Source organism: bacterium (assembly GCA_021372535.1).
Classification (GTDB): domain Bacteria; phylum Latescibacterota; class Latescibacteria; order Latescibacterales; family Latescibacteraceae; genus JAFGMP01.
This window is the reverse complement of sequence record JAJFUH010000176.1, coordinates 1-45,559: the sequence shown is the minus strand read 5'-3', so window position 1 is coordinate 45,559 and position 45,559 is coordinate 1. Positions and strand designations below refer to the sequence as shown.

At 45.1% G+C, this 45,559-nt stretch carries 35 protein-coding genes, 1 tRNA gene and 1 other RNA gene; 17 read left to right on the top strand and 20 right to left on the bottom strand.

The window, feature by feature from the left end; all coding sequences use genetic code 11:
* Window positions 1-12: 12 nt before the first annotated feature.
* From LLG96_15535 to lexA, 3 genes are all read right to left on the bottom strand, one after another.
* A complete protein-coding gene (locus tag LLG96_15535; GenBank protein ID MCE5251620.1) occupies window positions 13-1,020 on the bottom strand; it encodes a class I SAM-dependent methyltransferase in 1,008 nt (335 codons plus the stop codon).
* 9 nt (window positions 1,021-1,029) lie between these two features.
* Entirely contained in the window at window positions 1,030-3,546 is a 2,517-nt protein-coding gene (locus tag LLG96_15530; protein ID MCE5251619.1) for an ATP-dependent helicase, read from the bottom strand.
* A gap of 125 nt (window positions 3,547-3,671) precedes the next feature.
* On the bottom strand, window positions 3,672-4,271 hold the full coding sequence (gene lexA / locus LLG96_15525; GenBank protein MCE5251618.1) for a transcriptional repressor LexA: 600 nt from the start codon (window positions 4,269-4,271) through the stop codon (window positions 3,672-3,674).
* 356 nt (window positions 4,272-4,627) lie between these two features.
* On the opposite strand from lexA, the gene LLG96_15520 reads away from it, so the two are divergent.
* From LLG96_15520 to LLG96_15445, 16 genes are all read left to right on the top strand, one after another.
* The gene (locus LLG96_15520) at window positions 4,628-5,395 is read left to right on the top strand and encodes an SDR family oxidoreductase (GenBank protein ID MCE5251617.1); all 768 of its coding nucleotides are present in this window, start codon (window positions 4,628-4,630) and stop codon (window positions 5,393-5,395) included.
* A 160-nt stretch (window positions 5,396-5,555) separates the two neighbouring features.
* Window positions 5,556-6,332, top strand: a complete 777-nt coding sequence (locus tag LLG96_15515) for an SDR family oxidoreductase (GenBank protein ID MCE5251616.1) — start codon at window positions 5,556-5,558, stop codon at window positions 6,330-6,332.
* Window positions 6,333-6,418: 86 nt separating this feature from the next.
* The gene (locus LLG96_15510; GenBank protein MCE5251615.1) at window positions 6,419-7,948 is read left to right on the top strand and encodes a tagaturonate epimerase family protein; all 1,530 of its coding nucleotides are present in this window, start codon (window positions 6,419-6,421) and stop codon (window positions 7,946-7,948) included.
* A 480-nt stretch (window positions 7,949-8,428) separates the two neighbouring features.
* Window positions 8,429-9,553, top strand: coding sequence for a helix-turn-helix transcriptional regulator (locus LLG96_15505; protein ID MCE5251614.1), 1,125 nt, complete (start codon window positions 8,429-8,431; stop codon window positions 9,551-9,553).
* 600 nt (window positions 9,554-10,153) lie between these two features.
* Window positions 10,154-10,939, top strand: coding sequence for a hypothetical protein (locus tag LLG96_15500; GenBank protein ID MCE5251613.1), 786 nt, complete (start codon window positions 10,154-10,156; stop codon window positions 10,937-10,939).
* Window positions 10,940-11,033: 94 nt separating this feature from the next.
* On the top strand, window positions 11,034-12,149 hold the full coding sequence (locus LLG96_15495; GenBank protein ID MCE5251612.1) for an outer membrane protein assembly factor: 1,116 nt from the start codon (window positions 11,034-11,036) through the stop codon (window positions 12,147-12,149).
* 123 nt (window positions 12,150-12,272) lie between these two features.
* Window positions 12,273-13,106, top strand: a complete 834-nt coding sequence (locus LLG96_15490; GenBank protein MCE5251611.1) for a CPBP family intramembrane metalloprotease — start codon at window positions 12,273-12,275, stop codon at window positions 13,104-13,106.
* Window positions 13,106-14,389, top strand: a complete 1,284-nt coding sequence (locus LLG96_15485; GenBank protein ID MCE5251610.1) for an MFS transporter — start codon at window positions 13,106-13,108, stop codon at window positions 14,387-14,389. The genes LLG96_15490 and LLG96_15485 overlap by 1 nt, the downstream gene beginning before the upstream one ends.
* Window positions 14,390-14,470: 81 nt before the next feature.
* A complete protein-coding gene (locus tag LLG96_15480; protein MCE5251609.1) occupies window positions 14,471-14,749 on the top strand; it encodes a hypothetical protein in 279 nt (92 codons plus the stop codon).
* An 896-nt stretch (window positions 14,750-15,645) separates the two neighbouring features.
* Window positions 15,646-17,094: a catalase gene (locus LLG96_15475; GenBank protein MCE5251608.1), complete on the top strand. Its 1,449-nt coding sequence runs from the start codon at window positions 15,646-15,648 to the stop codon at window positions 17,092-17,094.
* A gap of 512 nt (window positions 17,095-17,606) precedes the next feature.
* A complete protein-coding gene (locus tag LLG96_15470; GenBank protein ID MCE5251607.1) occupies window positions 17,607-17,963 on the top strand; it encodes a PadR family transcriptional regulator in 357 nt (118 codons plus the stop codon).
* Between the two features lie 2 nt (window positions 17,964-17,965).
* Window positions 17,966-19,324, top strand: coding sequence for a permease prefix domain 1-containing protein (locus tag LLG96_15465; protein MCE5251606.1), 1,359 nt, complete (start codon window positions 17,966-17,968; stop codon window positions 19,322-19,324).
* 549 nt (window positions 19,325-19,873) lie between these two features.
* On the top strand, window positions 19,874-21,118 hold the full coding sequence (locus LLG96_15460) for a polysaccharide pyruvyl transferase family protein (GenBank protein MCE5251605.1): 1,245 nt from the start codon (window positions 19,874-19,876) through the stop codon (window positions 21,116-21,118).
* Window positions 21,115-23,922 (top strand): AMP-binding protein, encoded by a 2,808-nt coding sequence (locus LLG96_15455; protein MCE5251604.1) that lies wholly within the window; start codon window positions 21,115-21,117, stop codon window positions 23,920-23,922. Before LLG96_15460 ends, LLG96_15455 begins: the two co-directional genes overlap by 4 nt.
* A 6-nt stretch (window positions 23,923-23,928) precedes the next feature.
* On the top strand, window positions 23,929-24,477 hold the full coding sequence (locus LLG96_15450) for a hypothetical protein (GenBank protein ID MCE5251603.1): 549 nt from the start codon (window positions 23,929-23,931) through the stop codon (window positions 24,475-24,477).
* Window positions 24,474-25,763 (top strand): GMC family oxidoreductase N-terminal domain-containing protein, encoded by a 1,290-nt coding sequence (locus LLG96_15445; GenBank protein ID MCE5251602.1) that lies wholly within the window; start codon window positions 24,474-24,476, stop codon window positions 25,761-25,763. The genes LLG96_15450 and LLG96_15445 overlap by 4 nt, the downstream gene beginning before the upstream one ends.
* Window positions 25,764-26,018: 255 nt before the next feature.
* Here LLG96_15445 and ssrA read toward each other — a convergent pair.
* The 15 genes from ssrA to LLG96_15370 form a co-directional block, all read right to left on the bottom strand.
* Window positions 26,019-26,379, bottom strand: a transfer-messenger RNA (tmRNA) gene (gene ssrA, locus LLG96_15440).
* 180 nt (window positions 26,380-26,559) lie between these two features.
* Window positions 26,560-29,226: a DNA polymerase I gene (gene polA / locus LLG96_15435; protein ID MCE5251601.1), complete on the bottom strand. Its 2,667-nt coding sequence runs from the start codon at window positions 29,224-29,226 to the stop codon at window positions 26,560-26,562.
* 211 nt (window positions 29,227-29,437) lie between these two features.
* A complete protein-coding gene (locus LLG96_15430; GenBank protein MCE5251600.1) occupies window positions 29,438-30,592 on the bottom strand; it encodes a hypothetical protein in 1,155 nt (384 codons plus the stop codon).
* 164 nt (window positions 30,593-30,756) lie between these two features.
* Entirely contained in the window at window positions 30,757-31,350 is a 594-nt protein-coding gene (gene nadD, locus LLG96_15425) for a nicotinate-nucleotide adenylyltransferase (GenBank protein MCE5251599.1), read from the bottom strand.
* A complete protein-coding gene (gene bamD / locus LLG96_15420) occupies window positions 31,347-32,222 on the bottom strand; it encodes an outer membrane protein assembly factor BamD (protein MCE5251598.1) in 876 nt (291 codons plus the stop codon). The genes nadD and bamD overlap by 4 nt, the downstream gene beginning before the upstream one ends.
* A 1-nt stretch (window position 32,223) precedes the next feature.
* A complete protein-coding gene (locus tag LLG96_15415; protein ID MCE5251597.1) occupies window positions 32,224-32,850 on the bottom strand; it encodes a hypothetical protein in 627 nt (208 codons plus the stop codon).
* A complete protein-coding gene (gene ybgF / locus LLG96_15410; protein MCE5251596.1) occupies window positions 32,850-33,533 on the bottom strand; it encodes a tol-pal system protein YbgF in 684 nt (227 codons plus the stop codon). Before ybgF ends, LLG96_15415 begins: the two co-directional genes overlap by 1 nt.
* A gap of 96 nt (window positions 33,534-33,629) precedes the next feature.
* Window positions 33,630-34,661, bottom strand: coding sequence for a hypothetical protein (locus LLG96_15405; GenBank protein ID MCE5251595.1), 1,032 nt, complete (start codon window positions 34,659-34,661; stop codon window positions 33,630-33,632).
* 8 nt (window positions 34,662-34,669) lie between these two features.
* Window positions 34,670-35,866: a hypothetical protein gene (locus LLG96_15400; protein MCE5251594.1), complete on the bottom strand. Its 1,197-nt coding sequence runs from the start codon at window positions 35,864-35,866 to the stop codon at window positions 34,670-34,672.
* Between the two features lie 2 nt (window positions 35,867-35,868).
* Window positions 35,869-36,987 (bottom strand): hypothetical protein, encoded by a 1,119-nt coding sequence (locus LLG96_15395; GenBank protein ID MCE5251593.1) that lies wholly within the window; start codon window positions 36,985-36,987, stop codon window positions 35,869-35,871.
* Window positions 36,988-37,415: 428 nt separating this feature from the next.
* Window positions 37,416-39,017, bottom strand: coding sequence for a sodium:solute symporter (locus tag LLG96_15390; GenBank protein ID MCE5251592.1), 1,602 nt, complete (start codon window positions 39,015-39,017; stop codon window positions 37,416-37,418).
* A 1,404-nt stretch (window positions 39,018-40,421) separates the two neighbouring features.
* A complete protein-coding gene (locus LLG96_15385) occupies window positions 40,422-41,570 on the bottom strand; it encodes a hypothetical protein (GenBank protein MCE5251591.1) in 1,149 nt (382 codons plus the stop codon).
* 164 nt (window positions 41,571-41,734) lie between these two features.
* Window positions 41,735-42,523: a ThuA domain-containing protein gene (locus LLG96_15380; protein ID MCE5251590.1), complete on the bottom strand. Its 789-nt coding sequence runs from the start codon at window positions 42,521-42,523 to the stop codon at window positions 41,735-41,737.
* A 367-nt stretch (window positions 42,524-42,890) separates the two neighbouring features.
* Window positions 42,891-42,966, bottom strand: a tRNA-Ala gene (locus LLG96_15375).
* A 15-nt stretch (window positions 42,967-42,981) separates the two neighbouring features.
* The gene (locus LLG96_15370; GenBank protein MCE5251589.1) at window positions 42,982-43,356 is read right to left on the bottom strand and encodes a hypothetical protein; all 375 of its coding nucleotides are present in this window, start codon (window positions 43,354-43,356) and stop codon (window positions 42,982-42,984) included.
* Window positions 43,357-43,596: 240 nt separating this feature from the next.
* Here LLG96_15370 and LLG96_15365 point away from each other — a divergent pair, with 240 nt between their 5' ends.
* Entirely contained in the window at window positions 43,597-43,791 is a 195-nt protein-coding gene (locus tag LLG96_15365; GenBank protein MCE5251588.1) for a hypothetical protein, read from the top strand.
* Here LLG96_15365 and LLG96_15360 read toward each other — a convergent pair.
* Entirely contained in the window at window positions 43,770-44,741 is a 972-nt protein-coding gene (locus LLG96_15360; protein MCE5251587.1) for a GDP-L-fucose synthase, read from the bottom strand. The two genes, LLG96_15365 and LLG96_15360, sit on opposite strands and share 22 nt — an antisense overlap.
* Window positions 44,738-45,559, bottom strand: an 822-nt coding sequence (gene gmd / locus LLG96_15355; GenBank protein ID MCE5251586.1) for a GDP-mannose 4,6-dehydratase, incomplete at its 5' end; no start/stop codon positions are given. The genes gmd and LLG96_15360, both read right to left, overlap by 4 nt.

Here is a 45,559-nt window from a genome sequence, read left to right as displayed (position 1 = left end):
CACAACAGCGCTTCAGTCCGAAGCGAGCGTTTCATATACAAGAGGATTATCACCGTACAATGTATCCATATCATCGATGGCGACCAGCTCGAACCGCTCATGTTTAATCCGTCGCTGTGAAGCGGCGGTTGAGCGCGCCTTGATCCCTTTTTCCTCGCGTGTTTCCGGTGTGCGATAGTGATGAAATCCAAAATTCGGTCCGATAAAAACACTTCCTGCGGATTCCTTGTTTTTCCGGGCAACAATGACAAACATCCAGAAGAATGATGAAGGATTGTCTGCCGAGTGGACGAGTCCCGAGCGTTCGCGGTCAGGTGCAAGGCCGAAATTTTCGAGTGAACGAACAATGGCATCAAACTGCCTGACCGTTCCGACCGACCCTGCCGGCAGCGTTATAACCGCACGACCGCCCGGGTGAAGAACACGGTTCAGGCTGTTGAAAAACCTGACGATATCGGACTGTTCTTTGAGGTGATGGCATACGAGCCCGCACACCACCGTGTCGAATACGCTCTCAAACGGCCAGTCACGGGTCATATCTGCTGTGATATATCTGTTGTGCCTCCCCGTGAAGGAGTCCACAAGGCCGGCTGTTTTCAGCAAGTCAGGGAAAAGATCGAATCCGGAAACCCCGTCAAGCCCGAGGATTCCGGCGGTAACTCCCACTGCACATCCCACATCGAGAGTGTTTCCGCGGAGGATATCGTTCACGGTTTCGCCGAGTAAGGTTTTAAGGGCTTCTGCTGCGCATGCCTGGTATCCTCTGCCGTGATCGACACCCTGTGTCAGGTAAAGATAGGCATACTGTTTACCGAGCCCTTTTTTGCGGCTTATCAGGGACAGGGCCTTTCGGGGCGCAAGTGCTTTAATGTCGCCGATAATGCCGGGAAACGTTCTGTTCCGATAGGGCGCCGGAATAGTATCGTGAATAATGGATGCGGCTTTACTGCATGCATCGTACCAGTCGTTTGATGCGTGTTTTATTGTATTCCCCGTATGGTTTTTACGATTCAGAATCACCCCTGTTTATTATGACTTATACCAAGCAGGACACTGAAATTTAAGTTGGCATAATTTGCAGTGATTGCCACGTTGCGGTTCATACCTTCTGTCATTAAGGTCTTTAAATACTTTATCAAGCATTTCGTTAGTCTTCGCCATGAATGTATCATCATAACGAAGTGAAATTGTCAGTGCCGGGTTAAAGATCGGAACAATCTCTACCATTTGTATTGGAAAAAAACTCTGTGCACAAAAGCCCAATGCACCTGCTCTCGCCTGAAGTTCGTACTGCCGTTTTTTTGTCTCAATATCCGTAGAAGTTTTCCACTCTTTTAAAACAATTACACCATCCCGTTGCTCGATGACGGCATCAACTACCCCGTCAATCTGTCCGGATCCATCGTGCAAGTATCTATACCTCGATTCTATTGATAGAACCTTCTGTGAGGTTTCTGAAATTGTTTCAATTATTTCTTTGTAGGATTGTTTCATCTTTTCGATATCTTTACAAGGTAATTTCCGTAATGGTGAATCTCCATCCTGTAGACCCCGCTTGAAACAATTATTAATTGATGTTTTATCTGTTTTTATACCTGCTCGAAGGTAATATTCAAGTGCTTTGTGCATTCTTGATCCGATGCTCTGCGGAATAGACCATTTAGGGAGAAACCGTCCTTCGTGATATGCAGCAAATTTTAAGGGGCATTGTTCGTAGAGGTCGAGATCAGTCGCTGCAATTATCGGAGGTGTTGTCGGTTTCGAATATGCTTTAATCTTTGGGCGAACATTTGTTGTTCTGTCATCCCTGATAGGTATAAGATTATCACCCAATGCGCTAAGTATTTCAATGGGTTTCTGAATTGTATGAACAATAATCAAAATATCTCTCGCTCGTGTTGCGCCAACATAAGCGAGTCGGTAGTCTTCCGTATCTACGGGATTAGGGAAAGCTTTTCCAAATTTCATTAAAATAACAATCGGGAATTCCAGTCCCTTCGCGGCATGGATGGTCATTACCTGGATTGCATTCTGTTTGCTAATAACAGCATTGGTAACAGAAACTTCTCTATCTTGAGTATTTTTCAATGCTGGCCAAGCTTCAATGAATGTAAACGCTTGTGGTGGCAGCGTGCTGTCTATGGCTTCAGATGCTGTAGCAAGTGGTCGAATTGAACGAAGGTCAAAAAAAATTTTTGAGATGAGAGAGCGAGAGACCAGATTTTGTATGTCCGGATGTTTATAGAGATTATTCAGAGCGTTTCCCGGTTTCCATGCGGGTAGAGTACCGATTATTCCTTCCATTGCACTATCTGCCCGTGAAGAATAGTATTGTTTATTGAATTTATTATATGTTTTATCCTCAATTTCATTTCTTGTTCTTGAATCTAATTTACTTGAGAGTAAGGCAATGTCACTTTGTTTAATTTTGGGGTTTGATTTCAAATACCTTTTGATAAATAGAAGTGCCTGTTCGAGTGTGGCAGTATAGACCGGATGTCTAACATTATCAACAGATTCTTGATCCCTTTTTGAAATTAATAACTTGAGCATTCCATTTGTCTCTATACTTGGAATCTTCTTGCTAAGCAAATGGTAAGCACAATTCAAAATTGCTTGCGTAGAGCGCCAGTTCTCAGTCAAGTAATACTTCTTGGCTCTCGTTACCTTGATGAACCAAAGCATATTCTCTGACCCTGCACCCCGCCATTCATATATTTGCTGGCAAGGATCTCCGACTACCCAGATATTCCGTCGCTTTCCTGATAGCAGAAGAAGTATTTCGGCTTGAATATCACTGACGTCTTGAAATTCATCTACAAGTATAGCGTCAGATTCTGATACAAGCTCTTCGGAAAACTCCTTGTATTGTTTCAAGCAAAGTAGAAAATCTTTATTCATCAGGTCGTAATCAGTTGCCGTCAACTCTTTCAACTTTTTGTAATATCTCTTCGCTGTCAGTTTCAAGTCATTAAGATTGGGCATACTGAACCATGAATAGTAATGAGACCTATTTTTCAGTTCATCAAGCTTGCTTTGAATTAAGCAATAGATTTTTTGCTTTTCTTGTCTGTTGGCCATTTCTGCTCGGATGCTTTTCTCCAGCAAACTGACGAGACCTGCCTTATCTGCTTTTTCAGTCCAAATATTTCTTGAGCAAGTGCTTTTATTGCCGAATTCTTCCCACGCGCAGTGAAACAATAGAACTCGCTGGTTGGGTTCTCCAATTAACTGTGCAGAACGCATCAATTCCCGATGCATTGCTTTGCATGCAAAATCCCAAATTAAAGCATCTATTGTTGAGATTCTTAATTGCTGTGCAACTTTGCCAAGGTGTTGGAAAGCCCGGTCGTAGAGTTCAGCAGTAGCTTTACGCGTGAAAGTAGTTATAATGATACGGTTAGGGGCAATGTTTTGATGGTCAACCAAAAAAAATATGCGATAGACGAGCGCGGTTGTTTTTCCAGTTCCAGCACCAGCCACGACACAAGCTGGTCCTTGTGAATGTAAAACGGCACTGTTCTGTTCTTCTGTTAAATTGATCATTTTAAGGCAACTATCTTTCGCGATACATCATTTCATATAAACTGCAACTAGCAATTAATCCACTATATTGCTTTTATATAAATACAGAGTGTATCGAAAAATAAGATGTATGATGATAAGTTTTATTACATTTTCCGGATAACGCCGACAACTTTTCCGCCGATACGGAACGACGGGTCGGTGTTTCTGACAGTAATAGGCTGCAGTGCATCATTTTCAGGAACAAGCCTGATAATGTTGCCGTCACAGTAGATTCGCTTGACCGTCGCCTCGTCTTCCAGGAATGCGACGCCTATTTCACCGGGCTCGATTATCTGCTGCATTCTCACGATGACATAATCTCCATCGAAAATACCGGCTTTAATCATGCTTTCACCTTTGACGCGGAGCATGAAAATTTCGTCAGATGAACCATACACATCGTGCATGTTGAAATAGCCTTCGAGGTTTTCCTGGGCGAGAAGCGGCGCCCCGGCAGCGACATTGCCGATGATGGGGAAGCCGTCACGTCTTCCGACAATATCGAGCGCCCGTGCCCGTGATGATTCACGTTTCAAATACCCTTTACGGATGAGCGCCTTGATGTGATTGTTGACTCCGTTAGGCGATTTAATGTCAAATTGTGCCTGGATTTCAGGAATAGTCGGCGGATACCCGTACTCGATCGCAAACTCTTTGATGAATGAAAGAATCGAAGCCTGACGTTTGGTGAGATTTTTCGACATCACTTACTCCTTGAATGTATTGGTTAATAATGAATATATACAGGCTGACTTTTATAGTGTGTAATTGATTATACCGCAAAAATAAGTGTATTCTATTATACTGTCAAGTATTATTTTTATATATAATGAACATTTTTCAATCTGATGCTTTCGTGATTAATATTTCTGTGAATAAATAATGTTGCCATTACCCGGAATAGATGCCGAAACGAGTTCGGCATGACGTTAACCGATGTCACTGTTTAAGTGTCGATGCAATAATTTTGAAAAGATATTGTATATGAATTTTTGAGAGGTTATATTACAGTAAATACTTATGTTGTAAAAAAAGAACGAAACTGCGCGGGGAGCCGTGGGTGATTAAGGAGAAATTCAGTCTGGAGAATAAGAGGGGCATTATTACCGGGGCATCTCGCGGTCTCGGCAGAGGTATGGCCGAAGGACTGGTCGAAATGGGAGCGGACCTGGTTATTGCTGCCCGTGACAAAGACAGGCTGGAGAAGGCCGCCCAGGAACTGAGAGTTTATGGAACGAGAGTCATACCGGTTGTGACCGATGTCAGTAATGACGATGAGGTCAAGCGTCTCGTTGATACGGCTCGTTCGGAATTGGGCGGTATCGACTTTCTTTTCTGCAATGCAGGAATCGTACGGCGCGGTGTTTCGCATGAACATTCAATGGAAGATTTCGATGATGTATTTAGGATCAATGTCCGCTCGGTTTTTCTCCTGTCGCAGCTTGCTGCACGTGTCATGATCGAACAGGGCCGCGGCGGGTCGATTGTTCTGACCGACTCGGTGCTTTCAGTGCACGGCAGCCTCAATGTTCCCGGTTATGCATCTTCCAAAGGGGCGATTAACATGCTCGTGCGGGCGCTTGCCAATGACTGGGGGCCGTACGGAATCCGTGTCAACGGCATCGGTCCCGGCTTCAGTGAAACGGATATGACCGAGGGCGTCCGCAATTCGCCCGAACGGTACGGATACCTTACAAGCAGGATGGCGCTCGGGCGTTGGGGGAAACCCGAGGATTTCGCCGGAGCTGCCGTATACCTTGCAAGCGATGCCTCAGGATATATGACCGGAACGACGCTCTATATTGATGGCGGGTTTCTGGCGATGTAAGATGTTTTTGCCTTGTTTGGATATATGTGTATCATTTGCTTAACGTTGATTTTTTGTGTAAATCGTGTATTTTTCGGTATAAGAAGCGGACCCGGTTGAAACGGGTTATAATTTCTGTTCATAATAGTCTTGTGGTTTCTTTTTTTACGGAGGTCTGTTCATGAAAACGTATGATGGGGTTACATATGATTTTTCCGGTAAAGTTGCTGTTATCACCGGAGCTTCCTCGGGTATTTTCCGGGAAGTGGCAAAGGGCTATGGAGAAGCGGGCGCTGCTGTGGCGATAGTCGATGTGAACATGAAGGGCGCCGAAGAGACAAAAAAAGCCATCGAAGCACAGGGCGGAACCTCACGGGTCTATAACTGTGATGTCTCGAAAGTGCCGGTTATTGCGGATACTGTGGTACAGATTATCAAGGATTTCGGAAAGATCGATGTTCTCATTAACGGCGCCGGCGTGCTGTTCCGTTCCAAATCGGAGGAATTTCCCGAGGATAAATGGGATTTTGTCATGAATATTCAGGCAAAGGGCACCTTTTTCATGTGCCGCGAGGTTGGCCGTCACATGCTCGAACGCGGACAGGGAGGGAAAATAATCAACACCTCCAGCATGCTTGCATGGTCGGGCGGCTATTTTGTGCCCTCGTATGCTGCGGCAAAAGCGGCGATAACGCAGTTCACCAAATCGCTCTGCAACGAGTGGGCGCCCCGTGGTATCAATGTCAATGCCGTCGCCCCCGGATATATTCTCACCGATATTACCCGTCCCATCCATGACGATCCCGAAAGAAACCGTTCTATCCTTGACCGGCTTCCCGTGGGGCGGTGGGGGAATCCTGCAGACCTGGTCGGGCCGTTTCTCTTTCTCGGCTCGGGAGCGGCTGACTATATTCATGGCACGATTCTGCCCGTCGACGGCGGCTGGCTCGCCCGTTAACCGTTACATGTACAAAAAACAGCGGATTCCCTGTTTATGGAGATTCCGCCTGTGTCAACATGGTATTGCCGGAGATGAGGGACAAGATGAATCACATCGTTCGAAAAGAGTTTATAGCAGACGCGCTCAAGGGGAAAATAACCATTGATTCCCTCCGGAATTCACTCGCCGGAGAACGTGATATTGTGCCGGAATCGATTTCGCTCGAGGGCGGACGGCTGTTCATGCTTGCCGAGCCTGAAGGCAGGCCTGCCCTTGTCGTCGCATCGTGTGATCAGGAGACACTTTCCGGATTTTCAGGCGAAGCGATGTCGGTGCAGGAGTGCGGCGAGCCTTTCTATGTCGTAATCTGCCCGCTCGATCACGGTAATGCCGCCCGTCTCCGTGAAACGCTTCCCCGGACTGCACCCTCGGTGCTCGATTGCAGGGAATCCTTTGGAACCGGCGACCGTATCAGCGGCAGCGCGTCTGCAACACCGGGTCACATCGCCGCTCTCGCAAACACCGGTCTCACACCGGTGCTTGCCCAGCAGTCAGTCCGCGAGAATCACAAAACGGGTCGGACATTCGAGCAGGTCATGGACGATGTCACCTGGTCGGTATTCAGAACCGGATACCATCGTCCCTGGGGATCGGACGCCGACCATCTCAAGACTATGGACGCCATCGGAGAGGCAGTTCGCGCCGGCTTTACCATGTATACCCTCGACCCGTCGGATCTGATCGACAATGACGCCGATACCGATTCCGATGAAGTGATTGCACGAAAATTGCGGACTCTTTTTCCCGATGAAAAGGGCGCGGACGCTTTTATCTCGCGGTATGAGCGCGCGGACGGTGCTTCCCGGACAGCGGTGGCGCGGTCTGCGGTCAAGTATCTCGGAGCGGTTCGTCACGCGGTAAAAGCGTACAACCGTCTCAGGGAGCTGCGCGGCGGTTCGGGATTCAACTTCGAGCTCTCCATTGACGAGACCAGGACAACCACCTCCGGCCTCGATCACCGTATTATTGCCACAGAGTGCGTCCGCGAGGGTATACAGCTCTTCAGCCTTGCCCCACGGTTCGAGGGAGCTTTCGAAAAGGGCATCGATTACCGCGGTTCACTCGATGGTTTCCGTCGTTCCATAGAAACACACGCAGCACTGGCCCGCGAGCTGGGAGGCTACCGTCTCAGCCTGCACTCCGGTTCCGACAAGTTCAGCATTTACCCCATCTTCGGCGAGGTAACCGACGGTTTATACCATGTCAAGACCGCAGGGACATCCTATCTCGAAGCGGTTAAGGTCGCCGCGCGCACCGATATCGCATTTTTCCGACGGATTCTCGACCTTTCCCTCGAGACCTTCGCGGAGAATGTCAAAAGCTACGAAATCTCCGCCAATCCCGCGAATGTTCCAGTCTCGCAGGGCCTGTCACCGGATGAAGCCGTCCGCCAGATAACTGTCAATCCCGATATGCGTCAGGTGCTCCATATCGCGTTCGGTGTTGTGCTCCAGACGATGGGCGATGAGCTGAGGCTGATGCTCGGCAGGGAAAAGGCAGTCTATAAGGATTTTCTGGTAACCCATATCGGGAAGCATGTGAAGATGCTGAAGAGGTGGGGTAAAACGAGTTAATCCGGTTATTAATGCGATCAAGGCGTATAAAACGAACCAGCCGCACCTCGTATTATGTATCCTCTTAACAATCAGTAAAATACGGGATAAGGTATTTAAGATTTTAATCAAAAGAATTCCTCGGAGTTCTGCTCCGGGGTAACAATGCTTTGGTTTTTAGAAATTCCGGTGGTATGAAGTACCAGGAAGGTGGCGTAATATCTCGCAGCTCTGCTGCGATGATAGTTGATTTTCAGGAATTTATTTATTACAGTATACTTATTCATTGGTGACTGTCCGGCTGAAAAGTTGGCCCTATATCAAATTTCAGTAAAATTTTAGATGCTCTATTATTCATATCCCTCATCCTTTGATTCCCTCTCCCTCCTTATACCGTAATAACTCCTATAAATGGGAGAGGGTTCGTTCTAAGCACTTTATGAGTTCACAATGGGATATAACTCACTCATGATATGATACACCGACGAGGAATAGTCCATCATGGAAAACTCATTCAATTTTATTACCACAGTATTCCTGCTTGGCGCTGTTCAGGGGATATTTCTCGCTTTATTATTGCTGAAAAAACAAGACAATAAAACCGCTAATACATTTCTGGCATTTTTGATGATTGCGTATTCTGCATTTATTGCAGAAGCATCCTTTACTGCAACTGATTTATCAATACAATTCCCGCATCTTCTTGGTTTAGCGCAAGGCGTTGTTTTTCTGTTCGGACCTCTCCATTATTTATACACACGCTCTCTGATTTACACCGGATTCAAATTCACAAAAAAACAATTACTTCATTTTCTTCCTTTCGCCATTTTTTATTTATCTCTTTTATTCCCCTTTTATCTCAGAAGCGGAGAATATAAAATTACTTTCGTTAATAATGTTATGATGTATGGTCAATCCCCGTTGCTGATGTTTTTTTCATGGGCGAAAATAATTCAGGGAATTGTTTATTTGATTATAACTCTTGTTCTATTGAAAAATTATTCGCGAAAAATAAAAGAATGCTTTTCATCGATCGAAAAAATCAATTTAAACTGGCTATGGTATATTACTGTAATGACAACATTTTTATGGATACTGATATTATTTCTGAATTTTTTGGATTTTGTTGGATTGATACCCTCGTTCGGTGGGGCCATACCTTTTTTTGTGGCTATTCTCATATATATCATGGGATATCTTGGATTACGGCAGCCTGAAATATTCTCGGGAATTTCAGATGGAAAGGAGATGAAAAAGTATGAACGCTCGGGTCTTACCCAGGAAAAGGCACAGACAATTCTCAAAAAACTCATTCATCTGATGGAGACAGAAAAACCATACACCGATAACAATCTGAAACTCAGTCAGCTGGCGAAAATGCTTACAATCACCCCGAACTATCTTTCGCAAGTGCTCAACGATACCCTTCAGCAGAATTTCTTCGACTTTGTTAACCGCTACAGGATCGAGGAATCCAAAAAATTGATATTAGATTCGTCACAGCAGCAATTCACCCTCCTGTCCATTGCCTATGAAGTCGGCTTCAATTCCAAATCCGCATTCTACACCGCGTTCAAAAAACACACCAACATGACCCCTTCGCAGTTCAAGAATAATTCCCTGTAGCTCCGATTATTTAGCCCGATCTATTCATAAATATAAATAGAACACGGATTTTCGCGGATTTGTTTTTTTTAAATATCTTTTTTGGTGTTAATGTTAAATAATTTATAATAATAGTATAAATAATATGTTATGTATATTTGTGTCTTCGTGGTTGAATATTTTTATAAATAATCCCGGTTAGTAAGTAACTGTGTTTCCCCAATTATTTTTTTCAACTGAAGCTGCGTAATAGTTCTTTTCCGCATTGTCCGCATCGCTTTCATACTCTTCATGTATATCATATATAAATAATATCTTGCGTTTCAATATTGCCGCCGCATCAGGTTTTAACCTATAGGACAGAACCCGCGGATTTTTCGAATTTGTTCTGACGTATAGGACAGGTCGATTGTTTTTCCGAAATACACCATATTTTCCCCCGACATGATAACACGGGCAACAGTCCGATATGGATTCTGTTGAAAAACCGCTAAAAACTATTCAGTCGGGAAAGTACATCAACAAACGGATTATTACCGGACTACAGGTTCCGAAGATGGCACAGCCTTTATTGAGTCACGACTGACAATCGCTCTTACGGATACAAAGGGAAAAAGGAACATGCAGACAGTGCATTACATATCGGCCACAGTGATTTTAATGGGTGCGGTGCAGGGAATCTTTTTCGCGCTGCTTCTCCTGGGCATCAAACAGGAGCATAAATCGTCGAACAGTATCCTCGCGGCGCTGCTTATCATGATGGCTACCGGATTCATATCGATGTTCGGTGTTATTGTCAGTAAAAGCCAGCTGCTCATCGGGGTGTTCCATGTGCTGATGCTGATGATCATCGTGTGTATTCCGCTGCTGTATCTCTATGTAAAAACGATTACCATCAGGGATTTCAGGCTCTCGAAGAGAAGTGCTTTTCATTTCCTGCCCGTTGTTCTGGGGATTCTCTATCTGCTCATGTTCAACGCACCGTTGTATGACCTTGCGGATGCATTGGCGTTGAAATCCTTCGACCATACATCTGTGATAAGGATTTTATGGATACTGTATGCGCCGCCATATCTTTTCTCAGTCCAAATACTCATTAAACGTCACTCTCACAGGATCGCCGAATCTTACCTGCACGATGGGGTTATCAGTCACGTTATCCTATACGAATTGAACGTACATCTGTGGGTCCGTACCCTGCTTGTGGCATGCTGGGTGTACTGGTTATTAAGTATTGTTTCGTTCATTTTCAGGAATTTCGCAGGATATTGTTCGACATTCATTATCGTCTCGGCATTCATGATGTATCTGCTCGGTTTCCTCGCCTTGCAAAAACCAATGATTTTTTATCGGCCTGATATATCACTTCTCGGACAAAAAGATGAATCGCAAGGAGGTGCTCAATGACAAATACGCGATAATATAGAAAGGTCGATGAAGCATAATGCACTGAAAAAAAGAAACATACAATCAATCACACATTTCATGAAAGGGATTTAACATGAAACGCTTTTCCAGAATCATCACCGGGGTCACCGTAACACTCCTTCTCTCACAGGCAGCTCAAACCTTGGCCGCCGAAGAAATCCAGGAGTCGGCCACTACTCAAACATTAATGGAGAATAAAAGTTCCGTCGGGGCATTCCCGGTCATGTTTTACTCCGATGAAACCAGGTTTGCCGCCGGTGGAGGTGCACAGGTCATGATGGGCGGAGAGAGCGAACGTTTCTCTTCATCTTTCGGTCTGATGGCGTTCGTTACGCAGAACAGGCAGTATACATTCATTATCGCACCGGAACTCTACCTGAAGGACGATACCTACAAGATGACCGGTAATTTCGGTTATTCCTATTTTCCGGACTCATTTTATGGCATCGGCAACAATACAGACAAGGACAATGAAGAGAAGTATACGGGACGACTCTGCAAGATTAACCCGATACTCCAGAGAAAAATCCGCCCCAATCTTTTTATAGGGATTCAATACGATTATGCATACGGAAAGGTCGTCAAGAGCGAAAACGGCGGGCGGCTGGCGAGCGGCCGGGTGCCCGGCAGTGAAGGCGGCGGCGCATCGGGGGCCGGCATTAATATAACCTGGGATTCAAGGGACAACAACGTTTATCCTCTCAGCGGCAGTTTCCATCAGGTTATTGCATCATCATATGGCTCCACACTCGGGAGCGATTACACATTCAATTCCTACCTGATTGATCTCCGTTATTACCGTCAGGTATTCGGCTCGCATGTCATAGCATTCCAGGGCATTAGCTGCATCAATACCGGCCAGCCGTCATTTCAGTATATGAACGACGTGAGCAGCCTTGGTAAATACCTCCGGGGATATACACAGACTCAGTTTGTGGATAAAAATGTCCTCGCTTTCCAGACCGAATACCGTATGCCACTCTATGGCAGGTTCGGGCTTGTCGTATTTGCAGGTTTTGGTCAGGTCTCAGAAAAACTCGATACTATTGCGTTCGATGAATTCAAGCCATCCGCCGGGATGGGTTTGAGATTTGCGCTGATTCCCGAGCAGAAGGTTAATCTGCGCATCGACATGGGAATGGGAAAAGACAATAGCAGTTTCGATATCAGTCTCATGGAAACCTTCTGACACGAAAACCTGAATTATCAACGAACAGACACCATCACAGTGGTGAATTGCTGAAGTTATTCAAGGATTATGCAGTAAAAACAACCAACATTAAAAAAGTAGCAATAACATTCGGAGGAACACATGATTTCATATGATCGCTATAAACCGATTAAATATTTCGTCATGACATTCGTTGCGACGTTCTCTTTCTGGTTCGCAGGGGCGTATTTAAGTTTCAACGATGAGAAGAATGGCCTGTATACACTTCTGATGCTGCCGGGCCTGATGGCGCCGTTCCTCATCGCACTCGCCATGATCTTTAAATCCAATAATTCAGAACTCAAAAGGGATTATGTAAACAGGCTCATTAATATCAGACTGATTCAACCAAGAATGCTGCCGGTTTTTATGCTGCTGCTGCCGTTTTCCGTCCTGTTGTCCATTCTTATTTCTCTTCCATTGGGCGGTTCGGTTTCGCAGTTTCAACTGGCGGAGGATTTTTCATTCTCATATGGATTCGTACCGGTGTTGCTTGTTCTGCTGCTTGCCGCGAGTTTTGAGGAGCTTGGGTGGCGTGGCTACGCATTCGACAGCCTGCAAAGCCGTTTCACCTACTTTAAGGCATCGATTGTATTCAGTATTCTCTGGTCGTTCTGGCACTTTCCGCTCCTGTTTGTAAAAAATTCCTATCAGTATGAGATATTTCAGCAGAATATCTGGTATGCGGTGAATTTTTACGCGGGGATCATCCCCATGGGAGTGATTATCAGCTGGATATGCATTAAAAACCGAAAGAGCGTTCTTGCGGCAATCCTGTTTCATTTCATCACCAATATGTGCCAGGAAGTTCTCGCAATAACCCAGAATACAAAGTGTATTCAGACATTCGTCCTCAGTGTTGCCGCCGCCGTCATCATTGTGATGGACAGGGACATGTTCTTTTCGCGGGAGCATCTTGCGGTGAGGAGTGAATGATGAACCAAGCAAAGAAATCATTCCGGCAGTTTCTGATAATCTGGACAGGTCAACTCCTGTCCAGAATCGGAAGCGGGATCAGCGCTTTTACTCTTGGCGTCCACCTTTATCAGAAGTCCGGAAGCACTTCTGCCTATTCGTTCCTTCTGCTCGCAGCATTTCTCCCATCGGTTATGCTCGCTCCGATCGGTGGTGTCATCGCGGACAGAAGAAACCGAAAACTGATGATGGCACTCGGCGATATCGGCTCATCTTTTGGCATTCTTTTTATCATTGCAATGTTATATGTATACCCTGATAAATACTGGCCATCATATCTCGGTGTCGCGGTCAGCTCGCTGTTCGTCGCGCTTCATGCTCCGGCATTCAAGTCATCGGTCACCGACTTCCTCGACGAAAAGGAGTACGCAAGGGCAAGCGGAATGATCCAATTTGCCGAAGCCTCCCGTTATCTGCTGGCTCCGGTTATTGCGGCGTATTTACTGACACGGCTGCGTCTGCAGTTTGTCCTGGCCATCGATATGGCGACTTTTGTTCTGGCTGCCGTAACCGTCCTTCTGGTCAGCAGCGTTTCCTGGCAGCGTGTATCCACACTTCCCCGTGGACGGTTCCGGGAAGAACTTGCCGATGGTATCAGATATATCGCATCGAACAATGACATTTCTCGCCTGCTCATCCTCACCATGGCTGTCACCTTTTTTACCGGCATCCTTCAGGCGCTGTTTGTCCCGATAATACTGTCTTTTACTGATGCGACAGCACTGGGTATTATTCAATCTACAGCCGCATCCGGTATGATTCTCGGCAGTATTCTCATTGGGTTGTTCAGTAAAACTTCACAGCAAAACAGAACGTTATTGTTATCTCTTTTCGCTGCCGGTTTTTTCTATCTCCTGATCGGGACTACAACAAAGCCTGTACTGCTCACGGTCACAGCGTTTGGTTTTTTCTTTACGCTCCCGTTTGTGAATACCAGCCTGGAAGTGTTGTTTCGTCGTAACATCGCCAACGATTTGCAGGGGCGGGTATGGTCCCTGATATCGTTATTGTCCCAAACCGGCATGCTTGTGGCATTCGGTGTTGCCGGTATTCTGGCGGATCATTTTTTCAATCCACTTCTGGATGGCCATGGCCCCGTTTCGGATATCCTCGGGAAAATATTAGGTACAGGCCCCGCACGGGGAAGCGGGCTTATGATTATTATATCGGGATGTATGCTCATGGCCTGCGCACTTTTTTATAAAAGGAAGAAACGAGTTCATGAAATGATACAGACTGCGTAGCGAATAATATATAAAGAAATAACAATATACTTTGTAATGAATAATAGAACGCACAAATCATCCAATTATGAGGTTGAGACTATGAAACATTCTCTTACCTGCATTCTGGCTCTCGGAATACTCATCGTTTCCCGGAATGCGGAAACACAAAATCGCTGGAGTGTTGAAATCCGCAGCGGTGTATCTACCCCGACACAGGACATGGGTGGTCTCGATTTCGGCACGGGCTATGGTTTCGAAGGGACGATGGCGTATCGCTTCATGCCGCATATGGCGACGTATGTCGGCTGGGGCTGGAATCAGCTTCCCCATGATCGGTCTGGTGATGTATTAACAATTTTTTCTTGTAGTGATGAATGAGAATTAACGTTCTCACTCACCACGTATTAATATATATGCAATTCCTGCATGTCAAGGCCAGGACAAGTCGTCCTTCAGACGAGCATTGACGAACATTCATCAGATGTAAACATGAAACCAAAACAATTCAGATTAACGCATAAAAAACCGGAAGAGAGGATTCTTCTGGTTTGTTTTTTATACCGTTGACAGCGCAAGATACCGATTGTGTTTTTATAGTGTTGCGCAACGAATTATCTGGTGGAGGCGGCGGGAATCGAACCAGAAGTACAGCATTTTTCATATCCCTTTATTATCAATAAAATACAAGATAAGAATCTGTTATTTTTCAAATTGAATTATGCTCATGGATAATAACTGTTTATCATCATTTATCATCATTTATCATGATTTGTCACCTGAAATACTCACGTTATACTTCCGCTGATATATTATTTGAAAATATAATATTGACTTGACAAATAACTACGTTTAAAATACAATATTAATACAGCTTATTATTAATGATTTTCAAAAATGAAAAATCCTATATAGCAAGCAGCATTACAAAATACTTGAAACTCCCAAGGCTACCCAAACGCATAAAATATGATCTGGCTTGTAATGAGCTTAAAGGTGAATTTTCATATCTTCGTATGGGAACAGTGTATAGCAATTTATATATTTGAATGGACAGGAATATGTCATGAAGATTGATTCTGGCGGTACTTATGACATGTTTGAGGTCTGGCTATAGCAACATTACCACTTCATCTGTGAAAAATGCAATGCAATCATTGATTTGGATGTGTTTGTTGCTGATCAATTAAAAATTGCTGAGGTAACTGGACTCATTACAAATTGTCATAGAATTGAATTTTTCAGGTTATGAAAAAATGAATGAAAGGAGTGACTCAATGGGTAAATCGAATAAACTAACCACTGCCGCCGGAATTCCCGTTCCAGACAACCAGACATCGCTTACTGCGGGAGAGCGGGGGCCGACACTGCTTCAGGATCATTATCTTCTTGAAAAACTGGCTCATTTCAATCGTGAGCGTATCCCCGAGCGTGTTGTGCATGCGAAAGCGGCTGGCGTACACGGTGTTTTCACTGTTACGAAAGACATCACGAAATACACAAAGGCGAAGATATTCTCAGAGATTGGCAAGAAAACGGAAGTATTGGGCCGGTTTTCCACTGTTGCAGGGGAGAAAGGGTCCGCGGATACAGTTCGCGATGTCAGGGGCTTTTCTCTGAAATTCTATACGGAAGAAGGCAACTGGGACATGGTGGGGAATAACACGCCAGTGTTTTTCATCCGGGATGCCATCAAGTTTCCGGACTTCATTCACACCCAGAAACGCGACCCTCAGACAAATGTAAAGGCGGATACTCCGCAATGGGATTTCTGGTCACAGGTTCCCGAATCATTGCATCAGGTGACAATTCTCTTTTCCGACCGCGGTATACCCAGAGGAATTCCCTTCATGAATGGGTACGGGAGTCACACTTATAGTTTAATCAACGCTCAAAACGAGCGCTTCTGGATCAAGTTCCATTTCAAGACCCGGCAAGGCATTCAATGCATGATGCAGGACGAAGCGGATATGCTGGCCGGCAAGGATCCTGATTATCATACACACCAACTGTTCGAAACGATAGCACGCGGGGACTTTCCGAAGTGGACGTTATATATCCAGGTCATGCCGGAACTTGAGGCAGAGCATTATCGCTGGAACCCTTTCGATCTGACAAAAGTCTGGCCTCATGGCGACTATCCGTTGATCGAGGTTGGAGTCATGGAGATGAACCGGAATCCAGCGAACTACTTTGCTGAAATTGAGCAGGCCGCATTCTCCCCGGCAAATGTTGTTCCGGGCATATCTTTCTCTCCGTGTAAGATGCTTCAGGCAAGAATATTTGCATACGCAGACGCCCATCGGTATAGGCTTGGTGTTAACTTCGAGCGACTGCCTGTCAACGCTCCCCATGCAACAAAAGTGGTGAATACTTACCAACGGGACGGACACATGAGGTTCGACGACAACGGCGGACCTGATCCGAACTATGAACCGAACAGCTTCGGCGGTCCCGAGGCAGACCCTGCTTGCAAAGAACCACCCCTGAAGATATCCGGCGATGCGGACCGTTATGAACAGAAACGAGGGGTGGATGACGATTACATTCAGCCGGGGAATCTCTACCGTTTGTTACCGCAAGATGAACAGAAGCGACTCATCCAGAACATTGTGAGAAGCCTCAAGAATGTCCCGAAGGATATTCAGAAAATAATGGTTGAGCATTTCCGTAAAGCGGACCTGAATTACGGGGGTGGTGTAGCAAAGAGTTTGGGACTTGAATAAATGATGTATGTACAATAGGATCTGACAAAAAAGCGGTCATATGGCCGCTTTTTTAATGGTGCGAAATTTAAGTGGTTTTTTTACTATTCAAAAAATAAGGGCTAAAAAAGTATTAGCTGTTATTTAACAATAAATTGGTGGAGGCGGCGGGAATCGAACCCGAAGTACAACATTTTTCATATCATCTTTATTATCAATAATATACAAGATAAGAGCTTGTTATTTTTCAAATTGAATTATTCTCATGAATAATACTGTTTATCACCCTTTATCATGATTTGTCACCTGAAATACTCCCGTTTACTCCCGTGAAATTATTCTGCTTCAGTAATTAGCCTCCCTATATCCACCAATAACCAATCTCAATGAATTTGGCTTATTGATCCATATTGTTTTGACGGGATACAATCAAACATATGAACTGAGAAATTCAGCGACAGATAAAATAATCTTTGACAAAAGAAATTCGGACTGATATATTAATACATATAAGTGCTATGCATGGAGGTGATATGGATCTATCAAAAGACCTTGTGGCGGCTTCTGCGACGCCCCTTGTGCTTTCAATTCTCAAAGAAGGGGACAGTTATGGCTATGCCATCATTAAAAGAGTTAAGGAACTCTCCGGAGAAGAAATGAACTGGACCGATGGAATGCTGTATCCGGTTCTCCACAGACTGGAAAAGCAGGGTTATATCAATTCCTACTGGCAAAAGTCCCATATCGGGAGAAAACGCAAATATTATTCTTTGACCCGTGAGGGCGATGAAAATCTCGAAGTCATTAAAACGCAATGGCGTCTTGTCAATGAAACCTTGGTCAGGACATGGAACCGGGACAAACAGATACAATCCGAAGGAGTGAATTGAAAATGGAAGAGAATAAAACGACGATTGATAGAAAGATTGGTGAATGGAGAGACTATTACCTTTGTTCCGGATGTATCGGTGATTCGGATATAGATGAACTTGAGGACCATCTGAGGGAAGAGATAGCGTCTCTCACACAGAAAGGGCTTTCGGAGGAGGAAGCTTTTCTCATAGCTGTCAGACGTATTGGAAATCCTCCGACACTATCGAAAGAATTTCGGAAGATCAATACACACGATCTCTGGAAGAATCTGTTCCCGGAACCTGTGGACATTGAGGAGCGCCGAAAGAATACACGAGAATTGATTCTTATCGTTGTCCTCGCAATTGCCGCGGGGCTTTTAACGGAATTGACCAGACTCTTCGGAATAGGTTTTGAGGAAGAAATTTTCTACTTCAAAAATGCAAGCTTTTTTGTTCTGCCTTTTATTACGATCTTTTTTATCCGGAAAAGACAAATTCCCCTTCCGGCTTTCGTGACTGTCGTTCTGACCTTTTCCCTCTCCTTACTGATCATAAACCTCTATCCTTTTTCGAAAGAAAGCCCCACATTAATTCTGAGTACAGTTCATCTTCCGCTCTTTCTCTGGTTTTTTGCAGGAATCGCCTATACGGGGCGTGAATGGAGAGATGTCTCCCGGACGATGGATTTTCTCCGCTTCAGCGGTGAGGTCTTTATATATACGACGCTCCTGTTTTGCGGTATTTTTGTCATAAGCGGTTTGAGCATTGCTCTTTTTGCAGCCATAGATATAAAAGCTGAAAAATATGTTTTTGAACATTTTGCAGTTCCCGTAGCCGCCGCGTCGCCGGTTATCGCCGCCTATCTCGTTGATCAGAAAAAAAGCGTTGTTGAAAATTTCGCCCCGATACTTGCCAGAATTTTCGCTCCGCTGCTTCTCTGTGTGATGCTGGTGTTTCTGGGAGTAATGGCAGTGCTCCGGAAAAGCCCCTTCCTCGAAAGGGATTTCCTTATCGGGTTTGATTTCATGTTGATATTGGTCCTCGGGATCGTGTTCTACATCATTTCCACACGGAAAGAAACAAACGTCCCGCAGATATACGACTGGATCAGCCTCTTTCTCATTACCGTTGCCCTGATCATCGATGTCATTGCGCTTTCCGCCATTGTTTTCCGGCTGAGTTCCTTCGGTGTCAGCCCGAACAAGCTGGCTGCCCTGGGGGAAAACGTGCTTGTCTTTGTCAATCTTTTTGGGATGGCTTATCTTTTTATACAGTTTTTCAGAAGAAAAATATCCTTCGTTCTCTTGGAGAAATGGCAGACAAGGCTTCTTCCGATCTATGCCCTGTGGTTGGGTTTTGTCGGGCTGATATTTCCCCTGATATTTTCGTTTAAATAAGGCTGGGATTAAATTTTAACGGGGTGCATAGTGTCGGCAAGGGTTTTTCTTATGTATTATTTGTTAACTTATCTCCTGGGATCGTGTTTTGAAAAACTGTATGACTCCGGCCTGCTTTTTCTCACATAGATATTGTAACTGTCGATCCAGTCAGTGGTAAATTGTGGTAAGTAACGAAGCCGGTATCTCGATTCGCAAAAAATCCTGATCAGGATATTATTCGGTAGCAAACCTTTCATAAGTATATTATTATCAACAAGATGGTGGAAGCGACGGGAATCGAAACCGCTGCGAGGCATCATTGTAAGTTTTTGAGAAATAATAAAATATTAGATGAAATCCTTTTTTTATAATCAATTTAAAATTCTTACCGTTTATTGCCATTTATCATGATTTGTCACCTGAAATAATCCCGTTTTGATCACGCAAAAATTTTATTATATTTTTTTGGATAGTAATGATTGAGAATTAGACTATTTATTAATGTATGATATATAAAATAGTGATAAAACTATCAAATTTAAACTTGAAAGAGATTGTGTTATCACCATGAAAAAACATGCAGATATAATTCCGAAAGTTCTCCTTGTAGGTTATAACGGAGCTAACAACACGGGCGCCGAGGCAAGACTCCTGGCTACAATAGAGGATATAAAAACGATACTGGGGCCTGAAGTTTTCATTACCGTCCCGACTCTGAATGAGTTCAACCTCCGACGGTACCTCAAGGAGGAGTCAAATCTTCGGATCGCTCCCATTCCCTCAATATATTTTCGATCACTCCAACGGCTCGTGAGTGAACATGACCTGATCCTTTTGGTTGAAGGCAGTACCTACATGGACACGTGGACTTCCGCCCTTCTCTGGTTTTTTTTGTGGGCTTCTCGTTGCGCCTATGCTATGGATAAACCCTGCCTTGCGTACGCTGTCGATGCAGGTGATTTATCTTCCATAAATCAAAGACTTGTAAAACGGGTGGCGAGCAAGACGGACCTCATTATTACCAGAACCGGTTCCGCTGCTGCCCGTCTCAAGTCCTGGGGGGTAAGCGCACCAATTGAAGTAACGACCGACACCGCTTATACGTTGCTTACAAACCCTGCCGACAAAACATTCCTGCAAGATGTGTGGCCGGATAATTCAACCGGAATTGTAGGGATTGCAGCTGTGGATTTCTATTTGTGGCCGGTAGTAATACGTCTTTGGGGCCGCAAGCAATATTGCTACAAATGGCCGTACTACTTTTCCCATTCACCCGAACGACACCATTCAACTGAAACACTGGCAAATGTTTTCGCAGCCGAGGCTGACCGTATTATCAAAAAGTATGACAAGTCTGTAGCCTTGATTTGCATGGAAGAGCTTGACGAACCTCTCGCTCGGATGATTATGCATTATATGGACAATTCCGATCGTGCGAGAATATTTTCTTCAAAGCACTATAACGCCTCTCAGATGACTGTTCTTTTAAGAAGTCTTGAATTACTGGTAACCTCAAGATTCCATGCAAGTGTTCTTTCTCTTGATGCGCAAGTACCTCAGGTAGCTGTGGGGCATGACAGTAGGCTTGAGGACTTTTACCGTGAACTGGGTTTACAGGAGTTTTTTATCGAATACTCAACGCCAGATTTATCGGAAGTTTTAAGTAATCGTGTTGACAGATTGTTTTCGGATACAAAGCTCATCAGGGAGATTCTTGTAAGAGGATTTGAAGACTTTATAGCAAAATCAACACGTAACCGTGAATTACTCAGAGTTTTCGTGGAGAAACAAGGTTGGGGGGTTAAGGGATGACCGGTACGATACTCCTGACGGGGGCGACAGGTTTCTTGGGCACGTATATAACACAATGGATTCTGAAAAATACCGACCTCGATATTATCGTACTCGTAAGGGCTAAGAACATGCAGGAGGCACTATACAGACTATCTCGGGGATGGTGGGACTTTCCTGAACTTATAGGCGCCATTGAAGACAGGATTCAGGTGGTTAAGGGCAATATCACCGAATCCGGATTAGGTCTTGAGGATGTTATCTATGATGAGTTAGTATCCAGGCTCACTCACATTATCCATATGGCTGCAAATGTGAGCATCTGCGCCTCCCTTGACGAACTCAGGATGACCAATGTTCAGGGTACAAAAAATGTGCTCGAACTGGCTCGGAAAGTCCACCTTGATCACGGTTTAATACGATTCTCTCACGTATCTACTGCCTATGTTGCCGGAGGACGAAGAGGTGAAATACACGAGAACACTCTTACCGATGAATACGGTTTTTTAAGTCCATACGAGGTTAGTAAGTACGAGAGTGAACTCTTGGTACAAGCGGCTAAAGTCGAGTTTCCCATCTCGGTTTTTCGCCCCGGGATGATAGTCGGTGATTCTCACACAGGTTACATTAAAACCTTTAATACCCTGTATTTCCCGGTACGATTATACATGACCGGTCGGCTGAAGGTTCTTCCTTTGAGTTCATCACAACGTATCAACCTTATCCCGGTCGACTATGTTACGGATGCGGTTGCCCGTCTTACCTTCGATCCCCGGGCAGAAGGTATGAATTTCCACCTGACAGCACCTTTTGAATCACTGCCTGCTGCAGGTGAATTAATAGGTTATGTCAGAGAATGGACACGGGAGCGTCTCGGTATTACTCTTTCACGTCCTCTGTTCTTGCCAATTCCTGATTCCTTGCTTCTGCGCTGGTTCAGGATTCAAAAAGTTTTCCGCATCAAACAAAAAGGTATACTTGATGCTTTAATACCCCTGGTTCCTTACTTCAATGAGCGCAGGCGATACATGAGAGACAACACTGACCGGTTACTGGGTTGTTATGAAATGGAATGGCGCGCCATCATGCCGAACCTGTTGGAGTTTTCGGTTTACACGGGCTTTATGCACAGGACTGAACGGAGTGTTCACGAGCAGATCATTTTCCGCCAGAAGAGTAAAAGCCGTCCTGTGACTTACCACGATGTGGTGAAAGGTAAAATCGTGACCAGAGATACTGCAGAAGTTCGTAAGAACATACTGGCAGCAGTAAAAGCGCTGTATTCCATGAATGTCTGCCCCGAGGACCGTATTGCCATAGTGGGACTCAACAGCACTCGCTTTCTTACCATAGATGTGGCTATCGGTCTCATCGGTGCGGTGAGCGTTCCCCTTTACTATACATGCCCTCTGGCAGATATTGACGAGATCATCAAGAATAGTAACTCAAGACTCTTGTTTGTAGGATCATATAAACTGATAGAGAAAGTTGAGGAATTAACCGTAACAATTCCGGTGATTTCCTTTTGTCAAGACTCTCTCCCTCAAGAGCTTCATGATAAAGTCATTTCCTGGAACGACTTTTTAGCCAAAGGGGAAAACAGTGGCGAGATGCGACTCGACGCTCCCATTGCTTTATATAATACTGCAACTCTGCGGTATACTTCGGGGACAACGGGCAGGCCAAAGGGCGCGATTTTCAGACACGATAATCTCCGGTGGATGGCTGAGTCTCTCGCCTCACTGATACCGTGGAAGACAAGGAATGAAAAAATTTCGTACCTCTCGTTTTTACCTATGAACCACGTTGTAGAGGGTATCCTCACAATGTATTCACCATACTATATTCCTGCACCATTGAATATTTATTTTCTTGAAGATTTTCATGATCTTCAGGATGCACTACCGCGTGTGAAGCCTACAATATTTTTTTCAGTACCCAGATTTTATGAGAAGGTATGGGAGAAAATTTTAAATAGTGGGATTGGGTGTCAATATTTAAGATTACATAAAGGTCTTATGAAAAAAATTTTTCGCTATATTTTGCGGTGGGTAATTCTGAGAAAAATAGGCCTTGAAAGGTGCACCCAGCTTATTATGGGTTCAGCTCCTGCAAGTGAGAATCTTTTTAAATCATTCCGGGAACTCGGCATTGAAATCCACAATGCCTATGGACTGACCGAGGCTCCATTGGTCACATTGAACCGTTTTGGTGCTAACAGGCTGGGGACAGTAGGCGAGCCTCTCCCCAACACTCTTGTGCATATAGCTGATGATGGTGAGATACTGGTTCGAGGTCCACAGGTGACTTCCGGTTATTATGGTGGAGGAGTAGAGCAGCCTTTCAGGGAAGGCTGGCTTCAAACGGGGGATTATGGATATCTCACTGGCGAAGGCAGCCTTGTTATCTCTGGCCGCAAGAGCGAGCTTATCGTGACTTCTTACGGTAAGAACATATATCCGGTGAAAATCGAGATGATGCTACAAGAAATCACGAATATCTCCGTGGTCATGCTGATTGGAGACAGCAGGCCTTATTGTGTATCTCTGCTTTGGGTAAAGCAAAATCTCTGTACCGAGTTTTCTCCAGAGGCAACCGATAATGCCATAAAGGAAGTTAATACACGTCTGTCCCATCCTGAACAAGTAAAACGCTGGGCCATTCTTAACGATGATCTTTCTATCGAAGGCGGGGATCTTACTGCAAACCTTAAGATTAAGAGGAAAGCGCTCACCGGGCGGTTTAAAGACGTGATTGATGCTCTTTACGACGAGCGCGAACTCCCTGAGTATGTACTGCACTACGGCCGCACTGAGAAGGGATGAGACTCGATGAATTTACTCTTGAGAATTATGCAAATTTACATACCGACATTTATAAAGAAAAGAAAAATCGAGGAATTGTTCAATTGTACTGCTCTGGCGTTCGAATGTAATATACCTCAAGTTGATGGACTATCATTTGACGAGTGTTTAGAGATGTATGCATTGTTTACAAAAGAAGTGGTTGAAAGATCGATTCAACAGGGTAATGACATGCAAATAATTAAAAAACGACTGTATCAAAACGCCTTTCGTCTTGGAGAACAAATAAGAAAAAGATTCCATGTTACCACGATTGAAGAAGTGATGACCATGAGTCGGATACTTTATCGTGCTCTTAAGATTGAATTTCATATGACTGTTCAAAGGGATGTTACTATCAAACGGTGCTTCTTCAGCAGGTTTTATTCAAGTCAGGTTTGTCAGGTCATTTCATCTCTTGATGAGGGAGTTATTGCAGGTTTGTCGGGAGGTGGAAAACTCATATTTTCCGGAAGGATTACTGAAGGGAAAGATTGTTGTAAAGCATGTTTGGTTTTACAGGATTTGCCAATATGAAAAAAGCGATAGTGGTTGGTAGTGGGGCGGGAGGTGCCACCGTTGCTAAAGAACTACAAGGCACATTTGATGTCACCGTCTTGGAAGCAGGAAGAGAATTTTATCCCCTCAAGCTGAAGATGCCGTTACTTGAAAAGGTAAAAAAAACAGGATTGCTCTTTAGTGAAAGAGAGATTCAACTTATTTTCTCATATATGAAAATCAGAAAAACCGAAGAAGGAATGATTCTAGTAAATGGGATTGGATTGGGAGGAACTACGGCCCTTTCTACTGGAAATGCCCTCCGCATTGACAAGGATTTAAAATCATTGGGTATCGATTTGAATGATGAATTTGAAGAAATTTATCAAGAAATACCCATTACAACTGACCATCAAAACCGATGGAGCAGAGTTACAACCCGTCTTTTTGAAATATCCCGTGAAATTAACTTGAATCCTCAGTCGACACCCAAAATGGGAAATTTCAATCGTTGTACCAATTGCGGCAGGTGTGTTTTTGGTTGTTCATATGGTGCAAAATGGGACAGCCGAAGATTTTTAGAGATTGCTCTTAATGCCGGAGCGAACCTCATAATGAAATGCAAGGTAAAAAAAGTAGTTATAAAGGATGGAAGAGTAACCGGTGTACTGGCAAAGAAAGGACTGTCTCATCGATTTTATCCGGCAGATCTTGTCATACTGGCTGCCGGAGGACTGGCAACACCGGTAATACTGCAAAATTCAGGAATTGATTGTGAAAAGAATTTATTTGTGGACCCGGTTTTATGTGTGGCAATGGAATATAAAAATAGTCATCAATGCAAAGAAATACCTATGCCATTCATTGTTCAAAAGGAACATTATATCTTATCTCCTTATTTTGATTATCTGAGTTACTTTTTCAATAAGGCATGGAAATATCCTGCAAAAGATATTGTGGGAATCATGATAAAATTAGCCGACTCTAATAAAGGAAGTATTTCAAATAAGAAGCTTAATAAAATCCTCACTGATCAGGACAAGAAAAGGCTGAACGAAGGGGTTGAAATATGTACGGAGATTCTCAGTCGGCTTGGAGGGGAAAAGAATAATATTTTTCTTGGAACAATAAATGCCGGACATCCCGGGGGTATGTTGCCGCTGACAATAAAGGAAGCAGATACGTTTCATCATGACAGATTGCCTGAAAATCTCTATATAGCTGATTCTACACTGCTCCCTCATTCTACAGGTAATCCACCTATTCTTACCATTATATCAATAGCAAAGCGAATCAGTAAATTATGTAAAGGTAAATTTCATTAAAGTACCCGCTATGATGGGCAGCCCTCACAAAGAAAACACGCTTGAAAAAACTCAGCAAACTGAGGATGAATCCAAGAAACTGGGAGACGTGGATTCCGAATTCACCCATCTCAAGGATATAAATCTCTAACCATGTAAATGATGCTTCGTGTGCTTCATAAAAGGGGAGGATTACTTCCACTCGATGTTGATAAGGAGATACTATCCATTGAGATTAAGGTAGGCACAATTAATAGTCTAATATTAACAGTAATATGGTGGAGGCGGCGGGAATCGAACCCGCGTCCGAAAACCGTGCCACGAGGACATCTCCATGCTCAGTCGGTGGGTTTGATCTCGTGAATTGAGCGATCCGCCGACAAGTCTCTCACTTCACAAGCCTCCTTTAATTTCGCCTCGGTTCGAAGGCAGCACCCTCGGCTATCCCGTCAGATCGTCGCCCCATCCCCGTTGAACGGGCACAGCGGAGTGGAACGGGCCGCCTTTAGTTAGGCAGCCATCGCATACGAATAATCGTTTGCAGTTACATTATAATCCGACCTTTTTACGTGGCCAGGTCGGAACCACGGCATGCAGTCCAGGCGCCACCTGTCCCCGTCGAAACCAGGTCGCCCCCACTATATACTATAATATCGCCATATTTTACGAAAATGTCAAGCTCACCCGGCAGCCGGTAATTCATTCCGAAAATCGGAGCGGTTATAAAAGGCTGTTGTCATGGCATTCAGTGAAAATCACCCAGTGGTATAGTTGCTCTTTATCCCTTCTGCCTTTTGCCTTATGCCCGCTTTTTTTATCAATGCGCTTCGAGCCAGTTATGACCGTATCCGGTATCGACGACGAGTGGAACTGAAAGCTCGAGCGCACCCTCCATGGTTTCCTTTACGACGGCTGTGACTGTTTCGAGATCGTTTTCCGGGACTTCCAGGACGAGTTCGTCATGAACCTGAAGGATCATATGCGCGTTCGGGTGTTCATCCTCAAGACGGCGCGCAAGGTTGATCATGGAAACCTTGATGAGGTCAGCCGCGCTGCCCTGAATCGGCGTATTGATGGCCGTCCTCTTGGCGAACTCGGCCACATTGTGATTACTGCTGTGAATATCGGTCACATACCGTTTGCGTCCGAGGAGCGTCGTTATAAAGTCGTTTTTCTCGGCTTCCGCAACTGTCAGCTCTATGAACTCCCTGACCCCCGTATGGGTTTCAAAGTAATTGTCGATGAACGCTTTCGCTTCGGTTCTGCTGATGCCGAGCTGTTCGGACAGGGCGTATGCGCCCATGCCGTACATGACACCAAAATTAATGGTTTTTGCCTGACGGCGCTGGTCATCTGAAACCATTCCGGGGAAGACACCGAAGAGGATCGATGCGGTCTTGCGGTGAACATCTTCACCATTTCTGAACGCTTCCGTGAGTACAGGATCGCCCGACATGTGTGCCATGATTCTCAGCTCGATCTGGGAGTAATCAGCGCTTAAAATGAGATAACCGGGGGGAGCAATGAACGCCTTTCTGATGGTACGGCCGATATCGGTGCGAATCGGAATATTCTGGAGATTGGGATTCGACGAGGACAGCCTGCCCGTCGATGTGACCGCCTGGTTGTACGAGGTATGCACACGGCCGGTTACCGGGTTGATCATGGCGGGAAGGGCATCGACATAGGTGGATTTGAGTTTCATGAGCTGACGGTAATCGAGGATGAGGCCGGGAAGCTCGTGGGCTTTCGCCAGTTTCGTGAGTACATCGACATCGGTCGACAGTCCCGTCTTGCCTTTGCGGCCCGATTTCAGGCCAAGTTTGTCAAAGAGGATACTGCCGAGCTGCTTGGGTGAGTTGATGTTGAATTCTTCTCCGGCGGCAGTATATATCTCATGTTCGAGGGATTCCATATTTCGGGCGAGATCATCGGACATATCCCCGAGAAAAGGGACATCGAGACATACGCCGCGCATTTCCATGGAGATGAGCACTTCCATGAGCGGCATTTCCACATCATGAAACAGCTTTGCCAGCCCCTCTTCATCGATACGCGGCGCAAAGACCTTTTTCAGCCTGTACGTAACATCGGCGTCATCACCCGAATACCGGGCTGCGCTCACGATATCGACTGTCGCGAAAGACCGCTGGTTTTTCCCCGATCCGATGAGCTCGGTGATCGGCTGCATGACGTGGTTGAGATACTGCTCAGACAGAATTTTGAGCGAATAGCTTCGACTTCCCGGATCGACGACATATGCGGCGAGCATGGTATCGAACGACCAGGGCGAGAGCTCGAAGCCGTTGCGTTTCAGGATGATGGCGTCGTACTTTGCATTATGGCCGATTTTTGCTGTCGAACGGTCGGCGAGTATTGCTTTCAGTCTCGGAAATACAACATCACGGTCGAGATTTTCGCCCGTTTCATGTCCGATGGGAAGGTACCAGACGGAATCATCCGCCGCGATCGATATTCCCACTATCTCGGCTGACATGGGATCGATCGAGGTTGTTTCAAGGTCGACAGATAACTCATGAACGCGTGTAAGCTCCGTAAAAAAAGCGTCTATAGTATCGGGTGTTACGATCGTAGCCGCCTGTCTCGGCCCCGAGACATTTTTTCGTATCTGGCCGATAAGACTCGTGAATTCCATTTCCATGAAAAAGGGGACGGCCTTGTCGGCATCAATTCCCTTATACTGAAGAGCATCGAAGGATATTTGAACCGGGACATCGGTTCTGATGGTGACAAGTTTCCGGGACAGGAGCGCCAGCTCCCTGTTTTCACCAACACTCGCCCGTATCGATGGCTTGGGAATCTCCTCCCACCGATCAAGCACTTCATCGAGAGAACCGAAACTGGCCAGAAGCTCGCATGCGGTTTTTTCCCCGACTTTCGGTATCCCCGGAACGTTATCGGATGTATCGCCCATGAGCCCGAAAAGATCGATAATCTTATCAGGGGGTATTCCGTACCGTGCGCGAACCCCGTCCTCTCCGACAATCTCGTTTTTCATGGGAACGAACATGGAAATTCGTGGTCCGACCAGCTGCATGAAATCTTTGTCCCCGGTGACCATGAATATCTCGAAACCCTCACGGGCGCCCTGAATGGCCATTGTGCCGATGACGTCGTCGGCTTCGAACCCGTCCATTTCAATCCGAAACAGCCCGAGAGCATCGACAGCCTCGCGGACTCTGTCGACCTGCTGAATAAGCGCATCGGGCATTTTCTGACGGGTTGCCTTGTACTGCGCGTACATCTCGTGGCGGAAGGTCGGTTTCCCCGTATCGAATACGATGGCGATATAATCAGGAGCATGATCCCGGAGAAGGCCAAGTATCGTGTTGGTGAACCCGAATGTTGCGGAAGTATCTTCCCCCTTGGAATTGATGAGGGGATTTTTGATGAATGCAAAATATGCACGGTACATAAGCGCCGTACCGTCAATGAGATAAAGCGTTTTATTCTGTTCGGACATGATAAATCTTTATGGGTGCGGGTTTATGGGTGAATTGTTTGAGGTATGAATCGGTTTATTACGGCGATAGATATCAGTTCGTGTATTTGTGCCATCAGGATGACAGATTCATTAAAGAGTCCCGGAGTATCATCTGGTAGTCATACAGTCGCGCTGAATATGATTCAACATTTTGGATAAAATATGAGTAAAAGATAATGAAGGTATCCGGTTATTCGATTATAATCTCGATGTCCTCCTTTTTGTAACCGAACAGTTTCATCAGGTTATATACCACCAGTACGATATGATTTGCGGTCAAATCGGTCATGACATAGAAATCACTTTCGCCGATCTGAACCGGCGCCTTCCCGAAAAAATCCTTGATGTTTTTACTGAAACACCGCTGATCGTTGATTTTCAGCTTCAAACAGTTATAAAAATCATTCGTATTGAGCTGATACACGATCTCACAATACGTTATGAGCATTTCCTTCCATGATTTCGGATAGTACGTTTGCCCGCGGAAAATAAAACTCTTGATTTTTTTATAGGAGTAATCGGTTATTTTAGCGGTCTTTACCGGTGAATCCTTGATCTCCTGCGGAGGGGGATAAGGGGGGTGAGATACAGGTTTTGGAGCTTCGGGAGGTTCGGGTTGATTTGGTTGTGTTGCCGGAGAAGGTTTTGATTCATGCATAACTTTGGGAGATTCATTCTCCCGAAGTATGGTGAGAACATCGTTTTCCGTTGTTTCGAGTCCCTTTTGAATGAGCAGTTGAATGATAGCCTCGGGCAGACGGGGGAACGGCGGTTCTGTGACGAGGATACGAGCCGCCGGTATAACCTCTCTGACAGCATCGGATATCGTGTTGTGACGGAGATAGTTGCTGACTTTTTCATAGGCGCTTCCGTCAGCAATGGCGGACTTTTGAAGATAATCCGAAAAAGCAGATTCAAGATCGTCAGCCGAATCATCGAGCATATCGAGTGTTTTAAAGCTCGCGTCCGGAAATGATTCCGATGTTCGTGAAAAATACAATTTCCAGTATCTTCCGTCGGTAATAATAAAGAAAAGAGGAATATTATCGCTGGGATAATCCTGGAAAAAACGTTCAAACCGGGTCAGATCAGTCACCGCCGAGCCCGGAGCTACGATGTCAAAGAAAACCGATGGCACGGGAGGAGCGGCAAACAGGGCAAGATCGGCGTGCGTCTCATCGGATTTGGCGCCGGTGATAAAATCCGGACAGACTTCGGACGGATTCCATACATCCCAGCCGGATTGGCTTAGAATACGGACAACCAGCGAAAGCCTGATGTGTTCTCTATTCTTGTACGCATTACTCCGGAGCTTTGCCCGAATGTCTTCAATGATCTCTCTCATCGTTTTTACCAGCCGGATCAGATATGAATAAAAAAGAGATATGCATATAAAATATACACTATTTCATACATATAAATTTTAAGGTATCTTATCGTAAATCGCAATGAAAATTTATGTGGGTATCACAGAAATAATACCGAAACAATCATAAAATAAGGATATAATCATATCCCATGCATGCCTAATTTATGTTCAATGGCATCTGCAACCGGGCCAGGAACCATATATCGTATACTCTTTCCTTCACGGATTCTGGAGCGGATAACAGTCGAGGAGATATCCACGAGCGGTACGCTGACAATCTCGATATGATCACTGAGCCACCCGGGGATTTCTCTCGTGTCATGGTATGGTCTTTCTGCCACGATGATTCTGCATTCCCGGATGATGGACAGAGGATCTTTCCATGAAGAGATTTCATAGAGATTGTCCCTGCCGACGATAAATGCAAGGTCGATATCGGTTTTACCGGATGCTTTGAATTCACGGATGGTATCGATGGTGTAGGAGGGACCGGTGCGCTTCATTTCAATATCGGATACTTCGAAATGAGGATTACCGCAGATTGCCGCCGATATCATGGAGTACCGTTCTTCGGGGGTAAACATGATATCCGGTCCTTCTTTATGAGGAGGATTGGCCGATGGTATGAACACCACGGAATCGAGGCCTGTTTTTTCATAGACTGCCTGAACGATAATCAGGTGACCGGTATGTATCGGATCGAATGTACCGCCGAACAAGCCGACTCTTTTCACTTGGATTCCCCGGATTGCTCGAGTTCGGATAACTTTTGCGAAGCTTTTTTCTTAAGAGAGGTATCCGTATCGGAATTTACCACGAGGGTAAATGAATCTCGTGCAAGATCATGCTCTTTGGTGATCTTTTCATTTGCATCGTCGATCAGGCGTTTTTCGACGTTCTGCATTTTATTGAGCTTTTTAAGCCTTTTCTGTCCAATTTCCTTCAATTTCATATGAACGAGACCGATTCCATACCTGCTGTAGTAGGACCAGATGGACCGTGGATAATCTTTGATGACTGAGCTATAATATACGAGTGCAGCATCGTAGGCTTTCATCTTTCTATACAGTTCAGCGTTTCTATAATCCTTGAAGGCGAGCTTTTCTTTCAGCTCATCAATATGTTTGCGGGCTTCATCCCCATGTTGATCGCGGGGAAAATTCTCAATAAAACGATTGAACTCATCGATTGCAAGGTTTGTGTTTTCCTGGTCAAGGTTCGCTTTCGGCGATTCCATGAAATAGCACATACCTTTTTTAAACCATGCTTCCGCGGCGAGTTCGCTTGACGGGAAATCCATATAAACACGTTCGTATTCATATGCGGCTGTGATATAATCCTCATTTTTATAATGGGCTTCACCAAGCCAGTACTGAGCTTTGTCGACAATATCTGAGGTACCCCTGTCAACAACGGTTTGAAAATCCTTGATAGCCAGTTCATAGTTCTTTTTCTGCATATACTTCATGCCACGGTCGAAAAAGAACTGATCGTCCTGAACCTCTTTCTGAGCTCGTTTTGAACAACCGGACATAATGATTATAATCATTAAAAATATAAATAACCGATAAACACGATTATCAGTTTGTATGACGCCAGAGATCACACTACCCCCGATATGAATACAGAATCCATGCCAAAGTCGTTATTGCGCAACCAAAAACAACCGGTTTTAAGATACTGACTATATGGTTACTTTGAATTACATATGATTCATCATTGCCGACAGTTTTAAGCATCGATACCCCGAAACTGTCCGGCAAAATCCCCCTACCGTTAAAAACCTTCCGCGTGCCGTCACTTTCAAAGAATACAGCACTGACACGCGCTTCAGCGGAACGTGAAACCCGCTTTCCGCCCTGTGCTGATTTCCCGACAGAAAGGTGTATATAGAGCGTATCCACGCTGATTTGTATTTCAGCTTCTGTCTCGCTTCTGCTCGATAACCGGAATCCGCGGTTGAGAAGAAATTCAGGCGCCATAACTTGCGCCATCTCGGCCGGTTCCCCCGTTCCTTCGACCGTACAGCGTACTTCCTTTCCTCCGCCGGGAGGAATATCGAGATCATTCAATGCATATTCAAGAACAGTTTCCGCAACCTGCCTGTTTGACGGCGGTATCTGGCTTTCACGGTCAGAACCGTGAAGTTTCGTAACACCGCAACCCGCACAGAGTATCGTCATCGTTATAACAACTATAATAAACCAGCCGTTACGGCATGATAAAACACTCATTATTCTCCCAGTTTGGTCAGTTCCGACCGGGCGTATTCAGCCGCATTCGTACCGGGATAATTCTGGATGACAGTCTTGTACTCTTCCTTGGCGGCATCGGTTTTGCCCAGTTTGAGATATGTCTTTGCAACCTTGTAATGTGCATCGGGAAGCTTGTTGCTTTCGGGATAATTGAAAACCTTGGTGAAAGCGTCGAGTGCTTTTTCAAAATTCCCGATGGAATAGTAGCATTCACCGATCCAGTACTGCGCATTATCGGCAAGATTACTGTTAGGCGTTACAGTCAGCACTTCGTTGAAACCGCTTATTGCCGACTCGTATCGGCGGGCTTCATATTCCGTACGGGCAGCCTCATATGCCTGAGTTACCTGAAAACCGCCGGGCTTGAAGGCTGACGGCGCCTTGGGTTTCGGAGTGGTCGCCGGCCTGCTGGTTCTCAGGGAATTATCGATCCGGAGCACCTGATCGTTCAGGAATGCAAGATTTTCCTTCATTTCCTGTACCTGGGTATTTTCAGAAGTCGCCGAAGAATTGAGTTTGTTTTCAATCTCGGTCAATCGTTTCTGAATATCCTCCAGCGCTATGGTAGTGTTACGAATTTCCGATGCATTGCGATCAACCTGTTCAACGGCATCCTTCAGGTTTTTCTGCTGTTTTTGAACGGATTCATCAAGTTGAGTCACTTTTTTTGCAGGTGCTCCGCAGCCTGAACCCAAGGATACTATAAGTAAAGGTATTGATAATTTCCACAACGTATTCATGGCGATTCCTCCCTTACATTAGTACCGAAGTAACAATGAAAACACATGCCAGCTTCTTTTAAAACCATCCTCCTCGAAAATGACAGTGTATGATAATCTGTCGTTTCTGGATGATGTCGCGAATTTGCTGATTTTTTCCCACTTTGGTAACAGGCCGACTCCAAACGAAAGCACGTCATTTTGCGTTGTTTTTTTGCGATAATAACCTGCGCGCAGGGCCAAGATACCTGCAAACTGCTTTTCAAAACCAGCGTGAATCTCACGGGATGTGCTTTTATCCTCCTTATTAAGGTTTCTCAAATCTATCGACAATACTGTATTTTTATCCGGATAATATGAAATCCCTCCTGTTACGGTTTCATTTTCCAGACTTTCGAGTCCGAATCGCGCTCCGTAAAAGTCTTCCGGAAAAAAATTGTATGTTATACCCACTTTTAATTTCGGATTTGGATTGAGCATGACACCGAATGTATGTCCGCTCATGAATTTATATTTTCCGTTTTCTCTCTGGTTATAGAGGGTTCCCGCAACACCGATAGAGACAGAGGATGCAATTTTTATATTCATGAAAGCGGAATGGAATGAATTTTTCGCAAGATTTTCGATCGAGAAAAAATGCCTGTTTGCCGCTCCATCCGCTTCGGTAGTTATTACTTCCTCCCAAAGAGCAACACCCATGTCTAAAAACGGAGTTGAATAAACAGCCCCTTTCAGCATAGTCGCCGCCGTCAACAACATCTCTTCCGTGGTGAGCTCGTCATCCTTTTTAAAATCAAGGTCATACTCGGATAAATCATACAAACCTGTTCCGATAAGAACAGGATTAAAAAACAATCTGAACGGTCGTTCGGCCCTGGTTGCATTGACCCTGAAAGTTCCCGGATTGTACAGACCGGACGAGAAATCGTCTTCTACCGAAAAATAGGCACTTCCCATCGCAAGCGCCCGCGCCCGGATTGTTCCGGAAGTGATATAACTCGAATCGCTTGCATGAACGGAATAGGGAAGGGTGAGCAGTAAAAAAACCAACACAAAGGTCAGCCGGAACATCATTCCCCCTATTTGATTTTACCAATAAGGGAAAGGCTGAAGCTGTAAAATGTCTCATCCCAACCGTTCTTATCTTTGTCCCCCCGGACACCGTATTCAAAAGAACTGATCAGTTTCCCGATATTTTTCTTTAGTGGAAATTCCAATCCGAATGTCAGCGCTTTTTCTGTAACAGTATCGATTTCCGGATAACTTTTATAATACAGGGTTCCGTATCTGAAACCGGCTGAAACGGGCACAGTCAGATAGTAGGGCGCATTGAATTTATTCGAGGGTTTATACCGTACGCCACCTCCGAAACGAATCGAGTCATTGTACATTTCTTTTTCTTTTTCGGTTTTTGCAGCATTTTCCCATTTTTCATATGAATAATCAAATGTTGCCATAAGATGGGTACCTACAAGAGATGACACACCCATTCGAAAAATGGAGGGAATCCGAGTTTTTTTCGTCAGAATAGGGACTTCCGGATCAAGCGAATCTCCCGGATGCAGCACGGCGTTCATTGTAAGATCGGTCTGAGTTGTATAACCAATACCAATGTATGTGGTTTTATAGGGATTTACCAGAATGCCGAATGTTGTGCTGTATCCTTTGTATTTTTTCTTGAGGTAATCCGTTGCAGTATTTAAACCCGAATCAGCCGGGAACGTCCGTTTCCAGTCTTCTTCGATCGTACCGAAGTGATAGTTCAACGCCACACCGAAGCTTACCCTGTTTTTAACGGTACCGGCAATTCCGATGGTAGATATATTGATTCCGCCTCTTGTTTTCATTTCGTCCTGATATTGTGAATCCGGTTCCTTTGGCAGCGTTATAATCGCATCGGTACGTGAAAATGGCGATAGTCCCCATCCTATGACGATTCCTTTCCGGATAGGGAGCACGAACTTCAGAAGGTTGAAATTCGTTTTGGCGTAAACAGGCCGCTCCGTGCCGCCCGTAAAGGTTTTAGCGTTGTCATAAACTGCTGAAAATCCATATGATGGGCTCGAGAAGCTGGCCAGAAGCGCTGGATTTCCCCGCATCATGTTTATACCATCTCCAACGGCAATACCCGCGCCGCCGAGCGCCTTCGCCCTGCCGACATCATCGGGGAGCACAATACCGAGACCGTTCGCCGAGTAAAGCGATCCGCACCTGCCCTCGGGAAGGATATATATGAAGCACATCAAAAAAGCTGTAATCATCACACCATGCTTCATAATCACTCAACCTCCGGATAGGTCGTATAAGAAATGGTAACGGAATCTTCCGGTGCCAATATAACCTGATTAAGATATGTACTGGTCGTTAACGGCTTGACCAGAATACCATAATTTGATGCACCTGTTTTATGCCACGCATTCATGAAGCTTGATATATCTATGTCCAGATATGTTTGCCCTTCGGTTATAGTCTCCTCAATGCTGGATTCGCTGTCGTAGGTGGCACTGGTGAATAACCCTACCTGAGCAGTGAGTAGATAAAAGCCGATCTTCATGCCGTCCGAAGTTGGTATGAGAGTGTCAATGATGTTGATTCGCGCTGTGCAGCCATTTATTACCATGGCCGGAGAGAGGGATTCGGGAAGAGAATACTTGAAGACAAACGCCCGGGCATCAGCATCGGATACTATGTTCATACGATTCGAAGAGCCGGGATCAAATCCCGTATCAAAGCCATAGTTTGTAAGGATACAGGAGGTTTTTGTAGTATCGATCGCTCCTCCTGCCTTGCGGACAAGGAATTCAATATATGGTTTATAACTGGAATTCCATGAGGTCAGATTGACCATGGTGTTTCCATCGCCGGTGCTGGTAACAAGGAACGATCCGTTCAAATTCCATGTCCTTATGGAGTTTATTACTTCTGGGGGGAGCTCGAAATCGAGCGAACCGATACTTGAAGCGGTATCGGCGAATATGGATACCGGTGATTGAAGTCCTGAAAGAAATTTATCACGGTCAAGACGAACGCTGTCTGACCAGTCGGATATGGTTTCATAGAGTGCGAATGCGGCAGTACCGTCTTTCCATACTGAACCGACATTCATTTTTAAGGTTGCTTTTTCCAGACTATCGAGGAGCGATGATGTGGGTTGGGGAAATTTTACAGTTGCAAAGGCAGAAGCCTTTCCGTATCGGCCAGCAAAGAGATATGTGGCATCACCGATACTGACTGCATAGGTATAAAGAGAATCGAACTGTGCTGTAGTGCTTTCCAGTTTTCCCGGTTTTCTGTTGATATAGTTTCCCGTTATGTTTTTATCATTACCTGACTCACACATTGTCAGAAGCGGAAGGGAAACAACTATCCATAAAAAGAACAGATTTTTATTTTTCAATAATACTCTCACACGGTTGAGGATTAATAAAATAACTTATCTTGAATAATTTATTAATTTATGATTGTAAAGTCAATGAATATCGATATGGATTGCAGTGTTCGGTCTATCATGTTTTTGGTTCTTTTATTCCATTTCATTCATTTAAATTTTGTTTTACATGTGCCGGGCCGCGCATTGTTCCGGTGGGAAGAAACATGATCAAAAAGAGATATAATATATTATTTATACTGATATTGGAAATTATTTTCAACTGCATTAACTCAATGAAATTATAAAAATATGAATTCACTTGATCCACATGATCCACGTCATACCATGGCCTATTAAGTTTTGTTAATAATATGGCTTGACTGCCGGAACAGTTTCGGAGCCGGAAAGTACCGTATGGTTTGAGGGGGAATTAAAAAAACCGTATATTGCCGCAATCAGGCAAAATGCGTCCAGATCGTTAACGCAATACCTCCCACAAGAATTGAAAGCATGATATGGACCCAGACCCACACTTTGCTGACACCGAGCGACATGGTTTTATGGGAGAAGGTGAGGTCTTCGAGCCCGGCCGGTCTGGGTTCGCGTGTCATGAGCGAGAGCACTATCATGCATCCTGTACAGAATATAAACAAAAGAACGCTGAAATTCAGAAATGCGTATCCGGTCAGCATGTTTAACGGACCGAGATCGGTATATCCTATCTTCGACAGGATATCAGTGAGAAAACGGAGGAGGCCAAGGAAACCTCCGGTCACCAGAGTGATGATTGCGGCCTTTCCAGTGGCGCGCTTCCATATGATTCCGGTAAGGAACACGGCGGTGATCGGCGCGCCGATATAGGCCTGGATACTCTGGAGATACTGGTATATCTGGTTCGATAAAAACCGTATCATCGGAATCCAGAGTATGGAAATGAGTACTATGCCCGCAGTGACCCATCGCCCCACGGATACGAGTTTCTTTTCGGAGGCTTCGGGTTTCATTTTACGGTAAACATCCATGGTTATGAGTGTCGAGCAGGAATTAAACACCGCGCTGAGCGATGACATGAGCGCTGCAAGCAATGCGGCAATCATGAGCCCGGTCAAGCCCGAAGGCATCAGGCGTGTAACAATAAGAGGATACGCTCTGTCGGGATTGGCGGCGATTTCCCCGGTCCATAAAACCCTGGCGATGAGACCGGGAAGTACCAGAATAAACAGGGGAAATATCTTGAGAAATGCCGCGAAAAGGGCGCTTCCCCGTGAGTGTGTCAGGTTTTTCGCCCCGAGAGCCCGTTGTACGATGACCTGATCCGTACACCAGTACCATATTCCCAGAATGATTATACCGATTATTGTCCCGGTCCACGGGTACACCATATGGTTCATGGGTTTGATCATATGGAAAAAATCCGGGGGCAGACCCGCCCGTAAGCCGGTGAAACCGCCAACCTTGTCCAGACCGATGAGTGTGAGCACAATCGAGCCGCCGATGAGAATGAAGGCCTGGATCATATCGGTATAGATCACCGCCGACAACCCGCCTGCGATGGTATATACTCCGGTTGCAACGACGAGGAGTATTGCGGAAACAAGCGGCGGCCAGCCCACGACCGCTTCGATAAGAATTGCACCGGCAAAAAGCGAAACCGAAATCTTGGTAAAAACATAGGCAAACAGTGAAATACCTGTCAGGAACCACCTGCATCCGGGATTAAACCTCCGTTCCAGGTATTCCGGCATGGTAAATACTTTGCTTTTAAGATAGTAGGGGAGAAAGACCCAGCCGAGGATGAGAATACAGTAAACCGCTGATATTTCATATGCCCCCACCGCAAGACCGCTGTCCGCGCCCGAACCGGCAAGGCCGATGAAGTGCTCGCTTCCGATGTTGGTGGCAAAGATCGATGCGCCGACTGCAAACCATCCCACATTACGGCCCGCGAGAAAATACTGCTGCGAATCACGCTCTTTTCGCGAGAAATGGAATCCCACTGCAAAAACGACTGTGAAATATGCAATAATGGTAATCCAGTCAACAGGCGAAAGAACCATGTTTTTCCTCCACGGTTAAAAGATGCCGGAATGGTTAAGGATTAAACACATCGAATATAGGTAACACTGTATCCAAATGCAAGTTCAACAAATCGCCTGTTCGACATAAATGATGAATATTTTGTATTCTGAGATACTGCCGAATAGTGGTGTCATGCGGAATTTTTCACTTTTTTGAAATTTTTCCGGGCGTGTATCCGTCTCATATAACAGAAAGAAGAAAGAGAATATAAAAAACAATAACTATAAAGAGGAAACCATCATGAAAACGAAAGCCGCCATAATCACCGCAGGGTTAGTCTGGTTCGGGGTCATCTATCTGATGGTTGTCACATCGGTCGGAACACTGCTCACCACCGTCGCCTGAGTCGAACGCCAGCCGGATAAAAAAAGCGCCCCTCATTCGGGCGCTTTTTTTATTCCATCCGTGATAAGTGAACCTGAACGCAAAATGTTTTTAAACTTTTTCGTCCGGGAATCCGTCTCATATAACAGAAAGAAGAAAGAATATAAGACCTTTTGATAGAGAGAGGTACCAGCCATGAGAACAAAAGCCTTTATAATCACCGCAGGATTAGTCTGGCTCGGTGTCATCTATCTGATGGTTGTCACATCGGTCGGGACACTGCTCACCACTGTCGCCTGAGCAGGACACCAACCGGAGAAAAAGCGCCCCTCAATCGGGCGCTTTTTTTTGAGCCATATGAGATAAATGAACGGGGAATATTTTTGAAATTTTTCCGGCCCGGAATCCGTCTCATATTACAGAAAGAAGAAAAAAGAATATAAAAACAATAACAATACAGAGGAAACCACGATGAAAACGAAAGCCGCAATAATCACCGCAGGCTTAGTCTGGTTCGGGGTCATCTATCTGATGGTTGTCACATCGGTCGGAACACTGCTCACCACAGTCGCCTGAGTCGAACGCCAGCCGGAGAAAAAAGCGCCCCTCATTCGGGCGCTTTTTTTATCCATTCGGGACCAGTGAACCAGAACACAAATATTTTAAACCTTTCCGCCCAAGAATACGTCTCATATAATAGAAAGAAGAAAGAATGCAATACCATTTGATAGAGAAGAGGGACCAGCCATGAAAACAAAAGCCTTTATACTTACCGCAGGATTAGTCTGGCTCGGAGTCATCTATCTGATGGTTGTCACATCGGTCGGGACATTACTCACCACAGTCGCCTGAGCCATTCACCTGCCATAAAAAAAAGACTTAACCTAAAGTGGTTAAGTCTTTTTTATTTTTGGTGGAGCTATTTGTCCGATTTGCGAACCGATTGTATTTATAGAATTATTACCCTTACCCTCGGTCCTTCTCCCGTAAACAGGAGAGGGAAGCACAGCATTATATCGGGCATTCGAGCATGTTACTGATAATTATTCCAAAGGTTTCTAAAAGTAAGAAAGCCCGGTAAAATTGAGATTAAACTGGTAATATCCCATACTGTATCGTCGCACTTTTTCACCGTTTTTTTCAAGTTCTGTTTTAAACTCAAGCTTAACGGTTTGTTTTCCCTCACGGCTAAATCCATCCCTGCTGACCTGGACAATGTAAGAGGTCTGTGCCTTCTTCTTTCCCGTTTCATAATATTTTTGTAATGAAATTATTTGTGCTTCTGTGTCGTTAATCCATACAGTTATATCATCGGGTTCAAGCTCAAATGCCTCGTCTTCGGCCTGGAATACATTGTTATTAATTGTGACAGGGTATTTTTTGATATTTGCCAGTAATTCTTGCATAGTGTTGTTTTTGGTAAAGGGAAGCACCATCGGTCTGAAAGATATTAAATAAGTATTGGAGCCGCCATTGTTCGGCCAGACATTCAAATTATAAACCTCTCCGGTTCCAACAGTGAAATCGAGCCGCTGATCGGAATCGATAATGATATGCCATGCCCAGACCTCCAGCGTACTTATTGCATAGCTCTCGGCAAAACAAATGACAGAATTATATGTTCGTTCCGGTACCTCGATATCATAATTGCCCATTGAATCGCATCGTATGCTCGTTCCTGATAAAAACGCTTCCGGGCTGATCGATACAATACCTTCATACGGATTGCCGTTAAAATCGCTTACATGGCCGTATAGACGGTGATAACGGCATTTTATTTCCTTTGTAATCTCTTCATTCGATGATTTGACAGTTACAATGATCCTGTCCGGATTTTCCGCTAAATACTGAACAGGGCATTCGAGCGAGAAACAATCTCCATTAAATTGAATCGAAAATGACTCCTGTTTTTGTCCTTTTTTTATTTCAAAGGTGTTTACATATACCTTTTCACCGCTTTTCGAATAAACTTCGACCTGTACCTGAAATGAATCATCCGGAGTTTTACCGTAAACTTGCAGTGATGACTGGAACTGTATAACTTGATTCATTACCTCAATCTTTACTGAATCCTGCGGAACGTTATACCAATAAGCCCGTATTTCATGGCCGCTTACAGTCTCGTTAATTGCATAACTATTCCGGCCACAACACAACATCGCGTAAAAAAGAATAACGGGCGTTAGAGCAAGAACTGTTTTTTTCATGACTTTTCCTCCTTCTGCATGAAATGTTTATCCTTATTTTGTATATTTGACGCTCAATAGTGTGGCTTTATTTCAAAAATAAAAAAGACTTAACCTCGAATGGTTAAGTCTTTGTTTTATTTGTTGATTATAAATATAAAATCAACGAATCAATGCATATATTTTCAGCTTTGTTTCAGACACCACCTAACAGCGTTCTGTTGCAGTTTGACATATTCCGGATGTCTAAGCACCTCGAGGGTATGACCGGGCGCCATGAAGCACACTCTGCCGTTTCCATAATCGTACGCCCAGCCGGAGCAGCCTGAAGGACCAAAACCCCTGTCCCCGAGTTGCTGGTCGTAATGTTCATCGCCCTCAATATTATTATACGCCCAGCCGTCTATTGACTCATTGATCATGAAGACATAACGGGGATCCTTATCATATTGATTATAGTGATGTTCGCCTGTAATCACAAAATCATTCACGCCCTTTGTTATGGGGTGGTTCCTGTTCGTTATTCTCACTATGTACGGCCGTATTTCAGTATGTCGTAACCAGTAACCGCCTATTACGTCACGTATGATTTCTGTCCCTTTCGCCTTTGCAATATCGGTGCTGTTATGTAGAAATAATGCGCCGCCGCCATTTTGAACAAATGCCTGAACCATTTTCTCCTGCTCTTTCGTAAATGGCCCGTAATGAAGAGTAATCAGCAGTCTGTATCCGTCAAGCGTTGTCATCTCCTTAGGATCACTCTTATAATCAATGGTAATACCAAGTCCCTTCACAATATTTTCATCAAGAGCGGTTATTACCACTTCGGGCGGAGTACTGGCGCCAACAACAGCAAACGCATCGGCTTTTTTGATTTGTCCAAAAGCTTTTCCGGAAACCAAAGTACTGGTAATTCCGAGCGCTCCTATGGTCTTTATTGCGGAACGACGATCAATATTCACTTTATTTTTCATGATTTCACTCCTCTGAATTGCCACTCGTTCATGACAATATCCAATACTTGAAAATATTTATGTTCTTTGTGGAAGATTCAAAAATTGAATTCTATATCCCATCTCCATACTATGATATATGTTGGTATAGAATGAGTAAAGTGTTTTTTCTTCTAAACCCGAATTACTCATGATAATAGTTTACCACAAAAATACAAAGACACATAATAGATCATTAATACTATCTTTAGTGACCACTAATCATCGACAAAAAAATTAAAAAACAAATCCGCGTAAATCCGCGTTCAATCAAATGCAGGAATAGTTCTGGTTAACTGATCCTTAACAAAAAAAGACTTAACCTCAAGTGGTTAAGTCTTTTTTATTTTGGTGGAGCTGATCGGGATCGAACCGACGGCCTCTAGAGTGCGATTCTAGCGCTCTCCCAGCTGAGCTACAGCCCCATATGTCAGTAATTTTCAGGCTTTTTCAAGTTTTATGCGACTCGACAACATCGCAAGCTTCCTGAATATTTTCGGGTCTCCTTTGATCTTTCCTATCGGGTTTACGGTACTCGCCGGCCGAATTTTATCTTCGGTCGAGCCGGGTGTGGCGCCGTAGAAGATACAGAATGCATTTCCGGGCGGCCAGTATCCCAGTTCACCGAGTTCAACGATATCTTTACCGTTTTCCGTTCCCATTTTTACCGGGACAGGGAAATATATCTCATCACCCCATGTCGAAAAATCGGTTTCAATCGGCAGCATTTGTGCAATCGCCAGCGCGGTGTCGGAGTCATTCAGTTCGGCAGCGACTTTTTCTCCGCCGAGCGTAATCACGATATCAACCGGCATTCGCTTCCCTTTCGACATGATCGATTAATATAACAAACCGGAAGGCAGGTGTAAAGGTAAAAAGCAGCCCTGTCAAACTCTCATTTTTTTAAAAACACCTTTTTAATATAATACTATACTTTACACACAAAGGAAAGTACACTTCAACAATGTTCTTTGAAAATGGAGAATTTTTGAAAGAATACAAAGCTTGACTTTGACAACCGGAAAGCGTAGTTTTTGCCTATGGGAGGATTTTTCATGATTTTAAAGCGTAAGCAGCTGTTCATGTTTCTTTACATAAGTATCGTGATCGCCATGCTCGTTATGTTCCTCTATGTTCAGAAACGGTTCGGGCACAGACCATCACGGAAACGTACTCAATACCCGGCGATCATATACGAAGCCCGTGCTGAATACACCGCGCCTGATTGTTATTTCCTGGTTCGTTCCTGATAACGAACCGACCGGTACCATTCTATTGTCTGCCTGAGCCCCTCGTCAAAGTCCGTTGCCGCCCTGAATCCGAACTCCCTGAAAGCCCGCCCGGTATCCAGTCTTCTTCGCGGCTGGCCGTCCGGTTTGCCCGGGTCCCAATGTATCTCACCGGTAAAGCCGGTTATTGCGGCGATCTTTTCCACGAGATCACGGATGGTTATTTCAAAGCCCGAGCCGACATTTACCGGATCGGATTTATTGTACTTCTCGGCTGCGAGCAGGATGGCCTCAGCGGCGTCGGCGGCATAGATGAATTCACGCGATACTGTTCCCGTACCCCAGCAGACAATATGGTCTTTCCCGTCGTCGAGAGCGTCGAAGCATTTTTTGATAAGCGCCGGAATGACATGGCTCGATGCAGGATCGAAATTGTCGTGCGGGCCGTACAGGTTCACCGGCAGCAGGAAAATCGAGTTGAAACCGTACTCCTGACGGTAGGCCTGGGACTGGACGAGGAGCATCTTTTTTGCAAGGCCATAGGGAGCATTGGTCTCTTCGGGATATCCGTCCCAGAGGTGTTCATCCCTGAACGGGACCGGTGTATGCTTTGGGTATGCGCAGATGGTGCCGATGGCAACGAATTTCTCGATTCCCCGCTTACGGGCTTCTTCGATGAGCTGCACACCCATGATGAGGTTCTTGTAAAAAAACTCCCCCGGATGGGCCATGTTTGCACCGATCCCGCCGACAACCGCCGCAAGATGAATGACTATATCGGGCCTGCAATCCTCATACATGCCGATGACAGCAGAAATATCGGTGAGATCGTACTCCTCGATCCGTGGAGCCATGACATGCTCCGCACCCCGGGCAGCGAGACCATCGAGCACATATCCGCCCAGGAATCCATGAGCGCCAGTCACCACGATACGGCGTTTTTTCCAGAAATCATCGTCTGTCCGGATCATGACTGCGCACCGTTTTCGTAATTTTGTACAACGCGCTCACGTTCGGCCAGTTTCATGTCAGCATCGACCATCATCCGTACGAGCTCCCTGAAGGTGACCTTTACCGTCCATCCGAGCGTCGTGCGAGCCCTGGAGGCATCGCCAAGAAGTACATCGACTTCGGTGGGCCGGTAATAACGGGGGTCGATTTCGACATATTCATGCCAGTCGAGATCGAGATATCCGAACGTCTCATCGAGGAATTCCCGTATCGAATGGGTTTCACCGGTGGCTATGACATAATCGCCGGGTTTGTCGTGCTGAAGCATGAGCCACATCGCCTCGACATAGTCGCCCGCATATCCCCAGTCACGGCGCGCATCGAGATTGCCGAGAAAGAGTTTTCCGGCGAGTCCGAGCTTGATACGTGTAGCGGCGCGGGTGATTTTCCGTGTCACGAAGGTTTCGCCCCTCCGCGGGGATTCATGGTTGAAAAGGATACCGTTGCATGCAAACAGGTTGTAGGCTTCACGGTAGTTCACGGTCTGCCAGTAGGAGAAAACCTTTGCGCATCCGTACGGGCTTCGCGGGTAGAACGGTGTCTTCTCGGTCTGCGGGAATTCCTGCGCCTTGCCGTACATCTCGCTCGACGATGCCTGATAGAACCTGATGCGGGGATTGACCATCCGGATGGCTTCGAGGAGTCTCAGCGTCCCGAGGGCATCGACATTCACTGTATAGATCGGCTGGTCAAACGAAACCCTGACATGCGACTGTGCGCCGAGAGTGTACACCTCGTCCGGTCTGATGTCGTGCAGCACGGTGATCAGGTTGGAACC

What these genes read in the sequence shown, in the direction of transcription:
- LLG96_15480 (MCE5251609.1), top strand. Translation starts at nt 14,471, where the DNA reads ATGAAACATTCTCTTACCTGCATTCTGGCTCTCGGAATACTCATCGTT.
- LLG96_15415 (MCE5251597.1), bottom strand. Translation starts at nt 32,850, where the DNA reads ATGAGTGTTTTATCATGCCGTAACGGCTGGTTTATTATAGTTGTTATA.
- LLG96_15450 (MCE5251603.1), top strand. Translation starts at nt 23,929, where the DNA reads ATGAATTTACTCTTGAGAATTATGCAAATTTACATACCGACATTTATA.
- LLG96_15515 (MCE5251616.1), top strand. Translation starts at nt 5,556, where the DNA reads ATGAAAACGTATGATGGGGTTACATATGATTTTTCCGGTAAAGTTGCT.
- LLG96_15500 (MCE5251613.1), top strand. Translation starts at nt 10,154, where the DNA reads ATGCAGACAGTGCATTACATATCGGCCACAGTGATTTTAATGGGTGCG.
- LLG96_15445 (MCE5251602.1), top strand. Translation starts at nt 24,474, where the DNA reads ATGAAAAAAGCGATAGTGGTTGGTAGTGGGGCGGGAGGTGCCACCGTT.
- LLG96_15465 (MCE5251606.1), top strand. Translation starts at nt 17,966, where the DNA reads ATGGAAGAGAATAAAACGACGATTGATAGAAAGATTGGTGAATGGAGA.
- LLG96_15390 (MCE5251592.1), bottom strand. Translation starts at nt 39,017, where the DNA reads ATGGTTCTTTCGCCTGTTGACTGGATTACCATTATTGCATATTTCACA.
- LLG96_15485 (MCE5251610.1), top strand. Translation starts at nt 13,106, where the DNA reads ATGAACCAAGCAAAGAAATCATTCCGGCAGTTTCTGATAATCTGGACA.
- lexA (MCE5251618.1), bottom strand. Translation starts at nt 4,271, where the DNA reads ATGTCGAAAAATCTCACCAAACGTCAGGCTTCGATTCTTTCATTCATC.
- LLG96_15400 (MCE5251594.1), bottom strand. Translation starts at nt 35,866, where the DNA reads ATGAAGCATGGTGTGATGATTACAGCTTTTTTGATGTGCTTCATATAT.
- polA (MCE5251601.1), bottom strand. Translation starts at nt 29,226, where the DNA reads ATGTCCGAACAGAATAAAACGCTTTATCTCATTGACGGTACGGCGCTT.
- LLG96_15505 (MCE5251614.1), top strand. Translation starts at nt 8,429, where the DNA reads ATGGAAAACTCATTCAATTTTATTACCACAGTATTCCTGCTTGGCGCT.
- LLG96_15405 (MCE5251595.1), bottom strand. Translation starts at nt 34,661, where the DNA reads ATGTTCCGGCTGACCTTTGTGTTGGTTTTTTTACTGCTCACCCTTCCC.
- LLG96_15490 (MCE5251611.1), top strand. Translation starts at nt 12,273, where the DNA reads ATGATTTCATATGATCGCTATAAACCGATTAAATATTTCGTCATGACA.
- LLG96_15510 (MCE5251615.1), top strand. Translation starts at nt 6,419, where the DNA reads ATGAATCACATCGTTCGAAAAGAGTTTATAGCAGACGCGCTCAAGGGG.
- LLG96_15455 (MCE5251604.1), top strand. Translation starts at nt 21,115, where the DNA reads ATGACCGGTACGATACTCCTGACGGGGGCGACAGGTTTCTTGGGCACG.
- LLG96_15370 (MCE5251589.1), bottom strand. Translation starts at nt 43,356, where the DNA reads ATGCCGGTTGATATCGTGATTACGCTCGGCGGAGAAAAAGTCGCTGCC.
- LLG96_15475 (MCE5251608.1), top strand. Translation starts at nt 15,646, where the DNA reads ATGGGTAAATCGAATAAACTAACCACTGCCGCCGGAATTCCCGTTCCA.
- LLG96_15530 (MCE5251619.1), bottom strand. Translation starts at nt 3,546, where the DNA reads ATGATCAATTTAACAGAAGAACAGAACAGTGCCGTTTTACATTCACAA.
- LLG96_15460 (MCE5251605.1), top strand. Translation starts at nt 19,874, where the DNA reads ATGAAAAAACATGCAGATATAATTCCGAAAGTTCTCCTTGTAGGTTAT.
- LLG96_15365 (MCE5251588.1), top strand. Translation starts at nt 43,597, where the DNA reads ATGATTTTAAAGCGTAAGCAGCTGTTCATGTTTCTTTACATAAGTATC.
- LLG96_15495 (MCE5251612.1), top strand. Translation starts at nt 11,034, where the DNA reads ATGAAACGCTTTTCCAGAATCATCACCGGGGTCACCGTAACACTCCTT.
- LLG96_15470 (MCE5251607.1), top strand. Translation starts at nt 17,607, where the DNA reads ATGGATCTATCAAAAGACCTTGTGGCGGCTTCTGCGACGCCCCTTGTG.
- LLG96_15385 (MCE5251591.1), bottom strand. Translation starts at nt 41,570, where the DNA reads ATGAAAAAAACAGTTCTTGCTCTAACGCCCGTTATTCTTTTTTACGCG.
- LLG96_15360 (MCE5251587.1), bottom strand. Translation starts at nt 44,741, where the DNA reads ATGATCCGGACAGACGATGATTTCTGGAAAAAACGCCGTATCGTGGTG.
- LLG96_15430 (MCE5251600.1), bottom strand. Translation starts at nt 30,592, where the DNA reads ATGAGAGAGATCATTGAAGACATTCGGGCAAAGCTCCGGAGTAATGCG.
- LLG96_15380 (MCE5251590.1), bottom strand. Translation starts at nt 42,523, where the DNA reads ATGAAAAATAAAGTGAATATTGATCGTCGTTCCGCAATAAAGACCATA.